Source organism: Stenotrophomonas sp. YIM B13575 (genome assembly GCF_042787595.1).
Lineage (GTDB): Bacteria > Pseudomonadota > Gammaproteobacteria > Xanthomonadales > Xanthomonadaceae > Stenotrophomonas > Stenotrophomonas lactitubi_B.
The window spans coordinates 1-48,354 of sequence record NZ_JBHZOP010000072.1 but is presented as its reverse complement, the minus strand read 5'-3'; the positions used below and the strand labels follow the sequence as shown (position 1 = coordinate 48,354).

Genomic DNA, 48,354 nt, shown 5'->3' with positions numbered 1-48,354 from the left:
GTCCGGTTGCGGGGGCGTGAGCCGCATGGATGCGGCGACCGAGCTTACAAGGACGTACTTGCAGCGCCCCCCGCAACCGGACCCACCCCACCATCCCACAGGAAGCACGCCTTTGCTGTTGCTGCTGAGGTTGCCGGCCAGCGGCCGGCACTACCGTGTGTGTCGGCTCAGCGCATCAACACCACTTCTTCAGCAGACGTCGGGTGAATCGCCACCGTGTCGTCGAACTGGGCCTTGGTCGCACCCATCTTCACCGCCACCGCGAAACCCTGCAGGATCTCGTCGGCCGCCTCGCCCAGCAGGTGTACGCCGACCACACGTTCTTCCGGCCCGGCACACACCATCTTGAACAGGCTGCGCTGGGTGCCGTTGGCCAGTGCCTGCAGCATCGGCCGGAACCGGCTGTGGTACACCGTCACCTGCTCGAAGCGCGCACGTGCGTCTTCCTCGCTCATGCCCACTGCGCCCAGCGGCGGGTGCGAGAACACCACGCTGGCCACGTTGTCATAGTCCATCTTCGCGTCCGGGCGACCGCCGAACAGACGATCCATCAGACGGCGCGATGCAGCCACGGCGACCGGCGTCAGGCCGACCTTGCCTGCGATGTCACCGACCGCATGTACGCTCGGCACCGCCGTGGTCTGCCACTCGTCCACCTCCACCTGCTGGTGCTCGCCGATGCCGATGCCCAGCGCTTCCAGGCCGAGATCCCTGCTGTTGCCGCGCCGGCCGGTCGCAAAGAACACGGCATCGAACATGCTGTCGGTCGGACCGTCATGGCCGAACGCGCGCACGCGTTCGCCGTCGCGCTTCAACTCACGCAGACGGTAATCGAAGTGGATGCGGACACCCTGCTGGCGCAGGTTCTCGGCCAGCTGCGCGGTCAGCTCGTAGTCGAAGCGCTCGAGCAGGCGACTGCCGCGCACCAGCAGGCTCACCTTGCTGCCCAGCGCCTGCAACAGCCCGGCAAGTTCCACCGCGATATAGCCGCCGCCGACGATGGCGACCTCGGCCGGTGCCGCGCGCAGGTCGAAGAAATCGTCGGACACCAGACCCAGTTCGGCGCCGGGAATGTCGGGCCGCTGCGGATGCGCCCCGGTTGCGATGAGGATGTGTGCAGCGCTGTACTGCACGCCATCACTGCACGCCACGGTGTGCGCATCCAGCAGATGGCCACGGGCCGGGATGCGCACCACGCCGGTTTCATCCAGGCGCTTGTGGTAACTGGTGTGGATGTTGCTGATGTAGGCCTGGCGATGGATCACCAGTTCCTTCCACGACAGCGCCGGACGCGCCTCCACGTCGAAGCCCATCGCGCTGGCCAGGCCGATGCGCTCGGCCAGATCGGCGGCAAGCCACATCGCCTTCTTCGGCACGCAGCCTACATTCACGCAGGTGCCGCCCAGTTCACCCGGCTCCAGCAGGGCAACACGCTTGCCATGCTGCGCAGCGCGGATGGCACCGGCCAGGCCAGCGGAACCGCCGCCAAGGACGATCAGATCGTAGTCATAAGAGGGAGTGTTCATCGGAATCGCTCGGGTCGACAGGGAACAGGATCGATGACGGGCGCGCGCCCGCAGAAAAGATCGACAGGCAGCTGGCTGGCGCAGGCGCTCATGCTGCTGCGAGCATGCCATGGCCCACTGCAGGCCAGACGTGAGGGTATGCAGTGGTGTGCTTGACGATGCACGCAGCCACGCAGATCGATAGGCGCGCCGCGTGTATCGATCACCCCTGCCCGGCCTCACGGCGCATCGCTGGCCACTGTTGGTAGGTCATCGCACGCCACAGCCATTCCATCGGACCGAAGCGGAAACGGCGCAGCCACAGATGGCTGAGGATTACCTGCGCAGCGAACAGCAGCAAGGCGAACAGCAGTTGCCAGGCACGCGGCACTGCATCGAACCACCCCAGCCCGTAGTGATAGAACAGCAACGTACAGACCACCGACTGACCAAGGTAATGGGTCAGCGCCATCCGCCCGACCGGCGCCAGCAAGCCCATGCGCGCACGCCAGTGCACGATCCAGGCCAGGTAGCCCAGGCACATCGGCACGCCGCCCACGGCCACCAGCGCCATTGCCGAGGTGGTCGGCAGGTCATAGACACCCGGCGCCAGATAGGGCTTCCACAGCACACCCGCCAGGGTGACCAGCAGTCCCACAGGCAGCGCGACCCAGCGCAGGCCGGCATACAACCGGGGGAAACGCTCCGGCGCGGTCAATGCGCCGCTGCCAGCGAACCAGGCACCCAGCAGGAACATACCCAGCACTTCGGGTCCGGAAATGAACATGCCGCCCAGCGACGCGCCGAACTCATGCAGGCGCTGCACGTTGGCCTGCATCCAGTCGCCCTGGCCATACACCAGACGTTGCTGGTCGATGCCCTGCTGCGCATCGACCAGCATCTTCTGCAGGTCCTGCGGGGTGGCCATCGACACCATTGCGCCGACCAGCAGCATCAGCGCGACACCCAGTGCATACACCAGCAGCCCCATCCACGGCAGCCAGCTGCGCGGTGCTTCGCGGCAGGCCAGCAACGGCAGCGAGGCCAAGGCATACAACACCAGGATGTCGCCGGACCAGACCAGCAATGCGTGGCACAGGCCGATCAGCAGGAGCCCGGCGCTGCGGCGCAGGTAGAACGGCGTGAACGGGCGCCCCGCTGCCTCGGCACGCTGGGCCATCACCGCAAAGCCCGCGCCGAACAGCAGCGAGAACAGGGTGAAGAATTTTCCCTGCACGAACACATAGACGAAGGCATCGGCCCAGTAGTCGATGCCCTGCCAATGCGCGTCGATGCCGGTGAAGGCCAGGTCCAGCGGCCCGCTGAGGGCCTCGATGTTCATCAGCAGGATGCCCAGCAGGGCAAACCCACGCAGTATGTCCAGCAGGGCGATGCGTTCGCCGGAAGCCACCGGTTGCAGGGAAGGGGAAGCGGTGTTCACGGGGCATCCGGCGTGCAGGTCCGTCATTATGCCGCCGGCCTGCGGGCCATGGATGACCCCGTCCTGTTCCAGATACGCAACGGCCCGCCGAAGCGGGCCGTTGCTGCCATCACGATCGCAGCGCGATCAGTGCTGGTGACCGCCGTCGCCGTGGACGTGGCCGTGTTCGAGCTCTTCCTTGCCGGCTTCGCGCACGTCGACGATCTCGACGTCGAAATGCAGGTCCTTGCCGGCCATCGGGTGGTTCAGGTCGACGTCGACCACGCTCATGCCGACCTTCTGCACGGTCACGGCACGCGGGCCGAAGTTGGTCTGCAGCACGACCTGCTGGCCCGGGACCAGCTTGGCGGTACCGAAGTGCTTCTTCGGCACGCGCTGGGACAGGCCATCACGGCGCTCGCCGTAGGCATCGGCCGCCTTGACGTCGACGTCGAAGGTCGCGCCGGCTTCCTTGTCCATCATGGCGTTTTCCAGGCCCGGGATGATGTTGCCGTGGCCGATCAGGATAGCCAGCGGCTCGCCGCGGTCCTTGGACGATTCGATCGGCTCCTGGCCGGCCTCGGAGACGGTGTAGTGGAAGCGGACAACGCGGTCTTTTTCGATCTTCATGCGCAACTCTGTCTGGATCTGCCGGAGGCAGGCGGGTTGGGGCGGGTTGTCGCCCGGCGGGGACGCCGCCATCATGACGGCCAATCCAAGGTCGCGCATTATCCGGAGAACATGCACATCACGCCAGTTTCGTCCGGCACGCGCCGGCGCCTCGCGCCCGCCCTGCTGCTCGCCCTGCCCCTGCTGCTGACCGCCTGTGGTGGCGGCAAGGCCGTCCGTTCCGCACCGCCACCGCCTGCGGCAAGCTGGCCCAGCACCACACCGGACAACCCCGAGGCCGCCAATTCGGTGCTGATGCGTGCCATCAGCCTGGTCGGCACGCCCTACCGCTACGGCGGCAACACGCCCGAATCCGGCTTCGACTGCAGCGGCCTGGTCGCTTACGTCTACCGTGAAATGCTGGACCTGAAACTGCCGCGGACCTCACGCGACCTGGCGGCGGTACAGGGCCCGAAGATCGACCCGAAGCGCCTGGCAACGGGCGACCTGGTCTTTTTTGGCAGCCGCGGCAATGTCAGTCACGTGGGGATCTACGTCGGCGAAGGTCGATTCGTGCACGCCCCGAGCACCGGCGGGACGGTCCGCCTGGATTCGCTCAGCGGCCCCTATTGGAAGGACCACTACACAGGGGCAAAACGCGTCCTTCGCTAAAATGAACAGGCGATATGTTCAAAACTGTGACAGCCATCACCATGCAACTAACGATTTACTAACGGAATTTTTAACTTATTACTGCTTTTACAGGGCATGATGCCCCATCGTTTTTTTCCTTGTGACCGACGCGTGACGACAAACGACCCGACGTGCCAAGGCCAGACCGCCGCTTCTTCGCGTAGTGTCCGCCCGCTTCTGCTGGGCTTGGCATTGTGTCTGACCAGCCTTCCGGCCTGGTCGCAGTCCGCTCCCACCCGTACCGATGCGACCCCGGCTGCAGCCGCCGAGACCGCCCCCCGCGCAGCCGCCAAGGCCGACGCCACCGCTCCGCAGCGCAGCCGCGCCGATGCCGCCGCCAGCGCCACCCTGGCCGCCCTGCTGCCGCACCTGGCCGCCAATGACACCATTCCCCTGATGGACCGCTCGGCCATGGTGGCCGGTGACCTCAGCCGCCTGCTCGCCAATTACGACACCAGCAGCGCCGCCAATGGCAGCGTCGTGGTCGGTACCGCTGCCGACAACGGCAAGGTGCAGTCGCTGCTGCGCCGGGCCATGACCCTGCTTGGCACCCCCTACCGTTGGGGTGGCAGCAATCCGGACAGCGGCTTCGACTGCAGCGGCCTGGTCGGTTATGTGTTCCGCTCGGCCCTGGGCATCGAGCTGCCGCGCGTCTCGCGTGAAATGGCGCATGACGCCAATGCCGAACTGATCAACGACCGCGCCGCCTTGGCCGCAGGCGACCTGGTGTTCTTCGGCCGCAAGGGCCGGGTCGACCACGTCGGCATCTATGTGGGCGACGGCCGCTTCCTGCATGCCCCGAGCACCGGCAAGGACGTCCGCGTCGACACCCTGCTCAGTGGCTACTGGGGCAACAAGTTCATGCAGGCCCGCCGGGTCGACCTCTGATTCGAGGCCGTCCGCGCGTGACCTGACAAGCCGCTGCCCTGCAGCGGCTTTTTTGTTGGCTGACCGAAAGCATGGCCGCTGTCCGCCGCATGCTGCGTTGGTCATTGATGTCACGGTCCTGTTGGGCCGCAACCGGCCACCCACGCGTGGCCGCAGCATCGCGGCGTGGGGCGGCACACCGATGATGACCTGTCAGCCGCCCGCGTTGCCCGGATGCTGGGGGGAGGCATGGCGGCAAGCCTGGAGATTCCATCGCGCTGCGTGATCTGGTTCGGCCAGCCACCGGCAGCCGAGCGCAATGCGCTGGCAGCCGCAGGATGGCAACTGCGCTGTGTCAGCCCTGCACCTGCCATGGCCATTGGCCTGCGCGGCCGCGATCATCTGGTCGCCGTCGTCGATCTTCGCCATCTGGATGCAGAGGCGGCGCAGTTGTTGCTGCCGTGGGTCGAGCAGCACCATCACCTGCCGTGGTTGGCCGTGCTGCCCGCCGGGCTGGGCAGCCCTCCTCCCGCCTGGGGCGCGTTGCTTCGGGCCTGCCAGGATCAGTTCTCGCTGCCGCTGGAGCTTCCCGACCTGCTGTCGGCGTTGCAGCGCCAGTGCGATGGCGATGATCTGCCACTTGCCGCGACCCACAACGGTGGCGGTCTTCCCGCACTGATCGGCAACAGCGCCCCCCTGCTGGCCGTCCGCACTGCCCTGCACAAATTCGCCCCGGTCGAGCTGCCGGTGCTGGTAACGGGCGAAACCGGCACCGGCAAGGAGCTGGCCGCGCAGGCGCTGCATGCGCTGTCCGGGCGCGCAGGAAAACCCTTCCTGGCGGTGAACTGCGGCGCCATTCCCGCCAACCTGGTGCAGTCCGAACTGTTCGGCCACGAGCGTGGCGCTTTCACCGGCGCTTCCCAACGTCGCATCGGCCTGTTCGAAACAGCCCATGGCGGCACCGTATTCCTCGATGAGGTCGGCGACCTGCCGGCCGATGCACAGACCAGCCTGCTGCGGGTGCTGCAGGAGGGCACGCTGGAACGGGTGGGCAGCAACCAGCCACTGCGGGTGGATGTGCGCGTGCTGGCGGCCACCCATGTCGAACTGGAACAGGCCGTCGCCCAGGGTCGCTTCCGGCGCGATCTCTACTACCGCCTCAACGTGCTGCGCCTGCCGATGCCATCGCTGCGCGAACGTGGCGCCGATGTCCTGCTGCTGGCCGAACACTTCCTGCGCGCATTCCGCCAACGTCATGCCGGCCGCGCACGTGGTTTCGATCCTGGCGCGCACCAGGCGATGCGCGGGTTCGACTGGCCGGGCAACGTGCGCGAACTGTTGAACCGGGTACAGCGGGCGGCGATCGTGGCGGAGGGCGAACTGATCAGCGCGGCCGACCTGGATCTGGCCGAACCCGATGCGCCCGCACGGCGTGCGCTGCTGCAGGATGCACGTGGCCAGGTGGAACGCGACGTGCTGCTGCAGGCCCTGCGCCAGCATGGCTACAACGTGTCGGCGTGCGCGCGGCACATGCAGATCTCGCGGGTGACGGTCTATCGCTTGTGCCGCAAACATCATCTTGAGCTGCCGGCGCAGCGCTGACCGCTGGCCGCGTGAAACAGCCGGGATGGCCCGGCCGCCCCGCCTACAACATGTACGGCACCTTGAAGGCCAGCGTGAAGTCCGGCGCATCCGGGGTCAGGCCGATGCCCAGCATCGTCACCAGCGTGGTGTGCTGGTTCAACGCGTAGGTCACGCCGAGATTGAGCGAGGCCGCATTGGCATCGCTGCCGATCACCTTCACCCATTCACCGCCCTTGAACCGGGTCGAGGCGCGCGTGCTGATCTTGTCGCTGAAGGAAATGCTCAGGCTGGTGCGCTCGTTGAACGCGAAGGCCACGCCGGCACCGAAGTACACCGAACCACCCAGCTTCACGTCACCGGGGTTGACCGTATCCGGGTTGCTGTCGATATCGCTGAAGCCGCGCGGGAAGGAATGGATGTAGCCGGCGTTGGCGAACAGGATGGCCGGATCGGCGGTCTTCACCATCGATACGCCCAGGTTGGCCTGCCACACACCGTTGCCGGTCGGCTGTTCCTGCGGCACCGCGAAGCGGATGTAATCATCGTCGTCGCGCTCGATCACTTTCCAGTCCAGGCCGTAGGGTGCGCGTCCGGTCGGCGCGGTAACACCACCGGTCAGCACCGTCTCCGGGCGCCAGCCGCGTTCGGCGAACAGCCGGTAATTGGCACTCAGGCTGACATCGCCGATGCCACTGCCGTTGGTTTCTTCCTGCGCGATCGCCGCCGCGGCGCCGCCGGCACCGCCCTTCTGGTAGACCGTGCGCCGTGCCAGGTACGGTACGTCCATGTTCAAGGTCAGGTTGGGGCTGACGCCCCAGCGCGCGGCCAGGTTGTAGGTCAACGAATCGGATTCGACGTTCTCGATCGCGATGTTGCCGAGGAAGATCGCATCCAGGGCGAGGAAGCCGTTGAGCGTGAGCTGCTTGCGGTCGTAGCGCGCATAGGTGAGGCCGTTCTCGATGGTGAACCGGCGCGAGAACAACGCCGCCTGCTGCTGCTTGACGTCGTCCACGCTGCGCCGTGCCTCTTGCTTGGCCTGCTGTGCCTCGGCGGCGCTGCTGGCATAGCCTTCGCTGCTGGGTGGAACCGCAGATGCCGCAGCGGACGCCAACGGTGCAGCGGGGGTCGCAGCGGGTCCTGCGCGGCCGCTCAGCCGCGCCTGCATCGCCTGCACCTGCATGTCCAGTTCGCGCAGGCGGCGTACCTCCTGTGCGTAATTGGCCTTGAGCTGTTCCAGTTGCGCGATCAATGCCTGCATGTCGGCGCCGTCACTGGGCGCGGGCTGCTGGGCGAAGGCAGTGACCGCCAGCGCCGCCAGCGCCAGCGGAGTAAGCCGGTAGAGAGTGTGCATGTCGGTGACCTGCGTTGTACGTCGATTCCCCCCGACCAGGCCGTGTTACTGGCCTGGGCCCATGCCGCGGTTCATCCCGATCGCCTGGGCCACGTTCTGGCTCAAGGGCAGGTTGTTGGCCGCGGTATTGCGTACCAGCTCCAGCTGCAGCCGGTTGCTGGCGGTTTGTCCATCGCCGGCCAGGGCAATGCCCTGCCCCACGCTGCCATTGCGGATCCACTGCTGTACCAGGCTCTGTCCATCGACCTGCAGCAGCAGGCGCGCCTGGTTGCCATCGAGCATGGCCGTGGCGGTAGCGCCCCCCTGCTGTGCCTGCACCATGCGGCTGCCGTCGTCGCTCATTGCTGTCGGCACCGCACCGTCACGCACGGTCAGCGTGGTCACGTTGCGCGCGGTGTTGCCATCGCCGGCCACCTGCACGCTCTGCACCAGTCCGCTGGCATTGGCCAGACCGGTACTGTCGATGCTGCGCCCCGCCGTCGTCGGCAACGGTGCGTCAGCGGCGGTGACGTGGACGCTGGGCTGGAAACTCAGCTTCGGTGTTCCGCCATTGCGGAAATCCATGCCCAGGGTCAGCGCGCCCTGCACCACCGCACCGTTGGGTCCCTGCCACTGCGAAATCATCGTCACCCCGAACCAGGCCACGTTGTTGCCACCGACGGTGTAGCGGCCACGCATCAGGTTCAGTTCGGGATCGGGAATTTCCTTCAGGCCCCGCCCCGGTGCGCCGTCTGCCGCCATCAACGGCGACAAAGGCAGCATCAGCAGCAGGGCGAGTAACACACGTTGGCATTGCATGATCGTGCCTCCTTCAGAACAGGTCGGCGTGGCTGAAGCCGAAGTCGACCAGTTCGGCATCGGTGATCGGTCCCTGCCGCGCATACAACGCGCGGGCACTGGGCCGTTCGCTGGGTTGCAGCAGCACCGTGTTGCGATCGAAGTCGCTGCCGATCACGACGAAAACGGCGCGTGACGGCCAGGCGGCACTGAACTCGGCCAGCGACAGGCTGCGGTTGCCCAGGATCGGATCGGCTACTTCCACCACGCCGTCGCGCACCTGCTTGAGCACGACGAAATGCCGGAAGCCGCGTACATCCATCAGCACCAGTCCAGGAACCCGCAACGTGCGCAGCCGCGATTCATCGATGCGATAGCCGCGTCCACGCATGCCCAGCGATTCAACATAGCGCTTGATGTCCAACAGCGAGAAACCGCGTTCCTTGACCAGCTGTGGATCGGATACCCCCATCATTCCCTCGATCACCGTCGCCTCGGTGGTGTCCAGGTGGTAGGCATAACGCAGGATGGTGGCCAGAGCGGCCGCCCCGCAGCTGTAGTCGGTGTGCTGCCGCACCAGGTTGCGATACCGCCGCTCCTGCATGCTTTCCACCTTCTGCTGCAGCAGCGCGCCATTGGGCAGCACCCCGCTGAACACCACCTCGCCCGCCCAGCCACATGCGCTGGTCAGCAACAGCAGGCAGGGCAGCAAACGCAACCACCAGCGATGACCGGCCATGCTGTTCTCCACGAGAAGGAAGGAGCCCCTGCCCCAAGGGGGAGGAGGGACAGGGGCTCCCGGGGGAACCCGGCCATTGGCGGATGGCCGGGCTTGTTGCGCTCAACGCAGGTTCGCTGCGAAAGCGGTCACACCGTGGATCATTCGCCGCCGCCGGTCCCACCGCCGGTGCTCGGCTGTGCCACGGCCAATGCCAGGCTGTTGGCCTGCAGATTGCCGGTACCCGATGCCACGTTCACGCCGATGTTGCCGGACGCGCCGGAGAACGCGCTGCCGGACAGTGCCGAGGTGTTGGTCGCATTGACGTTCACCCAGCGGGTGGTGCTGACCGTGCCACTGAGGCTGGCATACAGGTCGGCCACGCCCAGCTCGACGAACTGGCTGGTGCCGCTTTCACGCGTATCGAAGCCCAGGCCACCCACGCCCGGCCGGTTCGGGTTCATCGTTGCGTTCTGGATCTCGTTGTCCAGATCGATGTGCCCGGTCGCATTGCCACCCGGATGCGGCAGATCGCCACTCCACGTATCGAGGTAGTAGTTGGCCATCTGGTAGGCATTGCCGGTGCCGCGATAGGTACCGGCGCCCACGGCCAGGGTACCGCCAGCGACGCGACCGCTCAGGCCGACCTGCACCGTATCGGTGTAGGACTGCACGAAGCCGGCGTTGGACACGGTGTTGCCGGTGGACACCTGGTTGGAGCTGATGCTCGACTGCGCCATCGCACTGGTGGCTACCGAGGCAGCGAGCGCGTTCTTCTGCTCGTTGTTGTTGCCCGAGGCGATGTTCACACCGATGTTGCCCGATGCACCGCCGAAGGCATTGCCACCGAGGCCAGCGGCGTTGGTGACGCCGGAGTTCATGGTGGTGTTGCCGAAGCCGGCCTGGTTGACGAACACCTCGGCGTCGGCCATGCCGAAGCTGAAGGAGGCATCCGCCGCCGACAGCGACGCAGCGTTGTCCTGCGCATTGTTGTCGCCAGCCACCACGTTGAAGCCGAGGTTGCCGGAGGCACCGGCGCCGACATCATCGGCGATCGAAGCGCTGTTGGTGACCAGGCTGTTGCCGGTGACGTTGTTGCTGATCGACTGGCGGTTGTCGATCACGGCGATGGCGGCCGAGTCCAGGTCGATGTCACCGCTGATGGTCGGGTCGCCGGAGAAGTTGATGTCCGAGCTCAGCCGCAGGTCCTTCTCCAGGTTCACGTCGACGCCGTGGTTGTTCTTTTCCTTGCGCTCGTCGGCCTGGATGTTGCTGTTCTTCTGCACCTGCTCGTTGACGTTCACCGTGCGATTGCGGGTCACGTTCGAGGTGTCGGTGTTGTTGCGTACCGTGGTGTTGGTGCGGGTCCAGTTGCGGACTTCGTTGTCGGTGTGGTTGTGCGTGTCGTTGCGGGTTTCGGTCACGACGTGGTTGTGGTTGATGTTCGCATTGGCGTTCTGGTTGTCCCAGCCATTGGCCGCAGCAGCGGTCGAGGCAGTGGCAATTGCCATGGCGAGTACGGTCTTTTTGACAGTCGCTTTCATGGTGCCCTCTCTCTCATCAGGTGATTGGTTCGGGTGGGTGGTACTCACGGGTTGCCCTGCACGACCAGGCCCAGAACATTGGCCGTATCGTTTCGCGCTCCCGCGATCTGATTGAGTTGCAGGACACCGTCGAAGCCCCGCAGTGCCGTCGAGGAAACGCCGACACTGCGGATACCCGCCGCAACACCGTCACCGGTGTCGCCCTGCCCCCCTGCTGACGCGATGTCCGAGGCGGCCAACGCCGTGTCATCGGATTCGCGTATTCCTTGCCGGGCCAGCGTCGCGCTGACGACATTGAGCGTCGTGTTGGCGATGCCGCTGGCCTGGTTGATCGATGCAATGCCACTGGCCCCTGCCAGTGCCTGTCCGGCGATGTGCGCGCTGGCTTCCAGTGGTGCCGACAGCACCACATCGTTGCTGTGCTGCTGCCGTGCGGCGATGGCCACGTCGGCGCGGTCACCGCTGGCCATGCCATGCAGGTTGGCCTGGAGGTTGAGATCGCCGGCCGCCTGGTTGATGGCGATGGCGCCGCTGGCACCCGCCAGTGCGCGGCCGTCGATGCGGGTCACATCGAGGTAGGCCAGCATGCCGCTGTAGTCGTCGGCCAGGGCTACGGCCGGCACTGCCAGCCAGGCCGCAAGCAGCACTGCGCGCTTCACTTGCCACCCGCCTGCGCTGGTGCGCCCAGCGGGAACTGCGACAGTGCGCCGCGCACCGTATCGCCAATGCCGCGTGTGGTATTGCCGACGGCCCCCAGCGGGCCGCTCATCGCACCGCTGAGGCTGCTGCCACTCATCATTCCCTCACCCGAGCGGCCAAGGGTTCCGCCCAGCGCCTGCTGGGTCACCCGCTCGACCGTGGTGACGCCGTGCGCGTGCACGTTGCCGGACTGGCCAGCGCCGAGGCCGGCGTAGTCGTCCTCGCTGAGTTCATCCATGCCGCTGGCGGCGCCACTGCTGCCGAGTGCGGCAGCGATCTCATGCTGCGGTTTCGGATCGGCGATCAACGCCACCCCGGGCGGCGCCATGCGGTAGGCCGGGCGCGTGGCGACATCGCGCAGCAGGACGATTTCGCCAGGCTGCGCCTTCACCCCCTGGCGGGCACCCGAGGCCGCAGCCGCCAGCGGAACGACCAGCATCAGCAGCAGCGCCAGCTGCCGGCCCGAAACAGTGAAAAGGGTGGTGCTGCCGTCCATGCCGCTCTCCCGTTGCCTATGCGCAGGGAGTGAGCAGCTTTCGTGCCAACTCCGGGAGGCTGTCGCAGCAGGGGTTTGACCGGCAACAGCATGACGGCATGACGCCGCAGTGTTACAACTTCGTTCGGATTTCGTTGGCCTTAACGCGCAGGAAACACCACTGCGCAAGGCGCCATCGGGGCTGTATCAGCCGTGTTACAGGTACTGATACAGCCCGATGCAGTGCCGCTTCAGGCGCGCGGCGGGCTCGGGTCGGGATCATCGATGCCGACGTTGGTCGACGGGTTGTCATACACCGCCTGGTCGAGCAGGCCCGTTTCCTTGGCCACGATCACCGGAACCAGCATCTGGCCCGTCACATTGGTCATCGTGCGCATCATGTCCAGGATGCGGTCGATCGCATACAGATAGCCGATGGTTTCCAGCGGCAGGTTGGCCGCACTCAGCACCACCGTCGCCAGGATCACCGCCGTACCCGGCACGCCGGCGGTACCGAAGCTGCCCAGCACCGAAGCGATCAGCACCACCACGTACTGCTCCGGCGTCAGCGGCACACCGCTGTACTGGGCGATGAACACCGCGCACAGCGCCGGATAGATCGCACCGCAGCCGTCCATCTTGATGCTCGCGCCCAGCGGCACCGCGAACGAACCGTAATCCTTGTTCACGCCCAGGTTGTGGGTGATCGAACGCAGCGCGACCGGCATCGCCGCGAAGCTGGAGGAGCTGACGAACGCCACCTGCATGCCCGGCGCCGCGCCGCGGAAGAACTTCAGCGGGTTCAGGCCATGCGCCAGCAGCAGCGCGCTGTACACCACCACGATGTGCAGCGCGCAGGCCACGTACAGCGCCAGCACGAAGTGGCCCAGCGGCAGCAGCTTCTCGAAACCATAGCTGCCGACCAGGCCGGCGATCAGGCCGAAGGTGCCGATCGGGGTGACTTCCAGCACGAAGCGGGTCACCTGGATCATGATGTCGCTCATCTGCCCGACCAGCTTGCGTGCTTCGGTCACCTTCTCGCCGAGCTTGACGATGGCAAAGCCGACCAGGCCAGCGAAGAAGATCACCGGCAGGATCGAACCACGGCCTGCGGCCAACACGGTTTCACCGGCGGCGTTGACCTTGGTGCCGATTCCCGACAGCGCGTAGAACACGTTGGACGGCACCACATCCAGCAGCACCTGCACCACGCTGGGCACTTCGCGCGGCACATAGTTGCTGGCCATCGACAGCTGCAGGCCACCGGCGCCGGGCTGCAGCACCGTACCCACGCCCAGGCCCACGCATACCGCGAGCGCGGCGGTGATCACGAACCACAGGAACGTGCGCCCGCTGAGCGCGGCCACCGATTTCTGGCCGTGCAGCGAAGAGATCGCGTTGATGACCGCGAAGAACACCAGCGGCACCGCGATCATCTTGATCAGGGTGACGTACAGCTCGCCGAGCGGGCCGAACCAGGTTTCAGCGGCCGGGCCAAGCGCCCAGCCGGCCAACGCACCGAGCACGAAGCCACCGACCACGCGCTGCCAGAATGGAATCCGCAGCCAGGCAGAGACCAGCTTCATAGGCAATCCAAGGGGGTAGGAAGGGATGCTGGCACGATAGCCCAAGGCGGGCCGCAGAACGACCGCCCACATGGCAAATCAGTGTGTCATCGGCGTGCCTTGCGAGGCCGGGCATAATGAACGTCCCGTTACACTTTGTGAGATCCCAGCGTCCATGCGTCGTTCCGTCTCCCTGTTGGCCGCCTGCGCCACGACCCTGCTGCTCGGCGCCTGCGCCAGCACCGCCCCCGCGTCCGCCCCGGCCGGCCTGAAGGTCAGCGTCGCCCCCGTCGCCCATCCTGCCGGTGAAACCCCGCAGTGGTGGTACCGCAGCGGTGCCGCCCAAGCGGCCGCCAATGGTGCGATGGCCGGCAAGGCCAAAAACGTCATCCTGTTCCTGGGTGACGGCATGAGCCTGACCACCGTGGCTGCCTCGCGTATCTACGAAGGCCAGCAGAAGGGCGGCTCGGGCGAAGAGAACCTGTTGTCGTGGGAGCGCTTCCCGGCTACCGCGTTCAGCAAGACCTACAACACCGATTCGCAGACGCCGGATTCGGCCGGCACCATGACCGCCATCACCACCGGCGTGAAGACCCACATGGGTGCGATCGGTGTCAGTGCCGGCAGCCGCACCGACTGCGCCGACAGCCTGTCCAAGGGCCTGCTGACCTGGCTGCAGCTGGCCGACAGCGCCGGCCTGGCCACCGGCGTGGTGTCCACCGCACGCCTGACCCATGCCACCCCGGCCGCGACCTATGCGCACTCGCCCGAGCGCAACTGGGAAAACGACACCGACCTGACCGAAGCGGCCAAGGCCGCCGGCTGCAAGGACATCGCCCAGCAGCTGCTGTCGACCTCGCGTTACGGCCGTGGCCCGCTGGTCGCCCTTGGTGGCGGTCGTGGTGAGTTCACCACCGTGGAAGAGCGCGACCCCGAGTACGACGACAAGGTCGGCCAGCGCCTGGACGGCCGCAGCCTGGTGCAGGAATGGCAGCAGGCGCATCCGCAGGGCGCCTATGTGTGGAACAGCAAGCAGCTGCAGGCCGCCGCCAACGCACCGGCAATCCTCGGCCTGTTCGAGCCGGACCACATGCGCTACGAGTACGAACGCCCGCAGGACCCGGCCGGTGAGCCGAGCCTGGCCGAGCTGACCGCTGCAGCGATCAAGAACCTGTCGCGCCACCAGGAAGGCTACGTGCTGATGATCGAAGGCGCGCGCATCGACCACGCCAACCACAGCGGCAACGCCTACCGTGCACTGACCGAAACCGTGGCCCTGTCCGATGCCGTGCGCGTGGCCAACGAGCTGACCTCGGCCGACGACACCCTGATCATCGTCACCGCCGACCATTCGCACACCCTGAACTTCGTCGGCTACCCGGCCCGTGGCAACCCGATCCTGGGCAAGGTGAAGGACAAGGGCGGCGAAGACGGCGCCGGCAAGCTGGATTACGCGCTGGACGGCACCGGCCAGCCGTACACCACGCTGAGCTACGCCAACGGCCCGGGCCACACCGGCAGCAGCAACCAGCAGCCGGCCGGCCCGAAGCGTTACCCGCACAACCCGAGCAGCTTCGAACCGGCCACTGGCCGCCCGAACCTGCACGATGTCGATACCGAGCATCCGGATTACATGCAGGAAGCGCTGGTCCCGATGAAGTCCGAATCGCATGGTGGCGAAGACGTCGGCATCTGGGCACGCGGCCCGGGCAGCAAGGCGATCCGCGGCACCCTGGAACAGAACGCGATCTACCACATGATCGTGCAGGCCACCCCGGCCCTGCGCGATCGCCTGTGCAAGGCCGGCACCTGCGACGACAAGGGCGTACCGGTGGAACTGCCGGCACCGGCCACCTTCGAGCGCAAGGCTGACAGCAAGTGATGGCACGGCCGGCACGCCCTGCCCTGGCCAGCCTCCGCCGTGCGCGCTGGCTGGCCCTGCTGGGCGTGCTGGCCAGCACCTGGGCGTCGGCGCAGGGCCCGGCCTGCAAGGTCATGACCGAAGAACACGGGTTGTGGATGCTGCCCGGCTGCGAGGTCGTCGATCACAAGCCGCAGATCAGCGCGGACACCCTGCAGGATCTTCCCTACGACGGCGATGGCCTGGCGCTGGTACAGACCGCCGACGGCTTCCACTACGTCGACCGTCGCGGCCGCAGCCAGGCGGTGATCGCCTGGGACAACGGCGCAGATCCGCTGCAGGAAGGCCTGTTCCGCGGCCGCGTCGGCGACCGCGTGGGCTACTTCAACGCCGCCTTCGAGCAGGTGATTGCGGCCACGTTCGATTTTGCCTGGCCATTCCAGGACGGCGTGGCCGAGGTCTGCAACGGCTGCCGCCGAGGCACGCCCGATGGCGACGGGCATACGCCGATGGAAGGCGGCGAGTGGTTCCGTATCGATCGTTCCGGTCGCCGGCTGAAGTAAGGGGTTTATCGGCAGGGCTGCGCCCTGCACCTGCCGAAGCAACAGCAACGGCCGAAACAACAGCAACAGCGGCATTCCGTGGGATGGCGGTGCACTGTGGGTTTGCGGGGACGCCGTGAATCCGTCCATGGAGGCTTGGTCGCCGCATCCATGCGGCTCACACCCCGCAAACCCACAGTGCCCCGCCTTCGACAGTTGGCCGGTGGCCAGTAGATCCACGCCATGCGTGGATGAATCTCTTTCAGATATCGAATGAAATTCTGGGGTCAGATCCGTTTTCCTGCGGAAAACGGATCTGACCCCAGGAGTCGTTCCGACAGTTCGCGGAAAACTGTCGAAGGCGGGGTGTGTCCGGTGGCGGGGGCGTGAGCGCCATGGATGGCGCGACCGAGCCTACAGGGACGTATTTACGGCGTCCCCCGCCACCGGACCCACCCCGCCATCCCACAGGAAACCCGCTTCGGCTGTTGCTGTTGCCGTTGCTGCCGCCTCTGCAGGTGCCGGGTGCAACCCGGCCGACCCACAGGAAACCCGCTTCGGCTGTTGCTGTCGCCGTTGCTGCGGCCTCTGCGGGTGCCGGGTGCAACCCGGCCGACACCCACCCGATGCTACGCTGTGGCCACCGACAACCACGGAGGCGGGATGGGGGCGATCGTGTTGTTGCCGCTGGGCGTGGACGACGCGGTACTTGACCGCTGCCTGGCCGCGCTTGATGCCGGTACCGCAGCGGGTACATCGATCTGGCTGGGCGATGACGCGCAGGCCGGGCCACGTGCACAGGCAGTGGTCGAACACTGGCTGGCACATACCCCGCTGCAGGCCGAATACACCCGCCGCGCCAGACCCCTCGGCGAGGTTGCCCACCTGGACGAAATGCTGCGTGCCTGCGATGGCCTGGACGTCGCGGTGCTGGCCCCGGACAGCGTGCCTGCACCGGGATGGCTGCAGCAGTTGCAGGCCACGTTTGCGCGTGACGCCGCCATCGCTACCGCCACGCCGTGGTGCAACGTGGGCGAGACCGCTGCCTGGCCACGGCTGGGTGAACTCAACCCCGAACCGGACGACCCGGCGCTGCTGGCCCACGTCTGCGCCGCACTGCCGACCCTGCATCCCGAACTCCCCTCGGCAGTCACCCATGCGGTGCTGGTGCGCGCCAATGCGCGGCGGCGTGCCGGCGGCCTGGATGCAGAAAGCTACCTGGGCTGGAACGCGGCGCTGGTCGATCTGAGCCTGCGCATGGCCGGTCTCGGCTGGCGCAACGTGTTGTGCGAAAACGCCTTCGTCAGCCGTGCCAGTGAAGCGCCCAGCCGCGACGGCGATCTGGAGGCACTGGCCGCGCGCTGGCCGGGCTGGGTGCCGCGGCTGGCTGACTTCCTGATGCACGACCCGCTGCATACGTTGCGCCAGGACCTGCAGCACAACCTGCAGCAGGCGATAATGCCGCGCGGGCAGGGCGACCTGTTCGTCTCGCCATCACCGCTGGAGCCGCCTGTTTGAATGCCGCCATTGCCGCCATCGTCGTCACCTACCAGAGCGGCAGCACCATCGATGCCTGCCTGTCGCGACTGCGCCAGGCGCAGGACGTGGCCGAGATCCGGGTGATCGACAACGGCTCGCTGGATGACACCCTTGAGGTCATCCAGCGCCATGCCAGCCACGATCCGCGCGTACGCTTCATCGCCAATCCGGACAATCCCGGTTTCGCCGCGGCCAACAACCAGGGCGTTGCCGATTCACGCAGCCCGTGGCTGGCCTTCATCAATCCCGACCTGATGGTTGAAGTCGATACCCTCGCCGCACTGCGTGACCGTGCCAATGCGGTGGGCGACAGCCTGCTGGGCGTGGAGCAGGAGGACGAACACGGCCAGGCCGATGACGCGGTACGGCGTCGCGATCCTGACTTCCTTGCCATGCTGCGCTCGCCAGGGCGCGGCGCGCGGCTGGCCATTGCCCGCGACCCGGCGCAGCCGTTGCAGCAGGTGCCGGCATTGTCCGGTGCGCTGCTGCTGATGCCGCGCACCCTGTTCGATCGCATCGGCGGCTGGGATGCCGGCTACCGGCTGCATGCCGAAGACCTGGACCTGTGCCGTCGCGTGCGTGAGGCCGACGGCGTGGTCGCCATCGCCAACGACCTGAAGGTGACCCACGTGCGTGGGGTGTCCAGCCGTTCGCGCCCGTTCTTCGTGGAATGGCACAAGCATCGCGGGCTGTGGCGCTACTTCAGCAAATTCGAGGCGTCGCAGCGGTCGTTGCCGGTACGGCTGGCGGTGTGGGGGGCGATCTGGGCCCATGCCCTGGTGCAGGTGCCGAGACTGCTGCGCAGGTCTTTGTAGAGCCGAGCCCATGCTCGGTTGCATGGGTGGGGTCATCCACGCATGGCGTGGCTCTACTGGCGGCGCCCCCGGTTCACCCCTACAGGCGCATAATTCCAGCCATGCCTATCATCCAGTCCCTGCTCGACACCGACCTGTACAAGTTCACCATGATGCAGGCGGTGCTGCACCAGCACCCCGGCGCGCAGGTTCAATACCGTTTCAAATGCCGCACCCCCGGTATCGAACTGGCCCGCTACATCGACCAGATCGATGAGGAGATCGACCACCTGTGCAGCCTGCGCTTCAGCAATGAAGAGCTGGACTACATGCGTGGCCTGCGCTTCGTGAAGCCGGATTTCGCCGACTTCCTCGGCCTGTTCCACCTGGACCGCAAGTACATCCAGCTGCGCGCGTCGAAGACCGCGCCCGGCGAGATCGAACTGGACATCACCGGTCCGTGGCTGCACACCATCCTGTTCGAAGTGCCGTTGCTGGCGATCATCAACGAAGTCTGGTTCCGCAACACCACCACGGCCGATTTCGCCGAGGGCGAGCGCCGCCTGCAGGCCAAGGCCGCACTGCTGCGCGATACCCCCGGCTTCGAACAGTGCCGCATCGCCGACTACGGCAGCCGCCGCCGCTACTCGCGCGACTGGCATGCGCGCCTGCTGCCGCTGCTGCGCGATGCGCTGGGCCCGCAGCTGGTCGGCACCAGCAACGTGCACTTCGCGCGCCTGTACGGCATGACCCCGCACGGCACCATGGCCCACGAATACCTGCAGGCGTTCCAGGCGCTGGGCCCGCGCCTGCGCGATTCGCAGGTAGCGGCGCTGGAATCGTGGGCACGCGAGTACCGCGGCGACCTCGGCATCGCGCTGTCCGATGTGGTCGGGCTGGACGCGTTCCTGCGCGACTTCGACATGTATTTCTGCAAGCTGTTCGACGGCGTGCGCCATGATTCCGGCGACCCGTTCGACTGGGGCGACCGCATGCTGGCCCACTTCCAGCAGCGCCGCGTCGATCCGCGCAGCAAGGTGCTGGTGTTCAGCGATGGACTCGACATCACCAAGGTGATGCGCCTGTACGACTACTTCCGCGGCCGCTGCCAGGTGGCGTTCGGCGTGGGTACCCATCTGACCAACGATCTGGGGCCGACCCCGCTCAACATCGTCATCAAGATGGTCCGCTGCAATGGCCAGCCGGTGGCCAAGCTCAGCGACTCGCCGGGCAAGAGCATGTGCGATGACCCGGGCTACCTGTCCTACCTGCGGCAGGTGTTCGAGCTGCCGGACCCGGGCCAGGCCTGATCGAGTCCGGTCCGGGGCCGCGCTGTGGCCAGCGGGATGTGGCTGCCTGCGCGCGGTGCTTGCTGGCCCTCGCGCCTGGCTGCAATTGACCGTGTCTTGATGCCGCAAGCGGCAGGATCGACGTTATCATGCGGTTTCAACCACATGAATGTGACGTGCGTCATCAAATGAGTTCCCTTCGCTGCAGTATCCACCCTGCAAGTCTGCCAATGGATCCGCCGATGGCCGCTGGAAGGAACAACGCGTGACGGCGCCCCATCTTGCCATTGCCGGCATGCCGGCCGAGTTCGTCGAAATGCGCAGTGGCGGCGTGTACTGGGTCGTTGCCGCCGGCAGCGCGCCGGCCGATCTGCTGGGCGCCAGTGCGCTGACCGGTGCGGGCGATCTGGATGACGTAGTGCTGGCGACGCTGGGGCGCGGTGTCGAGCCGATGCTGTCCCTGCTGACTGCCGAACAAGGCCCTGCACGGGTGCGCATGTTCCAGTGTTCGCATCAGGGCATGCAGCAGGCCCTGCGTGGCCTTGCCGAGGATCTGCCCCGCGCTTCGGGTTCCACGACGCGCATGTGCGTCGTGCAGTTTCCGGTGGCTGCACTGGACGGGTGGGACGATGCGCGTTTGTCGCGCTGGTGCCAACGCCTGCAGCACTGGGCGCAGCAGGCCTCTCAGGTCCTGTTGCTGCTGTGCCATGGCGAGGTGGCCACGGTCGCGCCACGCCTGTTGCCCTTGAACCGGAGCTGCGCTGGCGTCGCCCAGTTGCATCCGCACCGTGGTGCACTGCAGCTGTTGCTGCATTACTGGACCAACAGCCACGGCGTCGTCGCACAACGTGCCTTCACTGTCGAACAGGTCGGCCAGCGTCTGCAGCGCGTGGTCGACCCCGAGGTCGAAGCGCCGTCAGTGGCGGGCGAGGGCGGCAGTGACCGCGACCTGTTCCTGGCCCAGACCGATGTGCTGGAAGGTGCCCCGCCGTTGTCGTCGGCCTGGCGCCTGTACGAAGGGTGGGCTGGCCTGATGCCGGCCGCACTGCAGGCACGCGAGGCCACGGTAGTGGTGGCCATCAGTGAAAACGCACAGGTCGATGCGCTGGCTCGATTGCTGCATCGCCTGCGCCGTGAGCGCGGCGATGCCCTGAAGCTGGTGGTGCGCGAACTGCAGCCCTGCCTGCGCTACGCCGATGAGCGGCTGTTGCTGCAGTGCGGTGGCAGCCTGGTGGTGCCTGCACGCACCCCTTTGCCGCGCCTGCTGACCCTGCTCGACACCGTGCAGCGGCAGCGTTGGCAGGGCCAGTTGGCGGACGATCCGGAACCGTTGATCCGTGCGCACCGACCACCGTCGATCAGTGGCCAGGTCAGTGCATCACGCTTCCGCCAGATCGCCAGTGAACGCATCGACCAAGACGGCAGCGCCGTGGAAAGTGCGGTGCTGGCATTGCAGCCGGTGGCTGGCCTGCGCGCCGAGCAGACGCTGCAGCAGCTGCGCATCCGCCGCCAGGGCGACCTGGCCTGCGTATACCGCGGACAGGTGCGCCTGTTCCTGTTCGGTTGCCGCCGCGATGCCATCGAACAGGCGCTGGGCAACCTGTTCCGCCTGCCCTGGCGCGAGCTGTTCGACGGTTACCAGCGGCTTGCCGAATACGATATCGCGGCGATGAACGCCAGCGGCAGCGATCCAGAGACCGAACTGCTGCCGCAGCCTGCGGAACCAGTGGCGAGCTCGGTAACCGCAGTTGTCGCAGCGCCATTTGCCACACCAACGCCGCTGCGGCTGGGAGACGACGCATGACCACCGACCAGCAGCTGTGGACGTTGATCGTCGCCTGCGCGGTACTGATGATCCCGTTCGGCGCGATGCTGGGCGTGCTGTGGCGCGGCCTGCGCCGACGCGTCGGTGGGTGGTTGCCGCCTCGCCACCTGCGCCGGGCCGGCGTGCGCCAGCGTGCACCGCGGAGGCCGGCATGAGTCCGCAGGCATTGCCCGCATCACCGTTCGCCTGGGCCGACCTGCGTGGCTGGAACCTGTACTTCCTGTCCAAGGTGGTGCTGGCCTGGATGGGCGCGCTGGATCTGAAGATCCTGCCCAACCTGCTGTTCCTCGGCGCACTGCTGGTGCCGTTGCGTTGGCGCTGGGCGCGCATCGCGCGCACGGTGGTGGCTGTCCCCGTGGGCGTGGCGCTGTACTACCAGGACACCTGGTGGCCGCCGTTCCAGCGATTGCTGGCGCAGCCGGGCGTGCTCGATTTCTCTGCCGACTACTGGCTGGAACTGGCGCAGCGCTTCATCAACTGGCAGATGGTGGCGGTGCTGGCCCTGCTGCTGGTGGCCTATTACCTGCTGAAACCGTGGCTGCGCATCACTACCCTCAGCGTGCTGGGCATGCTCGGCATGGCGGTGGTCGCGCTGCCGCTGCCGGCCGGGCTGGTCGCGGGATCGGGCCAGGCGGTGGCGGCCACCGGCAATGCGGGTGGCGGCCGTGCGCAGCTGGCGCCGGCCAGCAACGACAACCTCAACGCCTGGCTGGCCAGTTTCTACCAGCAGCAGTCGAGCCTGAAGACGGCGTTCCCGGCGCCGGCCAGCGGCGCGCCGTTCGACGTCATCATCCTCAACATCTGTTCGCTGGCCTGGAGTGACCTGGACGAAGTGGGGCTGCGGCAGAACAACCTGCTCGACCGCATGGACGTGGTGTTCGACGACTTCAATTCGGCAACCGCCTACAGCGGACCCGCGGCGATCCGCCTGCTGCGCGCCAGCTGCGGGCAGACCTCGCATACCGCGTTGTTCGATCCGGTGCCGGCCGAATGCCAGCTGTTCTCCAACCTGCAGCGCCTCGGCTTCCAGAGCGAGCTGGCCATGAATCACGACGGCCACTTCGACGATTTCATCGGTGAGCTGTCCAAGTACGGCGGCCTGCAGGCCAAGCCGATGGACATCAATCCGCTGCCGCGCGCGCTGGTGGCGTTCGACAAATCACCGTTGCGTCGCGATGGCGACGTGCTGAACAGCTGGTTCAAGCAACGCCAGGCCGAGTCCACCCAGCAGGTGGCGCTTTTCTACAACACCATCTCGCTGCACGACGGCAACCGCATCGTCGGCGCCGATGGCCGTGCCAACGCTGCCGACTACAAGGCGCGTGCGCAGATGGTACTGGGCGACATGGCCGGTTTCGTCGATGCGGTGGAGAAGAGCGGACGACGGGCGATGATCGTGGTGGTGCCCGAACACGGCGCTGCCCTGCATGGCGATCGCATGCAGATCCCGGGCATGCGCGAAATTCCCAGCCCGTCGATCACCCATGTGCCGGTGGGGGTGAAGCTGGTGGGCATGGGCGCGCCTGCCGCCGGTGGCCCGCGGCATGTCCCCGAGCCGAGCAGCTACCTGGCCATCTCCGAGCTGGTGGCACGGGTGTACGCGCTCAACGCACAGTCGCCGCCGGCCGACCGCGACTGGAACAGCCTGCTCAAGGGGCTGCCACAGACGCCGTCGGTGTCCGAGAACGAGGGTGCCAAGGTCATCGACTACGACGGCAAGCCATGGCTGCAGCTGCAGGGCAGCCAGACCTGGAGCCCTTACCCCGAGGACAAACGCTGATGGCCGCCGACATCCTCGCGGTGCCCACCACGCTGTCGGTCGAGGAAGACGACATCGACCTGCTGCGGCGCAGCCTGAACATGCCGGAGATGCCCTATGTGGACTTCTCGGCGCAGAACGAGCGCGCGCAGGCGTTGGCACGCTGGCCGTTGCTGGCCGAACTGGAGCAGCAGCCATGAGTACGGTGCTGTCCCTGCAGGGCGTGCATGGTGGCACCGGCGTGACCACTGTGCTGGCGGCGCTGGGCCAGGCCCTGCATGTGCAGGGCCAGCGCGTGCTGCTGGTCGAATGCAGCCCGGACCAGATGCTGGGCCTGCACCTGGGCCTGCCAGCCAAGGAGGCAGGCGGCTGGGCACGCGCCCAGCTTGATGGGGGCGACTGGCGCGCGTCGGCCTTCGCCTGCGCGCCCGGCCTGGCCGTGCTTCCCTACGGTCGCGTCGATCTCGGCGAGGCACTGCGGGTCGAGCAGTGGCTGCAGGCTGCCCCGGCAACCTGGGCCGAGCGCATGCCGCTGCTGTCCTCGCAGTTCGACTGGCTGCTGTTCGACCTGCCACAGCGGCTGCCGGCGCACGTGGCTGCGATCAACCAGCACGCCGCCTGCACTCTGCCGTTGCGCCTGGCCTGTGTCGATCCGACCAGCCATGTGGTGCTGCAACGGCAGAATGCCGACGCACGCCGTGTTCTGGCCAATCGCTACGATCCCGCCGTACCGGTACAGCGCGACCTGATGCAGTTGTGGCTGCACTCGCATGCTGCGCGCCTGCTGCCGCAACCGCTGCACGAGGATGCGCGGGTGCCGGCGGCGTTGGCCAGCAAGCAGCCGCTGGGCCGTCATGCGGCCGATTCGCTGGCCGCGGCGGATATCGATGGTCTCGCGTTGTGGTGCCTGGCCGAGGCTGCCCGGCGGCAGGCGGAGGGTGCGCACGGATGAGCGCGCGGGTCTACTACCTGCATTGGAGCCGCCTGCGTGATCGGGTCCATGCGCCGTGGGCGACCTGCCTGGTGCTGTGGCTGCTGCAGGCCATCGGCTGGGCGTTCCTGCGCCTGGAAGCTCCGGCGTGGCAGGCACTGGCACCGCGCCTGCGCGGTGCGTTCCCGCAGTTGCAGGGCGACCGTCGCTGGCGCCCGGGAGACCCGCTGCGGTTGCTGATCCAGGCCGTGTGGCTGTCGATCGTGCGCCTGGTGCCGCGTCCATCGCAGCGCAGGCAACGACTGGCCCGCGCGCGCCGGCAACGCATCGCCGAACTGCGCGGTGCTGCCGGGCGTGGTCACCTGCGCTACGTGCGTGCGATGCGCGATGCGCCCAACGAGGTCTGGAACAGCCGCATCATGGCCTGGGCCAGCCAGCGCCTGCAGGCGTTGTCGCCGCGCACGCGCAATCTGCTGACCTTCCTGATCGGTCTGGCCACGCTGGGCCTGGCCGTGTTGTGCATCACCCAACCGTTCACCTACTTCGCGCAGTTCGTGTTCGTACTACTGCTGTGGGTCATCGCCCTGCTGGTGCGGCGCATGCAGGGGCGCTACGCCACCCTGGTACTGGTGGTGCTGTCGATGACGGTGTCCTGCCGCTACCTGTGGTGGCGCTACACGGCCACGTTGAACTGGAACAGCACCTTCGACCTGATCTGCGGACTGGTGCTGCTGGCCGCGGAAACCTACTCGTGGCTGGTGCTGATGCTGGGCTATGTGCAGGTGGCGTGGCCGCTGCGTCGTCGCCCGGCGCCGCTGCCGGCCGATGTCCAGCAGTGGCCGACGGTGGATGTGCTCATTCCCACCTACAACGAAGACCTGGCCCTGGTACGGCACACCGTGTACGCGGCGATGGGCCTGGACTGGCCGGCCGACAAGCTGCGCATCCACATTCTTGACGACGGCAGGCGCGAGGAGTTCCGCGCCTTCGCCGAGCGCGCCGGGGTGAACTACATCACCCGCACCGACAATCGCCACGCCAAGGCGGGCAACCTCAACCATGCCCTGACCCTGATCGATGGCGAACTGGTGGCCATCTTCGACAGCGATCATCTGCCGGTGCGTTCGTTCCTGCAGGTCTCCTGTGGCTGGTTCCTGCGCGACCCGAAGCTGGCACTGGTACAGACGCCGCATCACTTCTTCTCGGCCGATCCGTTCGAGCGCAACCTGCAGGTGTTCCGCAGCGACCCCAACGAGGGCGAACTGTTCTACGGGCTGGTGCAGGATGGCAATGACCTGTGGAACGCGGCGTTCTTCTGCGGCTCCTGCGCGGTGCTGCGTCGCGAGGCGATCGATGCCATTGGCGGCTTTGCCACCGAGACCGTCACCGAGGACGCGCACACGGCGCTGCGCCTGCACCGCAACGGCTGGAACTCGGCGTACCTGCGCATCCCGCAGGCGGCCGGCCTGGCCACCGACAGCCTCGGCGCGCACGTCAACCAGCGCATCCGCTGGGCACGCGGCATGGTGCAGATCTTCCGCATCGACAACCCGCTGATCGGCAAGGGCCTGAGCCTGTTCCAGCGCTTCTGCTACGCGAACGCGATGCTGCACTTCCTCGCCGGCATTCCACGCCTGGTGTTCCTCACCGCGCCGCTGGCGTTCCTGCTGCTGCACGTCTACATCATCTACGCGCCGGCCTTGGCGATCCTGCTGTTCGTGGTGCCGCACATGGCCCACGCCAGCCTCACCAACGCGCGCATCCAGGGCAAGTACCGCCGCCCCTTCTGGGGTGAGGTGTATGAGACGGTGCTGGCCTGGTACATCGCACGGCCGACCACCATTGCGCTGTTCAGCCCGGGGCGTGGCAAGTTCAACGTCACCGACAAGGGCGGCACGCAGGCTGGTGATCGCTTCGATTGGCGCGTGGCACGGCCTTACCTGGTGCTGGCGCTGTTGAACGTGCTGGGCCTGTGCTTCGCGGTCTGGCGTTTCATGCATGGCCCAGCCGACGAACGTGGCACGGTGGTCGTCAGCTCGCTGTGGGTGCTGTACAACCTGCTGATCATCGGTGGGGCACTGGCCGTGGCCGCCGAAGTGCAGCAGGTACGCCGCACCCATCGCGTCACCACGCGTCTGCCGATGGCCCTGCAGGTTCCCGATGGTCGCCGCCTGCGTGGTGTCATGCAGGACTACTCCAACGACGGCGTCGGCATCGAGCTGGGCGACGACCCGCAACTGCTTGAGGGCCAACCGGTGCAGGTACTGTTGGGCCGGGGCCGTCGCGAGTTCGCGTTCCCCGCGCGCGTGCAACGCAGCGTCGGCCACCGCCTCGGCCTGCTGCTGACCTTCGAGAACGAACGCCAGCGCGTGGAATTTGCCCAGTGCACCTTCGCCCGCGCAGATGCGTGGCTCGACTGGCACGCCGGCTACCAGCCCAAGAGCCTGCCACGCAGCCTGTGGAGCGTGCTGGTGCTTGGCTGGCGCGGTTACCGGCGGATGGGCGATTTCGCACCGTTCGACCTCGACCGCCCCGCGCACTGGAACCGTCGCCTGCTGCGCTGGCTGGCCAGTTTCGCCCCGCAACGTCCGCTTCCATCCCACCCGGCTGACCCAGCCGCTGATCCAGGGCTTCGTCCATGAGCATTCCGTCCTCTCTGCGCTGGCTGCTGTTGCCTCTGCTGGCCTTGCCTGTGGCCTCGGGCAACAGTGCGCCGGCCCCCGTGCCGGCATCCGCCACCAGCCCCACGCCGGCCGCCCCGCAAGCACAGGTCGCGGTGCCGACGCCGGTTGCGGCTGCAGCAGTTCCTGCGCAGCGCAGTGAAGCCGCACTGCCGCAGACCTGGGCAGGCAGTGCGTGGCCCTGGCAGCGCGAAAGCACGTTCGCCCAGTTGGGCCGTCGCCAGGACACGCTCCTGTCGGGCGTGCGCAACGCGACCACCTTCGAATTCCAGGTACGCCGCGATCGCCTGGCCCGCGAAGCCGAGCTGGACCTGAGCTTCACGCCGTCGCCGTCGCTGCTGCCGACCCTGTCGCATCTGCGGGTCTATCTCAACGACGCGTTGATGGGGGTAGTGCCGATCAGCAACGACCAGCTTGGCCGCCCGGTGCAGGCCAAGCTACCGTTGGATGCGCGCCTGATCGCCGACTTCAACCAGGTGCGGCTGGAGTTTGTCGGCCATTACACCGACATCTGCGAAGAACCCACCCACAGCTCGCTGTGGGTGAACCTGTCCAGCAACAGCACGCTGCGCCTGGGCGGACAACCGCTGGCGATGCAGGACGACCTGGCCAACTTCCCGCTGCCCTTCTTCGATCCGCGCGACACCGCGCGGCTGGAGCTGCCGGTGGTGTTCGGTGCCGCACCGACGCTGGCCCAGCAACGCGCCGGTGCAGTGATGGCCTCCTATTTCGGCAGCCTGGCCGGTTGGTGGCGGCAGGCACGCTTCCCGGTCAGCTTCGGCCAACTGCCGGCGCAGGGTCATGCCGTGGTGTTGGCGGTCAATGGCAAGTTCCCGCCGGTGATCGCCAACCATGCACCGGTGAAGGGCCCGGTGGTTGAACTGATGGCGCTGCCGGAGGACCCGCAGCGCAAACTGCTGCTGGTGCTGGGCCGCAACGACGACGACCTGCAGAAGGCGGTGGCGGCGATGGCGGCGGGCAACGCGCTGTTCCGTGGCAGCCAGGTCAGCATCGATGAGGTCAAGCCGTTGGCCCCACGCAAGCCGTACGACGCACCGAACTGGGTGCGTACCGATCGTGCCGTGCGCTTGGCCGAACTGCTCGACTATCCCCAGCAGCTGCATGCGAACGGGGTGTCTCCGCAGCCGATCACGGTCAACCTCAACCTGCCACCGGATCTTTTCATCTGGCGCAACCAGGGCATTCCGCTGAACCTGCGTTACCGCTACACGCCGCCGTTCGGCAGCGATGAATCGCGACTGGGCGTCGCAATCAACGAACAGTTCATTTCCAGCTTCCCGCTGGTGCGTCGCAACGGCAAGCAGGGCCTGGAGGAAATCCGCCTGCCGGTGCTGGCCGGTGACGCCGGTGCCGACGACGGCCGCCTGCTGATTCCCTCGCTCAAGCTGGGTGATCGCAACCAGCTGCGCTTTGATTTCAACTTCGCCAGCGTGATGGGCAGCGCCCAGCGCGACCACTGCCAGACCGTGCTGCCGCCGAACCTGCAGGCGGCGATCGAAGAAGATTCGACCATCGACTTCTCCGGTTTCCACCACTACATGGGCCTGCCGGACCTGTCCGCATTCGCGCTTAGTGGATTCCCCTTCAGCCGCATGGCCGATCTGTCCGAGACAGTGGTGCTGGTGCCGGCAACGGCAAGCGAATCGCAGGTCAGCCTGCTGTTGAATCTGGTGGGGGGCCTGGGCGTGCAGACCGGATACCCGGCCTATGGCCTGCGCCTGTCCGATGACTGGAAGCAGGCCAGCGCGATGGATGCCGACCTGCTGATGCTGGGTGCAATGCCGGCCGAACTGCGCGGCAGCGATCAGTTGTCGCTGCTGATCGATGACCAGCGCACGCGCCTGCTCAATGGCCAGTCACCGTCGCCCCAGCTGGCGATGGAGCAGGCCCGTCGCGGCAGCCGCGCCGGTGATCCGGCGGTCACCCAGGTGGCGGTCACCGCCGAAGCGCCCTTCGCGGCGATCATCGGCCTGCAGTCGCCGCATCATGCGCAGCGCAGCATCGTCTCGCTGGCAGCCAGCAATGCCGCCGACTACGGCCTGCTCGACGACGCACTCAGCGATACCGGCAAGCGCCAGGCGATTGCCGGCTCGGTGGCGATCCTGCGCAGTTCGGGCATCCACAGCCAGTTCGTCGGCGACCATTACTACGTGGGCGCGCTGCCGTGGTGGCTGCTGCTCTGGTACCACCTGGCTGATCACCCCGCGCTGCTGGCGGTACTGGCCACGGTGGTGGTGCTGATGGTGGCCTTCCTGTTCTGGCGGGTGCTGCGCTGGGTGGCGGCCAAGCGGCTGGATCCGGGGCACTGATTGATGGTGCGCACGCCGTCTTCGCTGGTCGCCGCCTCCGGCCTGGCCCTGATCGGGCTGGCCGGCCCGTGCGCGGCGCAGGCGCTGCCGGATACGCCCGGCGGCACGGTTGCCGAGCAGCGGCAATGGCTGCTGCAGCAGGTGCGCATCGGTGAGGCCAGCGGCCGCCAGGGGTTGATCGAAGATGCCCTGGCGCGGTTGCGCATGCTGGCGCCGGACGATCGCAGCACCCTGCTGGCGATCCTGGAAGTGCAGCTGTCGCAGCAGAAAATGGAGGACGCCGATGCGACCCTGCAACGGCTGCGGCAGCTCGGCGTTGGCACCCGCGAACTGGCCGCCGGCGAGCGCCTGTGGCGTGCCTACCGGGGCGACCTGCAGCAGGAACTGCAGCAGGCGCGCCTGTTCGCCGCCGGTGGCCGCAGCGAAGAAGCGCTGGCGATCTACCGCCGCCTGTTCAACGACGATCCACCGGGGCTGCAACTGGGCCTGGAGTACTGGCGCCTGCGGGGCACGCAGGCCAGCGGCCGCGATGCAGCGATCCGCGCACTGACGGCGCTGGATCGCACCTATCCCGGCAACACCACCCTGTTGCAGACCCTGTCGCAACTGTTGTTCGCGGCCGGTCGTGACAGCGATGCGCTGGCCGCGCTGCAGCGCATGGGACGCAATCCGGAAGCGCGCGCGCTGGCCGCGGACGCCGAGTGGGGCTACCTGCAGGACCAGCCCGCCGACGAGCGCAACGTGCGCCGCCTGCAGGAATTCATCACCCGCAATCCCACCTTCAGCGATATCGCGCTGGTGCGCGAGCGCTATGCCGAACAGCACAAACGGGTGAGCGACCCGGCCTGGCGCGCCGGCCTGCGTGCCCAGCAACAGCTTGATGCCGGTCGCAATGCCGATGCCGAACGCGCGTACCTGCAGGCGCTGCGCGGCTATCCGCGCGAAGCGGAATTCCTCGGTGGGCTGGGCCTGGCATTGATGCGACAAGGGCGCCGCGAGCAGGCCATCGCGTACTTCCAGCGTGCCGTGCAGGCCACGCCCGCCGGTGATACCAGCGACAGATGGCGCGACCTGATCACCAGCACCCGCTATTGGCTGCTGCTGGACCAGGCCGACACCGCACTGGCCGAGGGCAGGCTTGATGAGGCCGAGGCGTTCTATTCGCAGGCTCGCCGGCAACAGCCACGCGAGGTCAACGCCCTCCTCGGCCTGGTCGATGTAGCGGTGGCGCGTGGCGACGATGCGTCCGCCGAGCGACAGCTGCAGGCCGCGCGGCGGATCGCCCCACGCGATGCCAATGTGATCCGCAAGCTTGTGCAGCTGTATGGCCGCACCGATCCACAGCGCCTGGAAGCCTTCATCAACGCCTTGCCTGCAGCGCAGCGCAAGCTGTACGCCGAAGACCTGCGCCAGCTGCAGATCAATCGCCTGCGCGAGCGTCGCGAGCAGGCGCTCGCCACCGGCGATGCCAATGCCGCCATCGCGCTGGGGCGAGAGCTGCGCGGCGAGATGCCCGGCGATGCCTGGCTGGCGTATGCGCTGGGCAATGAACTGCGGGCAGCCGGCCAGCAGATTGAAGCGGATGCCGTGATTGCCGATATGGCTGCGCGCAATGCCGGCATGGAAGCGCGTTACGCGCAGGCGCTGTACCTGTCAGGCTCCGACCGCCTGCCGCAGGCGCTGGCCGTGCTCGATGGCGTGCCGCGTGCGCAGTGGGACGATGACATGCGCGCATTGTCAGCACGCCTGCAGCGACAGCAGCTGATCGATCATCTGTGGGAGCTGCGCGCACAGGGCCGGGAAGCAGAAGCCATCGCCCTGCTGCAGCAACAGCCCCCCAGCGCGGACAACCAGCTGATCCTGGCCGAATGGGCGCGCCTGCGTGGCGACCACGTACAGGCACTGCACTACTACCAGCAGGTGCTGGCGGTGCAGCCAGACAACCTCGATGCGCAGTTGGGCCAGGTGCAGGCCTGGATCGGCACCGGCGATCTGGCCAGCGCCCGCCGGCAGATGCACGACGCGCCGCCCGTGGTGGCCGATGATGCGATCGGCCAGCAACGCCAGTTGGCGAACATCTGGACCGACCTGCATGAAGACGCCAAGGCGCTGCAGATCCTGCGCGCGCTGCTTGCCCGCCAGAGCGGAGCGGACGCGCAGTCCTGGCGCGATGCGGCGCGGCTTGTGCGCCGCGAGGATCCGCAGCAGGCGCTGGACATGTACGCACGGGCGATGGCCGACAACGGCCTGATCGCGCCCTCGCAGGCGCAGCCGCGCGACAACCGCGCGTTGACCCTGGCCAGCCGCGAAACCGCCAGTGACGACTGGTTGCGGCGCAGCCTGCGCAGCGACGTGGACACCCTGTACCAGCAGGAGAACCCGACGCTGACGGTGATGCAGGATTCCGGCCGCCGCAGCGACGGCACACCCGGCATCTCGCAACTAACGCGCGACACCCGCATCGCCCATCTTGACGCACCGTTCGCTGGCGGCCTGGGTTGGGCGCGTATCGAACAGGTGCATTTCGACGCAGGCAGTTTCCAGGCCGATGCCGATGGCGCCTACAGCGATGATTTCGGCAGCTGCGACCTGGGCCTGCTGCAGGCCGACGGTACGCGCCTGCAGGCCCCGGGCTGCACCCGCGACGTACACCAGCGGCGCAATTCGGGAGCCGGCTTTGCCGTGGGCTGGCGCACCCTGGATGATCGCTGGAATTTCGATATCGGCCATTCCCCGTCCAACTACGTGGTGGGCAACTGGCTGGGCGGCGTCACCCTCAATGGTGACCTCGGCCGGCTGGGCTGGGGAGCGACCGTATCGCGGCGGCCGATGACCAATTCACTGCTGTCGCAGGCCGGCGCGATCGATCCACGCAGCGGCATTGCCTGGGGCGGTGTCACCGCCAATGGCGTGACCTTCAGCCTCGGCTATGACGAAGGCGGGCGCAACGGCGTGTGGTCGAACTGGAGCTGGCACCAGCTGACCGGGCACAACGTGGTGGACAACACCCGTGCGCGGGCGATGGTTGGCTGGTACCACAAGCTGATCCAACGCCCGGACATGCGCCTGGATGTGGGCACCAGCGCGATGTACTGGCGCTACCAGAAGGACCTCGGCGGCTATTCGCTGGGGCAGGGCGGCTACTACAGTCCGCAGCGCTACGCTTCGTTGAGCCTGCCGGTGGGCTTCGCCTGGCGCAACGATGACTGGTCGGTGCGCGTGGATGGTTCGGTCAGCGTTTCCAATGCACGCACCCGCTCGATCAGCCGCTTCCCCGACGAGGCCCTGATCCAGCGCGTGATCGCACAGCTGGAATCGCAGTACGGTCCACTGCGGCTGGACCCGGATGGCCTGTACACCACCGACGGCAGCAGCACCGGTACCGGCTATCGCCTGTATGCCGCAGTGGAGCGGCGCCTGGGGGATCACGTCGTGCTGGGTGCGGCCGGCACCCTGCAGCGCAGCCGCGATTTCTCGCCGAACACGTTCCAGCTCTACCTGCGCTATTCCTTCAAACCGTGGCAGGGCAATCTGCCGTTGCCCGTCTCTCCGCTGGTGCCGTATGGCGAATTCCGCTGACCCGCAACGCCGCCGCCTGCTGCAGGCCGCCGTCCTGCTGCCGTTGCTGGGCAGCGTCGGCGGCCGTGCGCTCGCCGCAACCCGCTGGCCGGCCTGGCAGGTTCTGCAGGACAGCAGCCTGAGCCGCGATGGGCGCATGATCGACCGCAGCCAGGACGATCAGCGCAGCACATCGGAAGGTCAGTCCTACGCACTGTTCTTTGCGCTGGTCGACAACGATCCTGCGCTGTTCGACCGCCTCCTGGCCTGGACGCAGGACAATCTCGCCGGTGGCGACATGTCCGTGCGCCTGCCCGGCTGGTTGTGGGGCCGCAAGGACAAAGACGGCTGGGGCCTGCTGGACGAAAATTCCGCATCCGATTCGGATCTGTGGCTGGCCTACGCACTGCTGGAAGCCGCGCGCCTGTGGCGACGCCCCGCGTTGCAGGCCATCGCCGAAGGCATGCTGGCACAGGTGCGTGCACGCGAGATCGTGCAGTTGCCCACGCTGGGGCCGATGCTGCTGCCGGGGCCGCAGGGATTCATCGAGGACGGCGCCACACGGGTCAATCCCAGTTACCTGCCGTTGCCGCTGTTGAGGCGCTTTGCAGCGGTTGACCGCGGTGGTCCCTGGCAGGCCCTGGCCGACAACACGGTCACCGTGCTGCAGCAGACCAGTCCGCACGGCTTCGCGCCGGACTGGGCCGCCTGGAAGGACGGCACCTTCGTCGTTGATCCGGTGAAGGGCGCTGTAGGCGGCTACGACGCCATCCGCTGCTACACGTGGGCTGGCATGACCGCGCCGCGTGACCCCTTGTTCCGTCGCCAGCTGGCTGCCCTGTCAGGCCCACTGCAGCGCCTGCGCAATGGCGCACCGATGTGGGAGAAAGTCGACACGCGTACCGGCAAAGGGCAGGGCGAGGGCAATTATGGGTTCCGTGCCGCACTGCTGCCCTACCTGCTGGCACAGGGCGAAAAAGCCCGCGCGGCGGCACTGCTGCAGAGCCTGCCCAGTGCCGAACAGCAGCGTGCCGATGCGCCCGCGTACTACTCGCAGATGCTCACCCTGTTCGGTCGCGGCTGGGCGGAAGGCCGCTGGCGTTTCGCCGCCGATGGACGCCTGCAACCGCGCTGGCGGTGACCATGGGGTCAGATCCCTTTCCACGGGAAAGGGCTCTGACCCCGCTGCGCCTCACTCCAACGCGTAACGCAGCACAAACAGCACCGCCACCAGCCACACCGCCGGATGCACCTCGCGCCAGCGGCCGGTGCCGGCCTTCAGCGCGGCATAGGCAATGAAGCCGAAGGCCAGGCCGTTGGCGATGGAATAGGTGAACGGCATCGCCAGCGCGCACAACGCCGCCGGCACCGACTCGGTCAGGTCGCTCCAGTCCACTTCCACCAGTTCGCGCAGCATCAAGCCAGCCACGAACAGCAGCGCCGGCGCGGTGGCATAGCCGGGCACCATCGCCGCCAGCGGCGAGAACAGCAGTGCGGCCAGGAACAATGCGGCCACCACCAGCGCGGTCAATCCGGTACGGCCACCCACCTGCACGCCAGAGGCGCTCTCGGCGAAGGCGGTGGTGCTGCTGGTGCCCAGCAGCGAGCCGGCGACAATCGCCGTGCTGTCGGCCAGCAGCGCACGGCCGAACCGCTTCTGTGCACCCGGCAGCTTCAACAGGCCGGCACGGCCGACCACGCCATACAGCGTGCCGGTGGCATCGAACACTTCCACCAGCACGAACACCAGCACCACCTGCAGCAGCACCGCAATCGGTGCGCCACCGTTGTGGTGCAGCAGGCCGGGCAGGTCCAGCTGCATGAAGGTCGGTGCCAGGCTCGGCGGCAACGACACCAGCCCGTGGTACTGCAGATCGCCCAGTGCCCAGCCGGCCGCGGTCACCGCCAGGATGCCGATCAGGATCGCGCCGCGCACGCGCCGCGCTTCCAGGATCGCGATCAGCAGGAAGCCGCCCAGTGCCAGCAGCGGCGGCGCGGAATTGAGCGGGCCCAGCGCGACCAGCGTGTCCTCGTTGCCGATGATCACGCCGGACTTCTGCAGCGCGATGATCGCCAGGAACAGGCCGATGCCGGCTACGATCGCCGACCGCAATGACGCCGGAATGCCCGACACCAGCCACGCGCGCACGCCGGTCAGCGACAGCACCAGGAACACCAGGCCCGAAATGAACACCGCCGCCAACGCCTGCTGCCAGGGCAGGCCGGCAGCACCGACCACGGTGAAGGCGAAGAACGCATTCAAGCCCATGCCCGGGGCCATGCCCACCGGGAAGTTGGCCGCCAGTGCCATCACCACCGAGCCCAGCGCTGCGGCCAGGCAGGTGGCCACGAACACCGCACCTGCATCCATGCCGGTGGTGCCGAGAATCTCGGGATTGACGAAGACGATGTAGGACATCGTCAGGAAGGTGGTGACACCGGCCAGCAGCTCGGTGCGCACGGTGGTGCCGTGCTGCTGCAGCTGGAACAGGCGTTCGAACAGGGACATCGCAGATCTCTCGTACCTGCGCGCCCTGCCGCCCAGAGGGCCTGCGGATGCGTCGCCAGGCGGTTAGAAGTGGTAGTTCAACTTCAGCGTAACGCTGCTGTAGTTGGTATGGAAGCTGCGTCGCGCCGCAGCCGGGTAGTTGGGATCTTCCAGGTAAACCGGGCTGGAGCCCAGGTGGGTGTAGCGGTACTCGGCACCCGCCGAGAGCTGGTCGTTGAAGCGGTAAAGCACACCTGCGCCGACGTTGCCGCCGGTGGAAACATGGGACGCGCGGGTTTCAAATTCGGCGACGCGACACCCATTGGTGGCCTCCACCAGGGACTTGTCGCAGCCCAGCGAAAACTCCTGGCGGGCCACGGTCACGCCGGCGCTGACGTACGGCAGCCACTGGCCTGCGGCGTAACCCAGCGTCAGGTTGATCGCGCCCGAAGGGGTCACCGCATCCTTGCCGTAGTAAGGGCTGTACTGATGGTTGTCGCGGTCCTTCCACTCCTGGTTGATGTTGCCGAAGGACAGGGTGCCTTCGATCCCGGCAACGACGTTGTTGTCGAACTGCCAGTTGCGGCCGACCTGCAGCCCGCCTGCAAAGCCGCGGATGCTCTTTTCAGTGGCATTGGCATTGCTGCGGTCCTGGCTGTGGCCTTCGCCATGGGTGGCATGTGCCCCCAGATGGATGCCTTCCCAGTTCGCCGGCGCGGCAGCGGCGGTGCCGGACAGCAGCAGTGCCGCCGTGGTCGAGATCAGTGCTTTCATGTGTTTCCTACGTGGGGGATGAATCGGGTGCGTAGGAAAACCGAAGCGTTGGGCCAGGAACATACAACGAGTTGCAAAGTGCGGAGCTTGCCGTATGCGACAAGTAATTAACGCTGCTTTACACCTGCAGCCTTCAGCCGAGTGGCGCTGGAGCGCGGCGCGAAAGGGTCAAAAGCGTCAACAAAAATCGATTGCGGCCCCTGAAAGGCGAAAGGCCGCGCGAGCGCGGCCTTTCGTCGTTCCTTACTTCAGCGCCTTGAAGCGCAGGCGCTTCGGCGCAGCGTCGTCGCCCATGCGGCGGCGCTTGTCTTCTTCGTACTCGCGGTAGTTGCCCTGGAAGAACTCCACGTGCGAATCGCCTTCGAACGCCAGGATGTGGGTCGCGATGCGATCCAGGAACCAGCGGTCATGCGAAATGACGAAGGTGTTGCCCGGGAACTCCAGCAGCGCATCTTCCAGCGCACGCAGGGTTTCGATGTCCAGATCGTTGGACGGTTCATCGAGCAGCAGCACGTTGCCACCCTGCAGCAGGGTCTTGGCCATGTGCAGGCGGCCACGCTCACCACCGGACAGCGAACCGACCATCTTCTGCTGGTCCTGGCCCTTGAAGTTGAAGCGGCCGATGTAGGCGCGCGACTGGATCTCGATGCCGTTGATGTTGAGGATGTCCAGGCCGCCCGCGATTTCCTGGAACACGCTGTGGTTGCCTTCCAGCGCGTCACGGCTCTGGTCGACATAGGACAGCTGCACGGTCGGGCCGACCACGATCTCGCCGGTATCCGGCTTTTCCTGGCCGGTGATCATCTTGAACAGGGTCGACTTACCGGCACCGTTGGGGCCGATGATGCCGACGATGGCGCCCGAGGGCACCAGGAAGTTCAGGTTGTCGAACAGCAGGCGGTCGCCGAACTTCTTGGAGACGTTCTTGAATTCCATCACCGCCTGGCCCAGGCGCTCGCCCGGCGGGATGAAGATTTCATTGGTCTCGTTGCGCTTCTGGTAATCGACCGACTGCAGCTCTTCCAGGCGGGCCAGACGGGCCTTGCCCTTGGTGCGGCCGCCCTTGGCGTTCTGGCGCGACCACTCCAGTTCCTTCTGGATAGCCTTCTGGCGAGCCTTTTCCTGGTTGTCTTCCTGCTTCAGGCGCTCATCCTTCTGGGTCAGCCAGTCGGTGTAGTTGCCCTTCCACGGAATGCCGCGGCCGCGGTCCAGTTCCAGGATCCACTCGGCGGCGTTGTCCAGGAAGTAGCGATCATGGGTGACCGCCACGACGGTGCCGGTGTAGCGCGCCAGGAACTGTTCCAGCCATTCCACAGACTCGGCGTCGAGGTGGTTGGTCGGTTCGTCGAGCAGCAGCATGTCCGGCTTCTGCAGCAGCAGGCGGCACAGTGCCACGCGGCGCTTTTCACCACCGGACAGCTTGCCGACGATGGCATCCCACGGCGGCAGGCGCAGCGCATCGGCGGCCACGTCGAGCTGGTTTTCCAGCGTGTGCGCGTCGCCGGCAGCGAGGATCGCCTCCAGGCGCTCCTGTTCCTTGGCCAGCGCGTCGAAATCGGCGCCTTCTTCGGCATAGGCCGCGTAGACCGCGTCCAGCGCAGCCTGTGCCTGCAGCACTTCGCCGACGCCTTCCTCAACCGCTTCACGCACGGTCTTGGTCGGGTCCAGCTCCGGTTCCTGCGCCAGGTAGCCGACCTTGATGCCGGCCTGCGGACGGGCTTCGCCCTCGAAATCGGTGTCCACGCCGGCCATGATCTTCAGCACGGTGGACTTGCCGGCGCCGTTCAGGCCCAGCAGGCCGATCTTCGCGCCCGGGAAGAAGGACAGCGAGATGTCCTTGATGATCTGCCGCTTGGGCGGGACCACCTTGGACACGCGGTTCATGGTGTAGATGTATTGCGAGGACATGAGGTCTCCGTAGGCGCGACCCTGCGCCCGGTCCGTCACGGGGAACTTCCCGTTGCGGCAGCGGGCACAGACTGAATGGAATACCCCCAATTATAGCCGGAACCGGTTCCGGCCCGCGCTGGCCGCAGCGCCCGGGGCTGGCCGCGGCCTGAATACCCGGTCACAGTCCCGCAGCGGGAAGCGTTTCCAGCCGGAAACCGTTCAGATCGCATGCGCAAGATGGGATCACCACCCACCCACCCAGCAGAGGTCTCCCATGCAACTCCATCGACTCATGGCCGGCGCCGTGGCCTCCGTACTGGCGCTGGGTGCCATCGCCCCGGCTTTCGCCGACAACGACCACCGTGGCCGCGACCATGACCGCCGTGAGTGGCGCGAGGATCGCCGGGAATGGCGTCACGACCGCCGCGACTGGGAACGCGACCGTCGCGAAGCGCGCCGCGATTACCGTCACGATCGCCGCTACGACCATGGCTACTACCGTCCGGCACCGCCGCCGCCGCGCGTGGTCTACAGCCCGGGCTACCGGCCCGGCTATGGCTATGGCTGGCAGCGCGGCCACCGCTACCGCGACTACTACCGCGGCCCGATCTACGTGGTGAACGACTACCCGCGCTACCAGCTGCGCCGCCCGCCGTACGGCCACCACTGGATCCGCGATGACCGCGGCAACATGCTGCTGGTCGCCGTGGCAACCGGCATCATCGCCGACTACATCATCAACAACCGTTGATGCAGCGCCGGGGTCGGATCCCTTTCCGCAGGAAAGGGCTCTGACCCCACAACGCCCATTCGAAACCATACGGGGCCGGATTCGTTCGTCGAATCCGGCCCCGGTCGTTTCGGCCCCAGCAGGCCGGGGCGGGGCTACAATCTAGGGCTGAGTCGTACCCCTTTCCCCGCCTGCTGGAGTACCCGATGTTCCCGCGTGACGTCCGCATCGAAACCTACGATCCCGAACTGGCCAAGGCCATCGCCGCTGAGACCCAGCGCCAGGAAGACCACGTCGAGCTGATCGCCAGCGAGAACTACACCAGCCCGGCGGTGATGGAAGCCCAGGGCAGCCAGCTGACCAACAAGTACGCCGAAGGCTATCCGGGCAAGCGCTACTACGGTGGCTGCGAATACGTGGACATCGCCGAGCAGCTGGCGATCGACCGCCTCAAGCAGCTGTTCGACGCGGACTATGCCAACGTGCAGCCGCACAGCGGTTCGCAGGCCAACCAGGCCGTGTACTTCGCGCTGCTGCAGCCGGGCGACACCATCCTCGGCATGAGCCTGGCCCACGGCGGCCACCTCACCCACGGCGCCAAGGTCAACGCCTCGGGCAAGCTGTTCAACGCCGTGCAGTACGGCGTCAACGACCAGGGCCTGATCGATTACGACGAAGTCGAGCGCCTGGCCCTGGAGCACAAGCCGAAGATGGTCGTGGCCGGCTTCTCGGCGTACTCGCAGGTGATCGACTGGGCGCGCTTCCGCGCCATCGCCGACAAGGTCGGTGCCTACCTGTTCGTCGACATGGCGCACGTCGCCGGCCTGGTTGCCGCTGGTGTCTACCCGAGCCCGCTGGAACATGCCCACGTGGTCACCTCGACCACCCACAAGACCCTGCGCGGCCCACGCGGCGGCATCATCGTCGCCAAGGGCGCCGACGAGGACCTGGTCAAGAAGCTGCAGTCGATCGTGTTCCCGGGCATCCAGGGCGGTCCGCTGATGCACGTCATTGCCGGCAAGGCCGTGGCCTTCAAGGAAGCGCTGGAGCCGGGCTTCAAGGCCTACCAGCAGCAGGTCGTGAAGAACGCCCAGGCGATGGCCAACACGCTGATCGCGCGCGGCTACAAGATCGTCTCCGGCGGCACCCAGAACCACCTGATGCTGGTCGACATGATCGGCAAGGACGTGTCCGGCAAGGACGCGGAAGCCGCGCTGGGCAAGGCCCACATCACCGTCAACAAGAACTCGGTGCCGAACGACCCGCGTTCGCCGTTCGTGACCTCGGGCCTGCGCCTGGGCACCCCGGCGGTGACCACCCGTGGTTACGTGGAACAGGACTGCGTGGACCTGGCCAACTGGATCGCCGACGTGCTCGACGCGCCGGCCGACGAAGCCGTGATCGCCCGCGTGCGCGATGCCGTCAGCGCGCAGTGCCGCAAGTACCCGGTCTACGGTTGATCGCCGCAGGGGTCAGAGCCCTTTCCTGACGGAAAGGGATCTGACCCCGAAGCCCGGATCGAAGCAGGGGTCGGATCCCTTCCCGCAGGGAAGGGCTCTGACCCCAGTACCGGAGTAACGCGCATGGACGAGCGCCGCCTCAAGTATCTCTATGCAGCGCTGGTGGTGCCGTTGGGCGCACCCAGCGTGCTGTTCGGCGGGGCGATGGCGGTGATCGGCATGGCGGGAAGCGTGCTTTCACTTGCAGACGGCACCGTCGAATTGCCCGGCCAGGCGTTGATGCTGGTGTGGGGATTGGCCGGCCTCGCCGGTTGCCTCGCCTGGCTCGATCTCAGTTGCGGATACCTGTTTGGAGGACGCAGCGCGCTGCGCACCCGCAGCCGGGTGCAGTGGGGCGCGCTGCTGCTCGGCATGCTCGCGGCGCTGCCGCTGTTGGGCATGGGGCTGTGGCTGGGAATCACACACGGTGTTGAGGGATTGGGTCTGCTGCTGACGGGGCCTTCGCTGCTGGTTCCGGCCGGCATGCTCTTGTGGCTGCGACCGCGCGCGTGAAGCGAGCGATCTGCAAGGAGATTCGAACGCATGGATGAGCGTCTGCACAAACGCCTGTATATCGCCCAATGCCTGCTGCTGGGGTTGCCTGCGCTGGTGGCCGGTGGTGGCGTCGCCGGGTTCGGCATCTACACCTTCCTGATCAGCCATGGGCTGATGCGCGGCGACGAAGGTGCCGTGCTGTTCCTGTGGGCGAGTGCGGGTGTTGCCGGGTTGCTGGCATGGCTGTGGCTCAGCATCCGCTATCTGCGGCAGGGGCGCGAAGGCCTGTGGCGCTCACCGGCGCTGCCATGGATCGGGCTGGTGCTCGGCGCCATCGCGGCACTGGCCGTGGTCGGTGTGGTGCTCTTCAGCTTGTTTGCCGGCAGCCCCTGGCAGGTGCTGGGGTATCTGGTACTGGGCGTGCCGTTGCTGGTACCGGCTGCGCATCTGGTGTGGCTGCGGCGGGGTGCGACCGACGCTGTGTGACTGGCGGTTGGAAGTTTCAGAGAAATTGCATGGTGTGCTGCAGGCGTCAGGACTAGGGTCTTCAGAGCTACTGAAAGGAGCCCCCGATGCAATCCTGGCGCCGCCGACACGGCTTCTACCTGCTTCTCCACAGCCTTCTTTTTTCCATTCCCTGCGCGTTGGCCGGCCTGTTGGGTTCGCTGCTGCTGCTGCTAGGGGTATGGGCGCAGGGCGGTGACAACAGCGCAGTTCTTGGATTGCTTGCGATGTGGGGTGTGCTGTCCGTGACGGCGATCCCACCTGTTTATCAGCTCGTAAACACGTGGCAGATGCGCGGACCGGATGGATTGAAGCCCGCCGCGCCAGTGCTGGAGACGCTGTTTCTAGTGTCAGCTGCTCAGGCTGTGTCCGCGTTGGTGATAACAGTTTCAAGTCTTGGAGTGCATCCGATACTGCTGATATTGGCAATCGGTTGGGGGGCTCCCTGGATCAGCCTCGCCTGCCACTTCCGATGGCTGTCGAAGGCCAGCGGGCGCGAGTGAAGAAAAACGGAATTTGCTGCCTGGCCCCTTCTCAGGTACCGTTGCGACGCTGCCACGACCGTGGCAGCAGGTATTTCCCTGAGCCAGGCGTTCAATGCATTGCCCCTTCTGCCAGCATGCCGATACACGGGTCATCGACTCGCGCGTCTCCGAAGACGGCGCGACGATTCGTCGTCGGCGTGAGTGCGAGGCGTGCAACGAACGCTTCAGTACCCTGGAAACCGTCGAACTGAAGCTGCCGGCCATCGTCAAGAGCGATGGCACCCGCGAAGCCTTCGATGCCCGCAAGGTGCGCGCCGGCTTCGACCGCGCGCTGCAGAAGCGCGCGGTACCGGAAGAGAAGATCGAAGCGGCGGTACGCGCGGTGGTGCATCAGCTGCGTATCAGCGGCGAACGCGAAGTGCCCTCGATCAAGGTCGGCGAGTTCGTCATGAATGAACTGCGCAAGCTCGACCATGTTGGTTATGTGCGTTTCGCCTCGGTGTACCGCAGCTTCGAGGACGTGGCCGATTTCCGCGAGGAGATCGAGAAGCTCGAACGCGACTTGCCGTCGAGCACCGAACAATTGCAGCTGCTGGGTGATGTGATCGCCCTGACCAAGAAGAAGAAGGGCTGACGCCCGTTGCCCTGGTAGATGCCAACCTTGGTTGGCGCTGCGCCGTCATCCACGCATGGCGTGGATCTACTGGACTCTGCCAACCTTGGTTGGCGTCGTGCCGCCATCCACGCATGGCGTGGATCCATACCAACGGCGCTACCATGGAGGCATGAGCACATCGTTCTCCGTCCTCGACCACCTGCACATGGCCAACGCACTGCGTCTGGCCGAGCGTGCCGCCTATACCACCCGCCCCAATCCGATGGTCGGCTGCGTGATCGCCCATGGCGAGCGCGTGGTCGGGCAGGGCTGGCACCAGCGTGCCGGTGGCCCGCATGCCGAAGTGTTCGCCCTGCGCGAGGCCGGCGCCGAAGCGCGTGGTGCCACCGCCTACGTCACCCTGGAACCCTGCGCGCATTACGGCCGCACGCCGCCGTGCGCGTTGGCGCTGATCGACGCCGGCGTGTCGCGTGTTGTGGCCGCGATGCGCGACCCGTTCCCGAAAGTGGATGGCGGTGGTTTCGATCTGCTGCGCGAAGCTGGCATCGAGGTCGCCGAGGGCCTGATGGCCGAGCAGGCGCGAGAACTCAACAAGGGCTTCCTGTCGCGCGTGGAGCGCGGTCGTCCGTGGCTGCGGGTGAAGCTCGCAGCCAGCCTGGATGGCCGTACCGCGATGGCCGACGGCAGCTCGAAGTGGATCACCGGCCCCGCCGCGCGCGAGGATGTGCAGCACTGGCGCGCTCGTGCCGGTGCGATCCTGACCGGTGCCGACACCGTGATCGCCGACGACCCGATGCTGACCGTGCGCCTGGCTGACACCGAAGTGATGCCACCGTTGCGCGTGGTGCTGGATTCGCGCCTGCGTTCGCTGGAATGCAGCCGCGTGCGCGAAGGTGGAGCACCGACGCTGTACCTGCACGATGCGATGATCAGCCCGCCCGACGCAGCCGACGCGGCATTCGCCAGCGTCGCTGTCCGCCACGGCCGCCTTGATCTGGGCGCGGTACTGGCACTCCTCGCCGAACGCGGCATCAACGAAGTGCATACCGAAGCTGGCGCGACGCTGGCCGGTGCACTGCTGCGCGGCGGCTGGGTGGACGAACTGCTGCTGTACCAGGCACCGACCCTGCTCGGCGACAGCGGCCGCCCGCTGCTGGCAGGTCTTGGCATCGACACGATGGACCAGCAGCGCCGCCTGCGCGTGGTCGATCAGCGCCAGGTGGGTGAGGATCTGCGGTTGCTGCTGCGCCCCTGAAAAAGGGACGGAGGGGATTAAGTCGTTTATGCCACAAACGACTCAATCCCCTCCGTCCCTTTTTCAGTTCGGCAGGTGCTCGTTCCACTCGAAGAACGGCAGGAACGCATCCGCCAGTCCGCTCATCAGCGGGGTTGGGTTCTGCACGCGCCAGGCACCACCGTCAGGGTCGCGGTGGAACGACACCGTGATGATCCTTTCCCGGTCCGGTGCCACGGCGATCATCTGCGTATATGCCGTCGCCAGCTCCCTCGCCATCTGCGGCGGGTGCGGTCCATTGAACGGCACGGGATGCTGTCGATACACGGGCAGCAGTGCCGACAGGTCGGGCAGGTGGCAGCGATAGTCGACGTCGGCGCTGTCGGTCTGCGCATGGCGCACGCTGTCGGTGGCGCAATGCACCGAGGCTTGCCGCTTGCGTAGCGCCGCCGCGGCCTTCGGCCAATCAGCCAGTTCGGGCGCCTCGTCCAGATGGCTTGCGCCCGCCAATGCCGCGGCGAAGTCAGCCCCGTTGTCCGTATCGAGATAGCGGGCCAGCGTTGCCTGTGCCGCTGCATCGCCGTGCACGATCACCTGTGCATACAGGTCGAATGCCTGCACGGGCGTCAGCGCAGGTGCCGACGCCAGTGCAGTACCAGGGGCCAGCAGCAGCGCAGCCAGCCCCAGCTGTTTCAGCAGAACCACCTCAGGCGCACTCGTCGGTCCACATCATCTCGGCCATCGGACGCAGCGACTTGCACTCCTGCGTCATCTCCTCGGCCGACATCACCTGCGTCTTCGCCTTCAGCTCTTCGGCCATCGCATCAACACCGCTGATCTGGTCCGGCGCGATCTTTGCCACGCAGCTGCGGTGTTGCTGCAACAGCAGATCGCAGGCCGGCACGCCGGTCACCTTCGGTGCCTTGGCCGCTTCAACGTCCTGCAGCCATTCTTCGAACGGCGCCAGCGCGCCCAGCACCGGGCCCACCAGATCGTCGAAGTTGCTGCTGTACCAGTAGCCCTTGTCCTTCGCGGTGTACAGGGTGAGGGTGCCGGTCACGGCCTTGCGCGGGCCGCTCTGCACGGCCTTGGTATAGGCATCGGTGAAGCGCGCGCGCGGAGCCTTGTCCTCACCCGTCAGGCTGGCGAGGAACAACGGCTGCACATTGCCCAGGTCGGCTAGCTGGCAGCTGAAATCGACCCTGGCGATCTTCTGGTCGTCCACGTACTCGTTGTCTTCCACCGTGCTGCGCGTGGCACGGCACTGCGAGGCCTTCAGCGCCTTGGCGTACATCGCTTCGGCCGCTGCGGGATCGCCCTTCACGCCGGCCACGGCCAACACCGTCTGCCACGGTTCGGCCAGGGCCTGGGCCATCATGCCCGGCACCGGCGTTACCGAGTCCTGGCCGTCGAAGGCCGGCTTCAGCGCGTCGTTGAGCGTGCGCGCGGCAGCGGCATCGTCTTCCAGCAATGCGCGTGCGTACAGATCGAAGGTCTGTTCCGGCGTCAGCTGCGCCGGTGCGGCCGAAGCGAACAACGGGGCGCACAGCAGCGCGGTGGCCAGCAGGCCGCGGATCGGGGTCTTCATGACGGTGTTCCTGTTCCAGAGGGCGGCAAGCCTAGCGCACTTGCCATGGCATTCGATGGTGCGCGACAGCCAAGCATATTGCGCGCGGCGGCCAACAAAAAACGGGCCCCTTGCGGGACCCGTTCGATCACACGACGAGGATCGGGCAATCAGAAGCTGGCGCGCACGCCGGCCGAGTACTGGGTGACGTCGCGATAGCCGGAGATCTCACCGACCAGGCCCCAGGTACGGGTGAAGTTGATCTGGCCACCGAGGGTGCCGACCCAGGTGCCCTTGAACTCGTTGCCGCCGTCCATGTAACCGGCCTTGATCCAGGCTTCGGTCATGCGCGAAGGCTTGCCACGCAGGCCCATGGTGGCACGCACCAGGTTGGTGTGGTCTTTCACGGTGAAGCGGCCGTAGTCCACGTCCTTCACGGTGATCTCCGCCTGCTGGCGGACCCAGGCGATGTCGGCGGTGTAGTCGACGCGGTCGCTGAAGGGCATGTGGTAACCAATGCCCAGCTCCGGCTGGTTCAACTTCAGCTTCATCGAGCCGTAGTCGTAGTCGTACGACTTGCTGCCGTAGTTCCAGCCGCCGAACACGTGCACCTGCTCGGCCAGCGCGATCGAACCGCGCACGTAGCCACCATCGACCTTCGGATCGTTGAACACGTCGTCGTCGGTCTTGACCTGGGTCCAGCCGCCTTCGACGTAGGTGTAGCTCAGGGCGTCGGCCGAGGCTGAGAACGGGGCAGCGGCCAGCAGGGCGGCCACGATCAGGATCTTGCGCATGGGAATTCCTGTGAATTTCAGTCCATTGGCGGTCCACCTATGCGGCAGTCCGTGGCGACCTCATGTCGTCCGACCGCCGATTTTAATGAAAGTTTTACGAAATGCGAGCGACGGCCGTCACAGCTGGGGTGCGACGGGGTCGGATCCGTTTCCCCACGGGAAACGGCTCTGACCCTATGGCCCCTGTAGCGAACCGGGGTCAGCGCCCTTTCCTGCAGAAAGGGATCCGACCCCTGGGCATCCGACCCCGTTCAGCCCGGGCTGTTACACTGGGCGGGCCGGTTCGCCGGTACACAAACGTCTTCAGGGCGGGGTGCAATTCCCCACCGGCGGTAGGTGCGCAAGCACGAGCCCGCGAGCGCCCCGGCCTTACCGCCGGGGGTCAGCAGATCCGGTCCAATGCCGGAGCCGACGGTCATAGTCCGGATGAAAGAAGACGGTGCCACAGGGCCTTCGCGGCCCTGCGCCCGCCTGTTTGCCTTGCGGCGTTTTTCGCTCACTTTTCGCGGAGAACGTTACTTGTTTACTGGAATCATCGAAGGCGTCGGCCGTCTGGCCGCTCGCGAATCCATCGGCGGCGATGTCCGCTTTACTTTCACTGTCGGGAATCTGCCGTTCGACAACGTGCAGATGGGCGAGAGCATCGCCATCAACGGCGTCTGCCTCACTGTCATCGCGTTCGACGCCAGCAGCTTCCAGGCCGATGCGTCCACCGAGACCCTGGGCCTGACCACGCTGGGCCAGCTGGCCGAAGGCGCCGTCATCAACCTCGAACGTGCCATGCGCCCGACCGACCGCCTTGGCGGCCATCTGGTCAGCGGCCACGTCGACGGCCTCGGCCAGGTGCTGTCCATCCACGAAGATGCCCGTGCCCAGCGCTGGCGTTTCGCCGCGCCGGCCGCGCTGCGCCGCTACATCGCCAAGAAGGGCTCGATCTGCGTGGACGGCGTCAGCCTCACCGTCAACGAAGTGGATGACGAAGGTTTTGAAGTCGCGCTGATCCCGCACACCGTGGCCAACACCGCGTTCTCCGCCACCGGCGTGGGCAGCGCGATCAATCTTGAAATCGACCTGGTCGCGCGTTATGTGGAGCGCCTGATCAGTGTGCCGACCAACGGTCAGCACCCACAGGGAGATGCCGCATGAACTTCGCTCCGATTCCCGACATCCTGGAAGACATCCGCCTCGGCCGCATGGTCGTCATCGTCGATGACGAAGACCGCGAGAACGAAGGCGACCTGATCATGGCCGCTGAGCTGGTCAAGGCCAGCGACATCAACTTCATGGTTACCCATGGCCGTGGCCTGGTGTGCCTGCCGCTGACCCGCACCCGCGCCGCCGATCTCGGCCTGGCGCCGATGGTGCAGGCCAATACCGCGCAGTTCCAGACCAACTTCACCGTCAGCATCGAAGCGGCTGAAGGCGTGACCACCGGCATTTCCGCCCATGACCGCGCCCACACCATCCGCACCGCGGTGAAGCCCAACGCCAAGCCGGCCGACCTGCACCAGCCGGGCCACATCTTCCCGCTGATCGCCCAGCCCGGTGGCGTGCTGACCCGCGCCGGCCACACCGAAGCCGGCGTCGACCTGGCCATGCTGGCCGGGCTGGAACCGGCCGGCGTGCTGGTGGAGATCCTCAACCCCGACGGCAGCATGGCGCGCCGCCCGGAACTGGAAGTGTTCGCCCGCGAGCACGGTCTGAAGATGGGCTCGATCGCCGATCTGATCGCCTACCGCCTGGCCACCGAAAAGACGGTCGAGCGCGTCGATGAGCGCGAGATCGAGACCGAATTCGGCCCGTTCAAGCTGGTCACCTACCGCGACCGCATCGCCCACGACCTGCATTTCGCCCTGGTCCGTGGCACCCCGGATGCTGACACCCCGACCCTGGTGCGCGTGCAGGTGGAAAATCCGTTGGCCGACCTGCTGCACTGGCGTCGCGACGACTTCGGCGTGGCCGCGACCGATGCCCTGCGCGCGATCGATGCCGAAGGCGCCGGCGTGATGGTGGTGCTGCAGGCCCCGCGCGACGGCGAAGGCCTGCTGGCCCGCCTGCGCCAGCAGCCGGCGCCGGTGGTGCCGGGCAAGGACAAGGACGTGAGCCAGTGGCGCCGCAACGGTGCCGGTGCGCAGATCCTGTCCGACCTGGGCCTGGGCAAGCTGCGCGTGCTGGGCACCCCGCGTCGCCAGATCGGCCTGGCCGGGTACGGCCTGGAAGTGGTGGAGACGGTCACCCCGTAAACCCCTTGGCGTGCCGACCAACGGTCGGCACCCACCATCTGCCCTCTGGTGCGTGCCGACCCCGTGCCCCCGGTGCGTGCCGACCCCGTGCCACCGGTGGGTGCCGACCGTTGGTCGGC

The 48,354-nt window shown here is 66.7% G+C and carries 42 protein-coding genes and 1 riboswitch; of the genes, 26 read left to right on the top strand and 16 right to left on the bottom strand.

Going from position 1 to position 48,354, the window contains the following annotated elements; translation table 11 throughout:
- Positions 1-167 precede the first annotated feature (167 nt).
- The 3 genes from gorA to ACFX4F_RS13005 all read right to left on the bottom strand — a co-directional run bounded on the left by gorA (position 168) and on the right by ACFX4F_RS13005 (position 3,555).
- Positions 168-1,526 (bottom strand): glutathione-disulfide reductase, encoded by a 1,359-nt coding sequence (gene gorA, locus ACFX4F_RS13015; RefSeq protein WP_099819010.1) that lies wholly within the window; start codon positions 1,524-1,526, stop codon positions 168-170.
- Between the two features lie 202 nt (positions 1,527-1,728).
- Entirely contained in the window at positions 1,729-2,973 is a 1,245-nt protein-coding gene (locus ACFX4F_RS13010; RefSeq protein WP_099819009.1) for a DUF418 domain-containing protein, read from the bottom strand.
- Positions 2,974-3,072: 99 nt separating this feature from the next.
- Positions 3,073-3,555 carry a peptidylprolyl isomerase gene (locus tag ACFX4F_RS13005; RefSeq protein ID WP_025876084.1) on the bottom strand — a complete coding sequence of 161 codons (483 nt, stop codon included), beginning with the start codon at positions 3,553-3,555 and terminating at the stop codon, positions 3,073-3,075.
- Positions 3,556-3,666: 111 nt separating this feature from the next.
- Here ACFX4F_RS13005 and ACFX4F_RS13000 point away from each other — a divergent pair, with 111 nt between their 5' ends.
- The 3 genes from ACFX4F_RS13000 to ACFX4F_RS12990 all read left to right on the top strand — a co-directional run bounded on the left by ACFX4F_RS13000 (position 3,667) and on the right by ACFX4F_RS12990 (position 6,696).
- The gene (locus tag ACFX4F_RS13000; protein WP_099819008.1) at positions 3,667-4,206 is read left to right on the top strand and encodes a C40 family peptidase; all 540 of its coding nucleotides are present in this window, start codon (positions 3,667-3,669) and stop codon (positions 4,204-4,206) included.
- A gap of 132 nt (positions 4,207-4,338) precedes the next feature.
- A complete protein-coding gene (locus tag ACFX4F_RS12995) occupies positions 4,339-5,115 on the top strand; it encodes a C40 family peptidase (RefSeq protein WP_380655890.1) in 777 nt (258 codons plus the stop codon).
- A gap of 228 nt (positions 5,116-5,343) precedes the next feature.
- Entirely contained in the window at positions 5,344-6,696 is a 1,353-nt protein-coding gene (locus ACFX4F_RS12990; protein WP_099819006.1) for a sigma-54-dependent Fis family transcriptional regulator, read from the top strand.
- 43 nt (positions 6,697-6,739) lie between these two features.
- Here ACFX4F_RS12990 and ACFX4F_RS12985 read toward each other — a convergent pair whose 3' ends face one another.
- The 7 genes from ACFX4F_RS12985 to ACFX4F_RS12955 all read right to left on the bottom strand — a co-directional run bounded on the left by ACFX4F_RS12985 (position 6,740) and on the right by ACFX4F_RS12955 (position 13,828).
- Positions 6,740-8,029, bottom strand: coding sequence for a transporter (locus tag ACFX4F_RS12985; RefSeq protein WP_380655887.1), 1,290 nt, complete (start codon positions 8,027-8,029; stop codon positions 6,740-6,742).
- A 45-nt stretch (positions 8,030-8,074) separates the two neighbouring features.
- Positions 8,075-8,827 (bottom strand): hypothetical protein, encoded by a 753-nt coding sequence (locus ACFX4F_RS12980; RefSeq protein WP_099819004.1) that lies wholly within the window; start codon positions 8,825-8,827, stop codon positions 8,075-8,077.
- 13 nt (positions 8,828-8,840) lie between these two features.
- Entirely contained in the window at positions 8,841-9,545 is a 705-nt protein-coding gene (locus ACFX4F_RS12975) for a C39 family peptidase (RefSeq protein ID WP_025876073.1), read from the bottom strand.
- Between the two features lie 140 nt (positions 9,546-9,685).
- Positions 9,686-11,068: an adhesin gene (locus ACFX4F_RS12970; protein ID WP_380655883.1), complete on the bottom strand. Its 1,383-nt coding sequence runs from the start codon at positions 11,066-11,068 to the stop codon at positions 9,686-9,688.
- A gap of 44 nt (positions 11,069-11,112) precedes the next feature.
- Positions 11,113-11,727 (bottom strand): hypothetical protein, encoded by a 615-nt coding sequence (locus ACFX4F_RS12965; RefSeq protein ID WP_380655880.1) that lies wholly within the window; start codon positions 11,725-11,727, stop codon positions 11,113-11,115.
- Positions 11,724-12,263 carry a hypothetical protein gene (locus tag ACFX4F_RS12960; RefSeq protein ID WP_380655877.1) on the bottom strand — a complete coding sequence of 180 codons (540 nt, stop codon included), beginning with the start codon at positions 12,261-12,263 and terminating at the stop codon, positions 11,724-11,726. Before ACFX4F_RS12960 ends, ACFX4F_RS12965 begins: the two co-directional genes overlap by 4 nt.
- Positions 12,264-12,493: 230 nt before the next feature.
- Positions 12,494-13,828 (bottom strand): dicarboxylate/amino acid:cation symporter, encoded by a 1,335-nt coding sequence (locus tag ACFX4F_RS12955; protein WP_380655874.1) that lies wholly within the window; start codon positions 13,826-13,828, stop codon positions 12,494-12,496.
- 154 nt (positions 13,829-13,982) lie between these two features.
- On the opposite strand from ACFX4F_RS12955, the gene ACFX4F_RS12950 reads away from it, so the two are divergent.
- The 14 genes from ACFX4F_RS12950 to bcsZ all read left to right on the top strand — a co-directional run bounded on the left by ACFX4F_RS12950 (position 13,983) and on the right by bcsZ (position 34,057).
- Positions 13,983-15,689, top strand: coding sequence for an alkaline phosphatase (locus tag ACFX4F_RS12950; protein WP_099818998.1), 1,707 nt, complete (start codon positions 13,983-13,985; stop codon positions 15,687-15,689).
- A complete protein-coding gene (locus tag ACFX4F_RS12945; RefSeq protein ID WP_380655871.1) occupies positions 15,686-16,231 on the top strand; it encodes a WG repeat-containing protein in 546 nt (181 codons plus the stop codon). The genes ACFX4F_RS12950 and ACFX4F_RS12945 overlap by 4 nt, the downstream gene beginning before the upstream one ends.
- A gap of 642 nt (positions 16,232-16,873) precedes the next feature.
- Complete coding sequence (locus tag ACFX4F_RS12940) at positions 16,874-17,728, top strand: glycosyltransferase family 2 protein (RefSeq protein WP_380655868.1); 855 nt, start codon at positions 16,874-16,876, stop codon at positions 17,726-17,728.
- Positions 17,725-18,564, top strand: a complete 840-nt coding sequence (locus ACFX4F_RS12935) for a glycosyltransferase family 2 protein (RefSeq protein ID WP_380655865.1) — start codon at positions 17,725-17,727, stop codon at positions 18,562-18,564. Before ACFX4F_RS12940 ends, ACFX4F_RS12935 begins: the two co-directional genes overlap by 4 nt.
- Before the next feature lie 101 nt (positions 18,565-18,665).
- Positions 18,666-19,853 (top strand): nicotinate phosphoribosyltransferase, encoded by a 1,188-nt coding sequence (gene pncB / locus ACFX4F_RS12930; RefSeq protein ID WP_380655862.1) that lies wholly within the window; start codon positions 18,666-18,668, stop codon positions 19,851-19,853.
- 244 nt (positions 19,854-20,097) lie between these two features.
- Positions 20,098-21,636: a BcsE family c-di-GMP-binding protein gene (locus ACFX4F_RS12925; RefSeq protein WP_380655859.1), complete on the top strand. Its 1,539-nt coding sequence runs from the start codon at positions 20,098-20,100 to the stop codon at positions 21,634-21,636.
- The gene (gene bcsF / locus ACFX4F_RS12920; RefSeq protein ID WP_025876682.1) at positions 21,633-21,812 is read left to right on the top strand and encodes a cellulose biosynthesis protein BcsF; all 180 of its coding nucleotides are present in this window, start codon (positions 21,633-21,635) and stop codon (positions 21,810-21,812) included. Before ACFX4F_RS12925 ends, bcsF begins: the two co-directional genes overlap by 4 nt.
- On the top strand, positions 21,809-23,437 hold the full coding sequence (bcsG, locus tag ACFX4F_RS12915) for a cellulose biosynthesis protein BcsG (protein WP_380655856.1): 1,629 nt from the start codon (positions 21,809-21,811) through the stop codon (positions 23,435-23,437). Before bcsF ends, bcsG begins: the two co-directional genes overlap by 4 nt.
- The gene (gene bcsR, locus ACFX4F_RS12910; protein ID WP_165787272.1) at positions 23,437-23,616 is read left to right on the top strand and encodes a cellulose biosynthesis protein BcsR; all 180 of its coding nucleotides are present in this window, start codon (positions 23,437-23,439) and stop codon (positions 23,614-23,616) included. Before bcsG ends, bcsR begins: the two co-directional genes overlap by 1 nt.
- Entirely contained in the window at positions 23,613-24,368 is a 756-nt protein-coding gene (gene bcsQ / locus ACFX4F_RS12905; protein WP_099820338.1) for a cellulose biosynthesis protein BcsQ, read from the top strand. The genes bcsR and bcsQ overlap by 4 nt, the downstream gene beginning before the upstream one ends.
- Positions 24,365-26,989: a UDP-forming cellulose synthase catalytic subunit gene (gene bcsA, locus ACFX4F_RS12900; RefSeq protein ID WP_099820337.1), complete on the top strand. Its 2,625-nt coding sequence runs from the start codon at positions 24,365-24,367 to the stop codon at positions 26,987-26,989. The genes bcsQ and bcsA overlap by 4 nt, the downstream gene beginning before the upstream one ends.
- Positions 26,986-29,358, top strand: coding sequence for a cellulose biosynthesis cyclic di-GMP-binding regulatory protein BcsB (gene bcsB, locus ACFX4F_RS12895; RefSeq protein ID WP_099820336.1), 2,373 nt, complete (start codon positions 26,986-26,988; stop codon positions 29,356-29,358). Before bcsA ends, bcsB begins: the two co-directional genes overlap by 4 nt.
- Before the next feature lie 3 nt (positions 29,359-29,361).
- Positions 29,362-32,937, top strand: a complete 3,576-nt coding sequence (gene bcsC / locus ACFX4F_RS12890) for a cellulose synthase complex outer membrane protein BcsC (protein WP_380655850.1) — start codon at positions 29,362-29,364, stop codon at positions 32,935-32,937.
- Positions 32,921-34,057 carry a cellulose synthase complex periplasmic endoglucanase BcsZ gene (bcsZ, locus tag ACFX4F_RS12885; protein WP_099820334.1) on the top strand — a complete coding sequence of 379 codons (1,137 nt, stop codon included), beginning with the start codon at positions 32,921-32,923 and terminating at the stop codon, positions 34,055-34,057. Before bcsC ends, bcsZ begins: the two co-directional genes overlap by 17 nt.
- A 51-nt stretch (positions 34,058-34,108) precedes the next feature.
- On the opposite strand, the gene ACFX4F_RS12880 is transcribed toward bcsZ, so the two are convergent.
- From ACFX4F_RS12880 to ettA, 3 genes are all read right to left on the bottom strand, one after another.
- On the bottom strand, positions 34,109-35,425 hold the full coding sequence (locus ACFX4F_RS12880; RefSeq protein WP_380655846.1) for an NCS2 family permease: 1,317 nt from the start codon (positions 35,423-35,425) through the stop codon (positions 34,109-34,111).
- 63 nt (positions 35,426-35,488) lie between these two features.
- The gene (locus ACFX4F_RS12875) at positions 35,489-36,178 is read right to left on the bottom strand and encodes an outer membrane protein (protein ID WP_380655843.1); all 690 of its coding nucleotides are present in this window, start codon (positions 36,176-36,178) and stop codon (positions 35,489-35,491) included.
- A gap of 243 nt (positions 36,179-36,421) precedes the next feature.
- Positions 36,422-38,086 (bottom strand): energy-dependent translational throttle protein EttA, encoded by a 1,665-nt coding sequence (gene ettA / locus ACFX4F_RS12870; RefSeq protein ID WP_025876664.1) that lies wholly within the window; start codon positions 38,084-38,086, stop codon positions 36,422-36,424.
- A 256-nt stretch (positions 38,087-38,342) separates the two neighbouring features.
- On the opposite strand from ettA, the gene ACFX4F_RS12865 reads away from it, so the two are divergent.
- The 7 genes from ACFX4F_RS12865 to ribD all read left to right on the top strand — a co-directional run bounded on the left by ACFX4F_RS12865 (position 38,343) and on the right by ribD (position 43,652).
- Entirely contained in the window at positions 38,343-38,819 is a 477-nt protein-coding gene (locus ACFX4F_RS12865) for an RcnB family protein (protein ID WP_099820331.1), read from the top strand.
- 185 nt (positions 38,820-39,004) lie between these two features.
- Positions 39,005-40,258 carry a serine hydroxymethyltransferase gene (gene glyA / locus ACFX4F_RS12860; RefSeq protein WP_099820330.1) on the top strand — a complete coding sequence of 418 codons (1,254 nt, stop codon included), beginning with the start codon at positions 39,005-39,007 and terminating at the stop codon, positions 40,256-40,258.
- 123 nt (positions 40,259-40,381) lie between these two features.
- Positions 40,382-40,810 carry a hypothetical protein gene (locus ACFX4F_RS12855; RefSeq protein WP_380655836.1) on the top strand — a complete coding sequence of 143 codons (429 nt, stop codon included), beginning with the start codon at positions 40,382-40,384 and terminating at the stop codon, positions 40,808-40,810.
- A 30-nt stretch (positions 40,811-40,840) separates the two neighbouring features.
- Positions 40,841-41,278: a hypothetical protein gene (locus ACFX4F_RS12850; protein ID WP_099820328.1), complete on the top strand. Its 438-nt coding sequence runs from the start codon at positions 40,841-40,843 to the stop codon at positions 41,276-41,278.
- An 86-nt stretch (positions 41,279-41,364) separates the two neighbouring features.
- On the top strand, positions 41,365-41,799 hold the full coding sequence (locus ACFX4F_RS12845) for a hypothetical protein (protein ID WP_099820327.1): 435 nt from the start codon (positions 41,365-41,367) through the stop codon (positions 41,797-41,799).
- 94 nt (positions 41,800-41,893) lie between these two features.
- On the top strand, positions 41,894-42,415 hold the full coding sequence (gene nrdR, locus ACFX4F_RS12840) for a transcriptional regulator NrdR (RefSeq protein ID WP_025876654.1): 522 nt from the start codon (positions 41,894-41,896) through the stop codon (positions 42,413-42,415).
- Between the two features lie 151 nt (positions 42,416-42,566).
- Entirely contained in the window at positions 42,567-43,652 is a 1,086-nt protein-coding gene (ribD, locus tag ACFX4F_RS12835) for a bifunctional diaminohydroxyphosphoribosylaminopyrimidine deaminase/5-amino-6-(5-phosphoribosylamino)uracil reductase RibD (protein ID WP_099820326.1), read from the top strand.
- A 63-nt stretch (positions 43,653-43,715) separates the two neighbouring features.
- Here the strand turns inward: ribD and ACFX4F_RS12830 are convergent, their stop codons facing one another.
- The 3 genes from ACFX4F_RS12830 to ACFX4F_RS12820 form a co-directional block, all read right to left on the bottom strand.
- Positions 43,716-44,336, bottom strand: coding sequence for a hypothetical protein (locus tag ACFX4F_RS12830; RefSeq protein WP_099820325.1), 621 nt, complete (start codon positions 44,334-44,336; stop codon positions 43,716-43,718).
- 1 nt (position 44,337) lies between these two features.
- On the bottom strand, positions 44,338-45,219 hold the full coding sequence (locus ACFX4F_RS12825) for a hypothetical protein (RefSeq protein ID WP_099820324.1): 882 nt from the start codon (positions 45,217-45,219) through the stop codon (positions 44,338-44,340).
- Positions 45,220-45,368: 149 nt separating this feature from the next.
- Entirely contained in the window at positions 45,369-45,992 is a 624-nt protein-coding gene (locus ACFX4F_RS12820) for an outer membrane beta-barrel protein (RefSeq protein WP_099820323.1), read from the bottom strand.
- 295 nt (positions 45,993-46,287) lie between these two features.
- A riboswitch (FMN riboswitch) is annotated at positions 46,288-46,434 on the top strand.
- A gap of 77 nt (positions 46,435-46,511) precedes the next feature.
- Between ACFX4F_RS12820 and ACFX4F_RS12815 the strand changes: the two genes are divergently transcribed.
- Complete coding sequence (locus ACFX4F_RS12815; RefSeq protein ID WP_099820322.1) at positions 46,512-47,138, top strand: riboflavin synthase; 627 nt, start codon at positions 46,512-46,514, stop codon at positions 47,136-47,138.
- Positions 47,135-48,235, top strand: a complete 1,101-nt coding sequence (gene ribB / locus ACFX4F_RS12810) for a 3,4-dihydroxy-2-butanone-4-phosphate synthase (protein WP_099820321.1) — start codon at positions 47,135-47,137, stop codon at positions 48,233-48,235. The genes ACFX4F_RS12815 and ribB overlap by 4 nt, the downstream gene beginning before the upstream one ends.
- Positions 48,236-48,354: the final 119 nt, after the last annotated feature.

Bases quoted from the DNA above. Each gene is read 5' to 3' on its own strand.
- gorA (WP_099819010.1), bottom strand. From the start codon at position 1,526: ATGAACACTCCCTCTTATGACTACGATCTGATCGTCCTTGGCGGCGGT.
- ACFX4F_RS13010 (WP_099819009.1), bottom strand. From the start codon at position 2,973: ATGACGGACCTGCACGCCGGATGCCCCGTGAACACCGCTTCCCCTTCC.
- ACFX4F_RS13005 (WP_025876084.1), bottom strand. From the start codon at position 3,555: ATGAAGATCGAAAAAGACCGCGTTGTCCGCTTCCACTACACCGTCTCC.
- ACFX4F_RS13000 (WP_099819008.1), top strand. From the start codon at position 3,667: ATGCACATCACGCCAGTTTCGTCCGGCACGCGCCGGCGCCTCGCGCCC.
- ACFX4F_RS12990 (WP_099819006.1), top strand. From the start codon at position 5,344: ATGGCGGCAAGCCTGGAGATTCCATCGCGCTGCGTGATCTGGTTCGGC.
- ACFX4F_RS12985 (WP_380655887.1), bottom strand. From the start codon at position 8,029: ATGCACACTCTCTACCGGCTTACTCCGCTGGCGCTGGCGGCGCTGGCG.
- ACFX4F_RS12980 (WP_099819004.1), bottom strand. From the start codon at position 8,827: ATGCAATGCCAACGTGTGTTACTCGCCCTGCTGCTGATGCTGCCTTTG.
- ACFX4F_RS12975 (WP_025876073.1), bottom strand. From the start codon at position 9,545: ATGGCCGGTCATCGCTGGTGGTTGCGTTTGCTGCCCTGCCTGCTGTTG.
- ACFX4F_RS12970 (WP_380655883.1), bottom strand. From the start codon at position 11,068: ATGAAAGCGACTGTCAAAAAGACCGTACTCGCCATGGCAATTGCCACT.
- ACFX4F_RS12960 (WP_380655877.1), bottom strand. From the start codon at position 12,263: ATGGACGGCAGCACCACCCTTTTCACTGTTTCGGGCCGGCAGCTGGCG.
- ACFX4F_RS12955 (WP_380655874.1), bottom strand. From the start codon at position 13,828: ATGAAGCTGGTCTCTGCCTGGCTGCGGATTCCATTCTGGCAGCGCGTG.
- ACFX4F_RS12950 (WP_099818998.1), top strand. From the start codon at position 13,983: ATGCGTCGTTCCGTCTCCCTGTTGGCCGCCTGCGCCACGACCCTGCTG.
- ACFX4F_RS12940 (WP_380655868.1), top strand. From the start codon at position 16,874: ATGGGGGCGATCGTGTTGTTGCCGCTGGGCGTGGACGACGCGGTACTT.
- pncB (WP_380655862.1), top strand. From the start codon at position 18,666: ATGCCTATCATCCAGTCCCTGCTCGACACCGACCTGTACAAGTTCACC.
- bcsF (WP_025876682.1), top strand. From the start codon at position 21,633: ATGACCACCGACCAGCAGCTGTGGACGTTGATCGTCGCCTGCGCGGTA.
- bcsG (WP_380655856.1), top strand. From the start codon at position 21,809: ATGAGTCCGCAGGCATTGCCCGCATCACCGTTCGCCTGGGCCGACCTG.
- bcsR (WP_165787272.1), top strand. From the start codon at position 23,437: ATGGCCGCCGACATCCTCGCGGTGCCCACCACGCTGTCGGTCGAGGAA.
- bcsQ (WP_099820338.1), top strand. From the start codon at position 23,613: ATGAGTACGGTGCTGTCCCTGCAGGGCGTGCATGGTGGCACCGGCGTG.
- bcsA (WP_099820337.1), top strand. From the start codon at position 24,365: ATGAGCGCGCGGGTCTACTACCTGCATTGGAGCCGCCTGCGTGATCGG.
- bcsB (WP_099820336.1), top strand. From the start codon at position 26,986: ATGAGCATTCCGTCCTCTCTGCGCTGGCTGCTGTTGCCTCTGCTGGCC.
- bcsC (WP_380655850.1), top strand. From the start codon at position 29,362: ATGGTGCGCACGCCGTCTTCGCTGGTCGCCGCCTCCGGCCTGGCCCTG.
- bcsZ (WP_099820334.1), top strand. From the start codon at position 32,921: ATGGCGAATTCCGCTGACCCGCAACGCCGCCGCCTGCTGCAGGCCGCC.
- ACFX4F_RS12880 (WP_380655846.1), bottom strand. From the start codon at position 35,425: ATGTCCCTGTTCGAACGCCTGTTCCAGCTGCAGCAGCACGGCACCACC.
- ACFX4F_RS12875 (WP_380655843.1), bottom strand. From the start codon at position 36,178: ATGAAAGCACTGATCTCGACCACGGCGGCACTGCTGCTGTCCGGCACC.
- ettA (WP_025876664.1), bottom strand. From the start codon at position 38,086: ATGTCCTCGCAATACATCTACACCATGAACCGCGTGTCCAAGGTGGTC.
- ACFX4F_RS12865 (WP_099820331.1), top strand. From the start codon at position 38,343: ATGCAACTCCATCGACTCATGGCCGGCGCCGTGGCCTCCGTACTGGCG.
- glyA (WP_099820330.1), top strand. From the start codon at position 39,005: ATGTTCCCGCGTGACGTCCGCATCGAAACCTACGATCCCGAACTGGCC.
- ACFX4F_RS12855 (WP_380655836.1), top strand. From the start codon at position 40,382: ATGGACGAGCGCCGCCTCAAGTATCTCTATGCAGCGCTGGTGGTGCCG.
- ACFX4F_RS12850 (WP_099820328.1), top strand. From the start codon at position 40,841: ATGGATGAGCGTCTGCACAAACGCCTGTATATCGCCCAATGCCTGCTG.
- ACFX4F_RS12845 (WP_099820327.1), top strand. From the start codon at position 41,365: ATGCAATCCTGGCGCCGCCGACACGGCTTCTACCTGCTTCTCCACAGC.
- nrdR (WP_025876654.1), top strand. From the start codon at position 41,894: ATGCATTGCCCCTTCTGCCAGCATGCCGATACACGGGTCATCGACTCG.
- ribD (WP_099820326.1), top strand. From the start codon at position 42,567: ATGAGCACATCGTTCTCCGTCCTCGACCACCTGCACATGGCCAACGCA.
- ACFX4F_RS12825 (WP_099820324.1), bottom strand. From the start codon at position 45,219: ATGAAGACCCCGATCCGCGGCCTGCTGGCCACCGCGCTGCTGTGCGCC.
- ACFX4F_RS12820 (WP_099820323.1), bottom strand. From the start codon at position 45,992: ATGCGCAAGATCCTGATCGTGGCCGCCCTGCTGGCCGCTGCCCCGTTC.
- ribB (WP_099820321.1), top strand. From the start codon at position 47,135: ATGAACTTCGCTCCGATTCCCGACATCCTGGAAGACATCCGCCTCGGC.